Source organism: Vibrio lamellibrachiae (assembly GCF_050337265.1).
GTDB classification, from domain to species: Bacteria; Pseudomonadota; Gammaproteobacteria; order Enterobacterales; family Vibrionaceae; genus Vibrio; species Vibrio kyushuensis.
The window spans coordinates 57,672-115,342 of the sequence record NZ_JAKJSU010000004.1 but is presented as its reverse complement, the minus strand read 5'-3'; the positions used below and the strand labels follow the sequence as shown (position 1 = coordinate 115,342).

The 57,671-nt window shown below is 41.9% G+C and carries 52 protein-coding genes (2 of these 52 cut by a window edge); 31 read left to right on the top strand and 21 right to left on the bottom strand.

The genetic code is table 11. From position 1 onward, the window contains the following. Nucleotides 1-268: the beginning of an ABC transporter ATP-binding protein/permease gene (locus L4C54_RS00730; RefSeq protein ID WP_428806691.1), read on the bottom strand. 1,544 nt of this gene lie to the left of the window's left edge; only the first 268 of its 1,812 coding nucleotides appear in the window; it begins with the start codon at nt 266-268; its stop codon lies off the left edge, out of view. A 345-nt stretch (nt 269-613) separates the two neighbouring features. Between L4C54_RS00730 and L4C54_RS00725 the strand changes: the two genes are divergently transcribed. Further along, nucleotides 614-817 (top strand): zinc ribbon domain-containing protein, encoded by a 204-nt coding sequence (locus L4C54_RS00725; protein ID WP_428806690.1) that lies wholly within the window; start codon nt 614-616, stop codon nt 815-817. 69 nt (nt 818-886) lie between these two features. Here L4C54_RS00725 and L4C54_RS00720 read toward each other — a convergent pair whose 3' ends face one another. Continuing rightward, nucleotides 887-1,495, bottom strand: coding sequence for a riboflavin synthase subunit alpha (locus L4C54_RS00720; protein ID WP_428806689.1), 609 nt, complete (start codon nt 1,493-1,495; stop codon nt 887-889). A 124-nt stretch (nt 1,496-1,619) separates the two neighbouring features. On the opposite strand from L4C54_RS00720, the gene L4C54_RS00715 reads away from it, so the two are divergent. After that, nucleotides 1,620-2,990, top strand: coding sequence for an MATE family efflux transporter (locus tag L4C54_RS00715; RefSeq protein WP_428806688.1), 1,371 nt, complete (start codon nt 1,620-1,622; stop codon nt 2,988-2,990). Nucleotides 2,991-3,109: 119 nt separating this feature from the next. Here L4C54_RS00715 and L4C54_RS00710 read toward each other — a convergent pair whose 3' ends face one another. Beyond that, nucleotides 3,110-3,952 (bottom strand): DNA ligase, encoded by an 843-nt coding sequence (locus tag L4C54_RS00710; protein ID WP_428806687.1) that lies wholly within the window; start codon nt 3,950-3,952, stop codon nt 3,110-3,112. A 288-nt stretch (nt 3,953-4,240) separates the two neighbouring features. Here L4C54_RS00710 and L4C54_RS00705 point away from each other — a divergent pair, with 288 nt between their 5' ends. The 19 genes from L4C54_RS00705 to L4C54_RS00615 all read left to right on the top strand — a co-directional run bounded on the left by L4C54_RS00705 (nt 4,241) and on the right by L4C54_RS00615 (nt 27,038). Then, entirely contained in the window at nt 4,241-4,561 is a 321-nt protein-coding gene (locus L4C54_RS00705) for an STAS domain-containing protein (protein ID WP_428802053.1), read from the top strand. 44 nt (nt 4,562-4,605) lie between these two features. Next, nucleotides 4,606-5,439 (top strand): OmpA family protein, encoded by an 834-nt coding sequence (locus tag L4C54_RS00700; protein WP_428806686.1) that lies wholly within the window; start codon nt 4,606-4,608, stop codon nt 5,437-5,439. A 67-nt stretch (nt 5,440-5,506) separates the two neighbouring features. After that, on the top strand, nt 5,507-7,558 hold the full coding sequence (locus tag L4C54_RS00695; protein ID WP_428807378.1) for a polysaccharide biosynthesis/export family protein: 2,052 nt from the start codon (nt 5,507-5,509) through the stop codon (nt 7,556-7,558). Continuing rightward, the gene (locus tag L4C54_RS00690) at nt 7,558-8,244 is read left to right on the top strand and encodes a P-loop NTPase family protein (RefSeq protein ID WP_428802055.1); all 687 of its coding nucleotides are present in this window, start codon (nt 7,558-7,560) and stop codon (nt 8,242-8,244) included. The genes L4C54_RS00695 and L4C54_RS00690 overlap by 1 nt, the downstream gene beginning before the upstream one ends. A 30-nt stretch (nt 8,245-8,274) precedes the next feature. Further along, nucleotides 8,275-9,078 carry a phosphate/phosphite/phosphonate ABC transporter substrate-binding protein gene (locus L4C54_RS00685; protein WP_428807377.1) on the top strand — a complete coding sequence of 268 codons (804 nt, stop codon included), beginning with the start codon at nt 8,275-8,277 and terminating at the stop codon, nt 9,076-9,078. A gap of 35 nt (nt 9,079-9,113) precedes the next feature. Beyond that, complete coding sequence (locus tag L4C54_RS00680; RefSeq protein ID WP_428806685.1) at nt 9,114-11,447, top strand: ATP-binding protein; 2,334 nt, start codon at nt 9,114-9,116, stop codon at nt 11,445-11,447. Nucleotides 11,448-11,631: 184 nt separating this feature from the next. Beyond that, a complete protein-coding gene (locus tag L4C54_RS00675; protein ID WP_428806684.1) occupies nt 11,632-13,095 on the top strand; it encodes a sigma-54-dependent transcriptional regulator in 1,464 nt (487 codons plus the stop codon). Beyond that, nucleotides 13,076-14,149, top strand: a complete 1,074-nt coding sequence (locus L4C54_RS00670) for a glycosyltransferase family 4 protein (RefSeq protein ID WP_428806683.1) — start codon at nt 13,076-13,078, stop codon at nt 14,147-14,149. Before L4C54_RS00675 ends, L4C54_RS00670 begins: the two co-directional genes overlap by 20 nt. A gap of 155 nt (nt 14,150-14,304) precedes the next feature. Next, nucleotides 14,305-15,498 carry a glycosyltransferase gene (locus L4C54_RS00665; protein WP_428806682.1) on the top strand — a complete coding sequence of 398 codons (1,194 nt, stop codon included), beginning with the start codon at nt 14,305-14,307 and terminating at the stop codon, nt 15,496-15,498. 10 nt (nt 15,499-15,508) lie between these two features. After that, nucleotides 15,509-16,708 (top strand): glycosyltransferase family 4 protein, encoded by a 1,200-nt coding sequence (locus L4C54_RS00660; protein WP_428806681.1) that lies wholly within the window; start codon nt 15,509-15,511, stop codon nt 16,706-16,708. Between the two features lie 10 nt (nt 16,709-16,718). Next, nucleotides 16,719-18,185, top strand: coding sequence for a lipopolysaccharide biosynthesis protein (locus L4C54_RS00655; protein ID WP_428806680.1), 1,467 nt, complete (start codon nt 16,719-16,721; stop codon nt 18,183-18,185). Then, entirely contained in the window at nt 18,185-19,630 is a 1,446-nt protein-coding gene (locus L4C54_RS00650; protein WP_428806679.1) for an O-antigen ligase family protein, read from the top strand. The genes L4C54_RS00655 and L4C54_RS00650 overlap by 1 nt, the downstream gene beginning before the upstream one ends. 174 nt (nt 19,631-19,804) lie before the next feature. Further along, nucleotides 19,805-20,533, top strand: a complete 729-nt coding sequence (locus L4C54_RS00645) for an acyltransferase (protein ID WP_428806678.1) — start codon at nt 19,805-19,807, stop codon at nt 20,531-20,533. 4 nt (nt 20,534-20,537) lie between these two features. Further along, nucleotides 20,538-21,692, top strand: a complete 1,155-nt coding sequence (locus tag L4C54_RS00640; protein WP_428806677.1) for a glycosyltransferase — start codon at nt 20,538-20,540, stop codon at nt 21,690-21,692. Next, nucleotides 21,689-23,116 (top strand): GumC family protein, encoded by a 1,428-nt coding sequence (locus tag L4C54_RS00635; protein ID WP_428806676.1) that lies wholly within the window; start codon nt 21,689-21,691, stop codon nt 23,114-23,116. Before L4C54_RS00640 ends, L4C54_RS00635 begins: the two co-directional genes overlap by 4 nt. 198 nt (nt 23,117-23,314) lie before the next feature. Continuing rightward, nucleotides 23,315-24,433 (top strand): glycosyltransferase, encoded by a 1,119-nt coding sequence (locus tag L4C54_RS00630; RefSeq protein ID WP_428806675.1) that lies wholly within the window; start codon nt 23,315-23,317, stop codon nt 24,431-24,433. Then, nucleotides 24,430-25,617, top strand: a complete 1,188-nt coding sequence (locus L4C54_RS00625; RefSeq protein ID WP_428802067.1) for a glycosyltransferase family 2 protein — start codon at nt 24,430-24,432, stop codon at nt 25,615-25,617. Before L4C54_RS00630 ends, L4C54_RS00625 begins: the two co-directional genes overlap by 4 nt. 10 nt (nt 25,618-25,627) lie before the next feature. Further along, on the top strand, nt 25,628-26,269 hold the full coding sequence (locus L4C54_RS00620; RefSeq protein WP_428802068.1) for a sugar transferase: 642 nt from the start codon (nt 25,628-25,630) through the stop codon (nt 26,267-26,269). 193 nt (nt 26,270-26,462) lie between these two features. Next, nucleotides 26,463-27,038 carry a nucleoside triphosphate pyrophosphohydrolase family protein gene (locus tag L4C54_RS00615; protein ID WP_428802069.1) on the top strand — a complete coding sequence of 192 codons (576 nt, stop codon included), beginning with the start codon at nt 26,463-26,465 and terminating at the stop codon, nt 27,036-27,038. A gap of 108 nt (nt 27,039-27,146) precedes the next feature. Here the strand turns inward: L4C54_RS00615 and btuD are convergent, their stop codons facing one another. The 8 genes from btuD to cobT all read right to left on the bottom strand — a co-directional run bounded on the left by btuD (nt 27,147) and on the right by cobT (nt 35,297). Further along, entirely contained in the window at nt 27,147-27,902 is a 756-nt protein-coding gene (btuD, locus tag L4C54_RS00610; RefSeq protein ID WP_428806674.1) for a vitamin B12 ABC transporter ATP-binding protein BtuD, read from the bottom strand. Next, nucleotides 27,889-28,884 carry a vitamin B12 ABC transporter permease BtuC gene (gene btuC, locus L4C54_RS00605; RefSeq protein ID WP_428806673.1) on the bottom strand — a complete coding sequence of 332 codons (996 nt, stop codon included), beginning with the start codon at nt 28,882-28,884 and terminating at the stop codon, nt 27,889-27,891. Before btuC ends, btuD begins: the two co-directional genes overlap by 14 nt. Nucleotides 28,885-29,019: 135 nt before the next feature. Continuing rightward, nucleotides 29,020-30,048, bottom strand: coding sequence for a succinylglutamate desuccinylase (locus tag L4C54_RS00600; RefSeq protein ID WP_428806672.1), 1,029 nt, complete (start codon nt 30,046-30,048; stop codon nt 29,020-29,022). A 320-nt stretch (nt 30,049-30,368) separates the two neighbouring features. Beyond that, nucleotides 30,369-32,171, bottom strand: a complete 1,803-nt coding sequence (locus L4C54_RS00595; RefSeq protein WP_428806671.1) for a M3 family oligoendopeptidase — start codon at nt 32,169-32,171, stop codon at nt 30,369-30,371. A 71-nt stretch (nt 32,172-32,242) separates the two neighbouring features. Then, complete coding sequence (gene cobC / locus L4C54_RS00590) at nt 32,243-32,857, bottom strand: alpha-ribazole phosphatase family protein (protein WP_428806670.1); 615 nt, start codon at nt 32,855-32,857, stop codon at nt 32,243-32,245. Between the two features lie 9 nt (nt 32,858-32,866). After that, nucleotides 32,867-33,418: a bifunctional adenosylcobinamide kinase/adenosylcobinamide-phosphate guanylyltransferase gene (gene cobU / locus L4C54_RS00585; RefSeq protein ID WP_428806669.1), complete on the bottom strand. Its 552-nt coding sequence runs from the start codon at nt 33,416-33,418 to the stop codon at nt 32,867-32,869. Then, the gene (locus tag L4C54_RS00580) at nt 33,415-34,269 is read right to left on the bottom strand and encodes an adenosylcobinamide-GDP ribazoletransferase (protein ID WP_428806668.1); all 855 of its coding nucleotides are present in this window, start codon (nt 34,267-34,269) and stop codon (nt 33,415-33,417) included. The genes cobU and L4C54_RS00580 overlap by 4 nt, the downstream gene beginning before the upstream one ends. Further along, the gene (cobT, locus tag L4C54_RS00575) at nt 34,269-35,297 is read right to left on the bottom strand and encodes a nicotinate-nucleotide--dimethylbenzimidazole phosphoribosyltransferase (RefSeq protein WP_428806667.1); all 1,029 of its coding nucleotides are present in this window, start codon (nt 35,295-35,297) and stop codon (nt 34,269-34,271) included. The genes L4C54_RS00580 and cobT overlap by 1 nt, the downstream gene beginning before the upstream one ends. A gap of 704 nt (nt 35,298-36,001) precedes the next feature. On the opposite strand from cobT, the gene L4C54_RS00570 reads away from it, so the two are divergent. Beyond that, a complete protein-coding gene (locus L4C54_RS00570) occupies nt 36,002-36,694 on the top strand; it encodes an NAD(P)H-binding protein (RefSeq protein ID WP_428806666.1) in 693 nt (230 codons plus the stop codon). Between the two features lie 53 nt (nt 36,695-36,747). On the opposite strand, the gene L4C54_RS00565 is transcribed toward L4C54_RS00570, so the two are convergent. Beyond that, a complete protein-coding gene (locus L4C54_RS00565; protein WP_428806665.1) occupies nt 36,748-37,056 on the bottom strand; it encodes a TfoX/Sxy family protein in 309 nt (102 codons plus the stop codon). A 174-nt stretch (nt 37,057-37,230) separates the two neighbouring features. Between L4C54_RS00565 and L4C54_RS00560 the strand changes: the two genes are divergently transcribed. The 4 genes from L4C54_RS00560 (at nt 37,231) to L4C54_RS00545 (ending at nt 40,909) form a co-directional block, all read left to right on the top strand. After that, complete coding sequence (locus L4C54_RS00560; protein ID WP_428806664.1) at nt 37,231-37,953, top strand: hypothetical protein; 723 nt, start codon at nt 37,231-37,233, stop codon at nt 37,951-37,953. Nucleotides 37,954-38,141: 188 nt separating this feature from the next. Then, a complete protein-coding gene (gene trxC, locus L4C54_RS00555; RefSeq protein WP_428806663.1) occupies nt 38,142-38,576 on the top strand; it encodes a thioredoxin TrxC in 435 nt (144 codons plus the stop codon). A gap of 209 nt (nt 38,577-38,785) precedes the next feature. After that, the gene (locus L4C54_RS00550; RefSeq protein WP_428806662.1) at nt 38,786-39,946 is read left to right on the top strand and encodes an MFS transporter; all 1,161 of its coding nucleotides are present in this window, start codon (nt 38,786-38,788) and stop codon (nt 39,944-39,946) included. 168 nt (nt 39,947-40,114) lie between these two features. Further along, nucleotides 40,115-40,909, top strand: coding sequence for a carbohydrate deacetylase (locus L4C54_RS00545; RefSeq protein WP_428806661.1), 795 nt, complete (start codon nt 40,115-40,117; stop codon nt 40,907-40,909). 154 nt (nt 40,910-41,063) lie between these two features. Here L4C54_RS00545 and L4C54_RS00540 read toward each other — a convergent pair whose 3' ends face one another. Continuing rightward, nucleotides 41,064-41,945 carry a LysR family transcriptional regulator gene (locus L4C54_RS00540; protein ID WP_428806660.1) on the bottom strand — a complete coding sequence of 294 codons (882 nt, stop codon included), beginning with the start codon at nt 41,943-41,945 and terminating at the stop codon, nt 41,064-41,066. Between the two features lie 296 nt (nt 41,946-42,241). On the opposite strand from L4C54_RS00540, the gene L4C54_RS00535 reads away from it, so the two are divergent. The 4 genes from L4C54_RS00535 (at nt 42,242) to L4C54_RS00520 (ending at nt 46,351) form a co-directional block, all read left to right on the top strand. After that, the gene (locus L4C54_RS00535; protein WP_428806659.1) at nt 42,242-42,781 is read left to right on the top strand and encodes a DUF3332 family protein; all 540 of its coding nucleotides are present in this window, start codon (nt 42,242-42,244) and stop codon (nt 42,779-42,781) included. Between the two features lie 375 nt (nt 42,782-43,156). Then, on the top strand, nt 43,157-44,311 hold the full coding sequence (locus tag L4C54_RS00530; protein WP_428806658.1) for a BamA/TamA family outer membrane protein: 1,155 nt from the start codon (nt 43,157-43,159) through the stop codon (nt 44,309-44,311). A gap of 218 nt (nt 44,312-44,529) precedes the next feature. Beyond that, the gene (locus L4C54_RS00525; protein ID WP_428806657.1) at nt 44,530-45,420 is read left to right on the top strand and encodes an SMP-30/gluconolactonase/LRE family protein; all 891 of its coding nucleotides are present in this window, start codon (nt 44,530-44,532) and stop codon (nt 45,418-45,420) included. A 136-nt stretch (nt 45,421-45,556) separates the two neighbouring features. Then, nucleotides 45,557-46,351: an IclR family transcriptional regulator gene (locus L4C54_RS00520; RefSeq protein ID WP_428806656.1), complete on the top strand. Its 795-nt coding sequence runs from the start codon at nt 45,557-45,559 to the stop codon at nt 46,349-46,351. Between the two features lie 10 nt (nt 46,352-46,361). Here the strand turns inward: L4C54_RS00520 and L4C54_RS00515 are convergent, their stop codons facing one another. From L4C54_RS00515 to L4C54_RS00480, 8 genes are all read right to left on the bottom strand, one after another. Further along, nucleotides 46,362-47,153: an IclR family transcriptional regulator gene (locus tag L4C54_RS00515; RefSeq protein WP_428806655.1), complete on the bottom strand. Its 792-nt coding sequence runs from the start codon at nt 47,151-47,153 to the stop codon at nt 46,362-46,364. Between the two features lie 173 nt (nt 47,154-47,326). Further along, a complete protein-coding gene (locus L4C54_RS00510; RefSeq protein ID WP_428806654.1) occupies nt 47,327-48,850 on the bottom strand; it encodes a CoA-acylating methylmalonate-semialdehyde dehydrogenase in 1,524 nt (507 codons plus the stop codon). 55 nt (nt 48,851-48,905) lie between these two features. Next, nucleotides 48,906-50,063 carry an iron-containing alcohol dehydrogenase gene (locus tag L4C54_RS00505; protein ID WP_428806653.1) on the bottom strand — a complete coding sequence of 386 codons (1,158 nt, stop codon included), beginning with the start codon at nt 50,061-50,063 and terminating at the stop codon, nt 48,906-48,908. 195 nt (nt 50,064-50,258) lie between these two features. Then, complete coding sequence (locus L4C54_RS00500) at nt 50,259-51,755, bottom strand: FGGY-family carbohydrate kinase (RefSeq protein ID WP_428806652.1); 1,497 nt, start codon at nt 51,753-51,755, stop codon at nt 50,259-50,261. Between the two features lie 71 nt (nt 51,756-51,826). Continuing rightward, nucleotides 51,827-52,672 (bottom strand): class I fructose-bisphosphate aldolase, encoded by an 846-nt coding sequence (locus L4C54_RS00495; protein WP_428802090.1) that lies wholly within the window; start codon nt 52,670-52,672, stop codon nt 51,827-51,829. Beyond that, entirely contained in the window at nt 52,656-54,428 is a 1,773-nt protein-coding gene (locus tag L4C54_RS00490) for a glycerol-3-phosphate dehydrogenase/oxidase (RefSeq protein WP_428806651.1), read from the bottom strand. The genes L4C54_RS00495 and L4C54_RS00490 overlap by 17 nt, the downstream gene beginning before the upstream one ends. A 59-nt stretch (nt 54,429-54,487) precedes the next feature. Next, nucleotides 54,488-55,474: an aldo/keto reductase gene (locus tag L4C54_RS00485; RefSeq protein ID WP_428802092.1), complete on the bottom strand. Its 987-nt coding sequence runs from the start codon at nt 55,472-55,474 to the stop codon at nt 54,488-54,490. Nucleotides 55,475-55,483: 9 nt separating this feature from the next. Further along, nucleotides 55,484-56,443 carry a sugar-binding transcriptional regulator gene (locus L4C54_RS00480; RefSeq protein WP_428806650.1) on the bottom strand — a complete coding sequence of 320 codons (960 nt, stop codon included), beginning with the start codon at nt 56,441-56,443 and terminating at the stop codon, nt 55,484-55,486. Nucleotides 56,444-56,833: 390 nt separating this feature from the next. On the opposite strand from L4C54_RS00480, the gene L4C54_RS00475 reads away from it, so the two are divergent. Continuing rightward, nucleotides 56,834-57,671 carry the 5' portion of a sugar ABC transporter substrate-binding protein gene (locus L4C54_RS00475; protein ID WP_428806649.1) on the top strand. It continues 188 nt past the right edge of the window, so the window shows 838 of its 1,026 coding nt (coding positions 1-838); the start codon lies at nt 56,834-56,836; the stop codon falls past the right edge of the window.

The window sequence follows — 57,671 nt, the reverse complement described above, 5'->3', positions numbered from 1 at the left end:
TAACGACAAGAATAAACTTAATCGCATTTCCAAGATCAACAATGGATTGCTGAGTAAAACCTTCATCGATTAAAATTCGAACACCATGTCCGACTGATAATGTCAAAGATGCAGTAAACACCAACGCGACCAATGCAGCAGCAACGCGACCTTTATAGGGATGAATAAATTTTACTAGCTCAAACAAGATACTTAAGTTTTTACTTTTGTCACTCTTCTGTTGAACTTCAGCTTCAACAGTTTCATCAGGTGGAGATTGCTCTTGCATAGATAGGCCTTCTGTTTTGCCGGTTTACTTTGGGGGAAAACTTGAATAGTCTCTTTGCCGTATCAATAAGCTATTGGGGTAATTAATCGAATAGCAACCTTCTATCTAAGTTTAATAAGCGCTCAGTTTACGAAATAAAACAAATACTCGCGCCTAATGCATTCATAGACCAAATAAAACAATCGGCAATACCTTAGTTAAACTTATATAAAACAATGACAAAAAAATAGTGGGAAAATTTTCTCTTGTTTTTTTGGCCTAACTCAAAGTTTCTACTTAATTCACGACCATTACTAACTTGGACGATTAAGATTATCGTATTGCATAGATGTTAGGGAGTACGCAATGCGAAATTACACAGAGAAACAAGTTCAGTGCCCACATTGTGAACATACAATTGGCCTCACTCTCGATCCTACTGACGGAAACCAAGATTTTCACGACGACTGTCCTTATTGCCACCGAGCATTTCATTTAAATATGTTGATTGATAGTAATCAACATCAAATCAACTTAACGGCCTGTATTGAAGACGAGCCATACAGTTAATGCCAACATTAACCTTAATAGTGAAATAAGCGCCTTTTGGCGCTTATTTTTATTCTATTGTGACTATGATTAAAGGCGCTGCGCCAATACACGCTCAACGGTGTTAACAATGGCTTGTGTTTGCGGATCAAATTCTACATTAATTCTATCGTTTACTTTCCTTCCGCCAAACAACGTACGTTCAAGTGTTTCAGGGATGAGGTGGACACTAAAACGATCACTTTCAACTTCTCCAATCGTTAATGAACAGCCATCTAGACCAACATAACCTTTTTCTAAAACATACCTCATTGCTGATCTATCAATTCTAAACCATAATGTGCGATTGTTCGGTGTATTAATCACTTCGTCTATCTCTGCGGTTAGCGATATGTGCCCAGACATTGAATGCCCACCAATTTCATCACCAAATTTAGCGGCTCGCTCTATGTTTACAGAGTCACCGACTGCTAACTCACCGAGGTTAGTCAACTTAAGCGTTGCTTGCATTAAATCAAACTTGACCAATTCATTTTCAATCGAGGTTACCGTTAAACAACATCCGTTATGAGCAACTGATGCACCTATAGTCAGGCCAACTCTGCTTTCTTCCGCGAGTGAAATAGTGTGAGTTTGAAACTCTTCTTTTTTCTCAATTGAAACGATTTTTGCTGTGCCTTGTACAATTCCCGTAAACATCGGTAGATTCCATGAGTTTTTTATGGAGCTTAGTGTTACATTTCTTTATCATGCCCGACAACACCAAGATTCATAATTCTTCGTCGGTGGACTCTTTTTTCTTCTTTCTCTTATCGGAGTCTCTGTGCATCGTTATAAAAAAGAAACATCTAACTTAGTTAAACTGGCGACGCCTGTTTTCATTGCTTCAATCGCACAAACTGGAATGAGCTTTGTCGATACCATTATGGCCGGCGGCGTTAGCGCTATTGATATGGCTGCGGTATCTATAGCCTCAAGTATCTGGCTGCCTTCTATCCTATTTGGCATCGGGCTGTTAATGGCGATCGTTCCCGTCGTTGCTCAACTTAACGGTTCCGGTCGTCAAGTTAAGATTCCGTTTGAAATACATCAGGGTATTGCTTTAGCGCTCTTCACTTCAGTCCCTATCATTATTGTGCTGCTTCAGACGCAATGGATCATGGATTTGATGAAAATAGATCAGGTGATGGCTGATAAGACCAACGGCTATATGTTTGCGGTTATATTTGCAGTTCCAGCATTTCTGCTGTTTCAAGCTCTACGAAGTTATACCGACGGCTTAGCACTAACCAAACCGGCAATGGTGATTGGGTTTATAGGTCTGTTGGTTAACATTCCTCTGAACTGGATTTTTGTTTACGGTAAATTTGGTGCTCCTGCGTTAGGTGGCGTTGGTTGTGGTGTAGCGACGGCCATCGTTTATTGGTTAATGTTTGCCTTGTTGCTCTTTTATGTGGTGACGTCAAAAAGGCTTGCTCATATTCAGCTATTTAGTCAATTTCACCGCCCTCAACCTAAAGCTATCCTACGACTATTTAAGCTCGGCTTCCCCGTTGCAGCGGCTATGTTCTTTGAAGTAACACTGTTTGCCGTCGTTGCTCTACTGGTTGCTCCTTTAGGTGCATTGGTTGTTGCTGCGCACCAAGTCGCGATTAACTTTTCATCGCTCGTGTTCATGTTACCTATGAGTATCGGTGCTGCAGTTAGCATTCGTGTTGGCCATAAACTTGGTGAGCAAGACACAGAAGGTGCCATGATTGCATCTCGTGTTGGCATATTTGTTGGGCTCGCCTTAGCCATATTAACTGCCGCATTAACCATTATATTTAAAGAGAACATTTCTTATCTATACACAGATAATAAAGCCGTTATCACTATAGCAATGCAATTACTGATGTTCGCGGCGGTTTATCAGTGTACAGATTCAATTCAAGTAGTCGCCGCTGGTGCACTGCGTGGCTATAAGGATATGACCGCGATTTTCAATCGTACCTTTATCGCATATTGGATACTTGGATTACCGACTGGTTATATACTTGGTATGACCGATTGGATAGTTGAGCCAATGGGCGCTCATGGATTTTGGATTGGGTTCATTGTTGGTCTATCGTCAGCCGCATTGATGTTGGGTATAAGACTGCACTGGATGCATAAGCAAGATGATGATGTCCAACTAACATTTGCATCAAAATAACTTAACACTTATCCGCTACCACTCACGATGTAATAAAGCCCAGATTTAATGAGATCTGGGCTTTGTTAGTTTTTGATTACGCATTAGGTAATCATTATAAAAATACTGTCATGTATTTGCTAATACCCTTCACGTTCTCTTAAATAACGTGCAAATTTCGGAATCCCATTTTGTGTCATTCCGTTATAACGAAATGTAATTGTCGATCCGATGCTAGGCGGGCTCCGTCTTTGCTCATCACTAAAGCCACTGCCTATGTAAAATTCTTTTCCCGATTCTAGTTTTACTCTCAATGAACCCATTAAGCCTTTATATTTACCATTACCTAACTTATACCCCACCACTATCGCTTCAGTATCTTCATGCTTTTTCAATTTAAGCATGTCATTGCTGCGCCCTGCTTGATATCGACTGGTGATCTTGCGCAGCATTATTCCTTCACCTTTATTACTGCTTACGTTATCTAGGTAGCCAAATAACTCAGTTTCTGAAGCAATAGGTGTATGCTCTACGTACTTTAGATGTAATGACGGATTTGAATCGACCCAATGTATTAGATTGTAATAACGCTTCTGGTAGTCACCTGCACTTTGGGGGATGTCGAACAGCATGTAGTCGATCTGTTTCCATGCAGAATCTGATGGGACACGGTCCATTACGGTTTGCTGTACGATGTGAAAGTTTCCTCGGCCCGCCCAAAGTTCTCCCTCTAACGCGTGATCAGGTAATGGGTCGGTAAACCATTTAGGTGGGTATATTCGATTACCTTGTCGTGTCACCAATATCTCACCAGTCCATATAGCGCGAATACCGTCTAGTTTTTCACTTTTCCAGTATTCAAAGATATCAACGCCAGACTTATAACTGTGCGCATTCATTACACCCAAATCATAGCCGACGTCTGCGATGGCTGGGCCACTGACCGCTAGCAAAATACCTATTGAGATAAGAGACAATCGCATAAAACACTCCTTGTTTAATGACTGGCGACATTCTTACAGGAAATACCTTACTGCATCATCAATGCGTTCAATCCATGCGACTTGACTCATATTATTCATCGATAGTGATGATTTAGTTTCATCATATTTGAAGCAATTTCTCAACACTGCTTATGATTCTCAATTTGAGAATGTCATTTATCAAATTGAGAATACCAGTAACGAACCCACTAACTAATTGAATATTAACCTATTATATGTTGGCACAGAACCTGCTCTATTAGAATAAACCGCATAGGAGAGAACATCATGGAACTACGTACTGTTGAAGCAAACGAAACTATTCTTACATTAGAAATTGTCGGTAACCTTGACGCTGAAGGTAGTCGTGATGCACAGCCTCACATTGATGCAGTTATAACAGATGACCTACATAGTGAAATTGAATTAGATTTCAGTCGAGTTGAATTCCTTGATTCATCAGGTGTTGGCGCGTTGGTTTACCTTTACAAACGACTCGTTGAACGTGAACGAAATATGCGTATTGAAAACGTAACTGGTCAGCCTTTAGAAATAATCAATCTATTGCGTATAAGCCAAGCAATACCAGTTAACTCAAATACTCACTAAACATAACTATACTACTAATAATTATTATAAAAACGGACGTTGGCATGAATGGACTTAAAGGATACATAGCTATAGTTATATCCATCACTCTTTTAGGGGGCTGCACTAGCTACCCCGAAAGCGGAAAAGGTGGCTTAGCAGAAGATTATGTCGCTGCTTCTTTTTCGCCAGTGATGCCAACAGAACCTTTGGGGCCAGAGCATGGTCTTAGATTTGATTGGCAATTAACAAAGCTTCACCTTGATGCACTCATTCAAGAGGGAGCAAAGTGGTGTTTTCCAGCAGCTGTTGTACAAGCAATTGAAAAACAAAACAGAATTGCGCGAGAACTTGAAGGTGGGTTATTGCTTGATGCTGCAAATGATCTCGTTATTCAACGAAAACGCCTACATGAACTAGAAGTACAACTAGATTACGTCACCTCACAAACACGTTGTGTACCGCCTAAGAGTGAATTCCAACTCAATCAACAATTGGCGGTGATTGACCAACTGTTTGATTTACTCAATGTCGATAACCAGTTTGCATTAGATTCAACGGAAATTAATCCAAAATATATGGGCCACCTTGCGAGAGCTGCAAATATTCTTGTAGAAAACACCATGCTGAAGTTATCGGTTACGGGCCATGCAGACGCTAGAGGCCACGATGAACATAATCAGGCATTAGCGATGGGCCGAGCGAAACAGGTCAAACGATACCTAACCATATTTGGTTTAGAACCTACTCGTATTACAACCCACTCTTTAGGCTCTGAATTACCCTTATTTGAAGGAGACTCTGTTGGGGTCATGCTAACAAACCGTCGAGTTAGCATTGAAATAATTTCGACGCAAGACTACTCAGCAGATGCACCACTAGGAGGATTGTATGAATAATCTATCATTATTTCTACTTTGCTTTGTTGGAGTCTTTGGATTCCAAACAAGTTACGCTTCTAGTGAAATGGACAGTGATTTTCAGGGTGAGAACGAAGTCGTACAAGTTGGTGATCTAATACAGGTAAACTTGCCTGGCGAAAGTACGTTAAACCGTGGTTTTCAGGTAAATAAGCGCGGAAGAATCACTCTACCAGAAGTCGGTGCGATTTTTGTAGCTGGCTACGATGAAGAACAGTTAGAAGTAACCGTTTTAGGTGCGCTAGAGTCCGTATTTCGTGATCTATCCAACGCTTCTGTCTTTATAGCTGAACAGCAAATTTTGGTCTCTGTTCAGGGGTACGTTAAGTCTCCTGGAGAATATACCTTATCTAAAAGTGCCGATATACAAATGGCACTACACGCTGCCGGAGGTCTACGTTCTGGTGCACAGCTTAACAATATGCTGCTTAAGCGTGGGGGTAACAAACAAGCTTTCAATTATAAAGCGTTCCTAGATACAGGCGATGAATCCCAACTTCCTGCTCTACAATCTCTTGATACTCTTTTCGTTCCTGCTTCTCCCCTCGTTAGTAATATTGAGCAAGATTTCGATCCTGCAAAACTTGCAGATTCAGGTGACAGCGCCGATGGTCGAAGCGCAATCAAAGTCTTTGGTGAAGTTCATGCCCCTGGTTCATTCTCTTACAAAGAAGGAACGGATTTAGTTGATATCCTGATGCGTTCTGGGGGTGTAACACGTTACGCAAGTGTGGAGCAGATTCGTATCATTACCGATACGACACCAAAACTATTCAATTTAAAGCGCTATTTAGATAGCGGCGATTCAACTCTTCTTCCTAAGCTTAAGCCCGGTGCCACCGTTTTTGTTCCGAAACAGGAAGAAGAAATCAAATCAGGTGCCAATACTGTTTATGTCATGGGAGAAGTGAAGAGCCCTGGTGCATTCGAAGGTAAGCTTGGTGCAAGCTTTATGGATATATTAGCGAATTCAGGTGGCCCTACCCGATATGCAGAATCACGTCAGATTCGTATCATCAAAGCGAATGGTAAAGTCATCCCCTTTGATTTAGCCGCCTACACGGAAGGGCTAATCAACTCGTTGCCTCCAGAGATTAACCCGGGTGACGCGATATTTGTTCCTGAAAAAACAGATATGAATGAAAAATCGTGGTTAAAAGTCGCTCCTAGCCGCGCTGTTAATGTGATGGGATCAGTAGTAAGACCAGGACGTATCGAGTGGTCAGACGAAATGAACCTAATGGATTTACTATCGCATGTTGGCGGCCCGACATTAAGAGCCGATACAACAAAAATTGAAGTTATTGACCATAAGCAAGAACTTGTCGTTTTTGACCTTGATGCGTTTATCCTTAATGGTGCGCCGCCAAACGATCTTCCAATTATTGCTGCTGGCTCTATTGTACGTATTCATGATTTACCCCGAGACCCTTCTGACAATAAAGCTCAGTGGGTGCGCCAAAGCTCAGATGCTTCTATCTATGTCTTTGGACAAGTGAATACTCCAGGGCGCTTCCGATTTACTAAAGAGATGCATTTCTTGGATATTCTAGCTGCGGCTGACGGCCCAACGAAAGAGGCTGACATTCATAATATTCGAGTCACTCATCGCGATAAAACTTATTCGAAAGTCAGTAAACTCAATTTGTCACTGTACTTTGAAACCGGTGATGAGAATTTACTGCCAAGCGTTACAACCGGTGACACTATCTATATCCCTGAAAAAAACAAAAATTGGTTAGATACATCGAAGGAATCCACCGTTCGAGTTCTTGGAGCAGTAAACAAACCGGGTCGTTACTCCTTTGACGACAACATGACTATTCTCGACATACTTGCTGAAGCTGGCGGGCCAAGTAATACAGCTTATCTTGAAAAGATATCAGTGGTTAACATGTCATGCTGCCAAGGACAGGCTCGTACTTTCGATCTGATAGAGTTTAGTAAAACGGCCAATATTTATCATCTCCCTGTTTTACGTGCTGGAGACACCATCTTCATCCCTGATCGCAGCCAAAGCTTGCTAGAGAAAGCCCGTGTTGGACTAGAAGACATTCTACGACTTACCACTGCCATCGTGTTGATAGGAGCACTCTAATGACGATTCCTGCAACTCACGCCGAAATTGAGCAAATATATTTATCCGCAGAACTTGCTGAGTGTAAGTCTCTGTGTGTTACCGCTTGTCAGTCTCTTGATGGTGTTACCTCAGTGGCTAGCGCGTTAACAGAGCGGTATCTATTGGCTGGACATAACGCGCTGCTGGTTGATTTGAATATGTTTAACCCCGCATTTAAAGAGCTCACAATAGCAACAGACGATGGAACTCATTTGATCGAGCACGTAGATAGCCATCGATTATTCACCGGCGTCGTTGTTCCAAGTGATAAATCGACTCAACTTGCCTACAAAGATCCTGCATTTATGAGTCATGCCGTAAAGGAGTGGGAAGACCAGTATGACCGAATCATTATCGATACCTCCCCTCTTTTACAGATAAACCGCAGTAACATTCCCGCCCAAAGTATCGCGAATGCTTGTGATAAAACGATATTAGTTGTTAAAGGCGGTGTGACGTCAGCTGGACAGATTAGAAAAGCTACTGAGTTGCTAAAAAGCGGAAAAATCGACTTATTAGGGACCGTGTTAAATGTCAAAGATCAACCGCCACTAAGCTTAGAGATAATTCGAGAACTTAGACGTATTCCATTTATACCTAAAAAATGGCGTCGAAAAATAGAAAACTGGCTGAACAGAAATGAATTCCTATCCCAATCAGCATAACAAGTAACTAACACTAATTAGGTGATTATGATGAGAAATATACTATACGCATTACTAATAACTTTTGTATCTCCAGTGTTTGCTGACGACCAGATTACGTTCGCAATCGTTCCACAACAATCTGCGAGCCGCCTTGCTGAGCTATGGTCACCTATCATGGAGTATTTGTCAGAAAACACAGGGGAAAAGTTCGAGTTTTCAACCGCTAAAAATATCCCTATGTTTGAGAAGCGTTTAAGCGCTAGCGAATATGACTTTGCCTATATGAATCCTTATCACTACACAACGTTTAGCGCTAATCCCGGCTATATGTCTATTTCTAAAGCAAAAGATAAAAAGATCAAAGGTATCATTGTTGCAAGAAAAGACAGCAATATAAAAGACTTAAAAGAACTAGACGGTAGTACCCTAGCCTTCCCTGCTCCTGCTGCTTTCGCAGCGTCGGTTCTTACTCGCAGTGTACTTAAACAAAAAGGGGTAACTTTTGAGCCTGATTATGTATCGTCTCACGATTCCGTTTATCTCGCCGTAGTCAAAGGTCTATATCCTGCCGGTGGCGGTATCATTCGCACATTCAACTCCATCGATGAGTCACTTCGTGATCAATTAACGCCCATATACACCACTAAAGGTTACACACCACACGCTGTTGCACATCACCCTAGAGTCGATCCTGAATTGGCAGCAAAAGTTCAATCATTACTTGCTGCGCTTCATGATACTGAAGAAGGACGAGCTCTATTAAAGCCTCTCAATATAAAGGGCTTTGTAAATGGTGCAAACAGTGATTGGGACGATGTACGTGCTCTGAACATCGATGAGATTAAACAGTAAAACTGACCTAAACTTAAACCATAGGTAGGTGAAATATGACTTTTCGAGCAAAAACAATAATCGGTATAGCACTGATCGAAATAGTACTACTTATGTTCCTTGTTTTTAGTTCTATGTCATTTCTATCCGAATCAAATGAAAAACAATTAATACAACGCGCTAATTCAACCGCGACCATGTTTGCTAATGCTACAAAAGACGCGGTTCTCTCTACCGATATTGCTACCTTAGAATACCTCGTTAGTGAATTTATGACGTTAGAAGGCGTTCAGTACGTAAAAATAGTAAGACATGGAAAAGTACTTGCCTGTGATGGCGACATGGACTTACTGAAACGAGACATGAATATCGATGACAAATTAAGCAATGTCTCTGATGGTATTTTTGATACTCGCGTCCCCATTATTAGTGGCGGCACTCAGTATGGGCATATCGATATGGGGTTTGGTACTGCCGCCATCAGTAGCATGCTCGAAACGGCTCAAAAATCCATTGTGGGTATCGCCTCCATAGAAGTTATTCTTGTTGCTATTTTCTCATTTATCTTAGGAACCTACCTAACGAAAAGCCTAGTACGTTTAACAACTGCGACTAATATGCTCAGTGAAAAAGGGCCGGGTTACCAGCTTAATGACACTTCTAAAGATGAGTTTGGTACTCTGGCTAGAGCTTTTGATAATATGTCGTGCAAATTAAACAAGAGTTATACCGACTTAAAATCAGCGCGAGCAGAAGCCGAGAATGCCTGTGAGTCAAAAGGCCGATTCCTTGCTTCTATGTCTCATGAAATACGCACCCCAATGAATGGCGTACTTGGCATTTTATCGTTGCTTGAAGAAACACCTCTGACTAAACAGCAAAAACAACTCGTTAACACAGCAACAGCTTCAGGAGGGTTTTTACTCTCTGTCATCAATGATATTTTGGATTTTACTCGAATGGAATCCAACATCCTTCTATTAGAGCAACAACCATTTAACTTCCGAGAGTGTGTCGACAGTGTTATCGATAGTTTTAGCCCAGAAGCTAAAAAGAAAGGACTTATTCTGCACTGCTTTGTTGATGGCACCGTACCTTCTATGGTTACTGGCGATATTAATCGAGTTCGCCAAATTCTTCACAACTTAATAGGCAACTCACTGAAGTTCACAAGTGAAGGTAACATTACCGTAAAAATTGATGCAGCGACTGAAGGCAATGATTGCAAGATTATTTGCACTGTTTCTGACACAGGTATTGGTATCAAAGAAGAGTCACTTGAATACCTATTTGAAGAGTTCACTATGGTTGATCAAACTTATTCTCGTACTCAAGAAGGTTCAGGGCTAGGTTTGGCTATTTGTAAACGCCTGTGTGAATTGATGGATGGGAGTATTGAAGTCTTTAGCCAGTATGAACAAGGAAGTATCTTCACCTTCGCTATTAATTTAAAACTCGCTGATTCGCTTGTCAGTCATGTCGCCCCTTCAAATCCAGTGCTCGCACCAGAGCTTAAAGACGCAAGAATTCTTGTTGCTGAAGATAACAAAGCTAACCAACTCGTCATTAAAAACATGTTCTTACATGCTGGTGTCGATATCGATATCGTCGATAATGGCGCTAAAGCCGTCGAGCAAATCAAGAATTACACTTACGATATTGTGTTTATGGATATTTCCATGCCAGAGATGGATGGTATTGAAGCAACAAACATCATTCGATCTATCGACGATGAAAAAATGCAATCACTCCCTATCATTGCACTGACTGCCCACGCGCTAAGCGGAGACAAAGAACACTTTATTTCTGCAGGTATGACAGATTATTTATCAAAACCTGTACGTTTATCTCAGCTAATTGAAAAAATTAACTTATTCTTATCAGATAAGCTTCAGTCAGCCGAGGTATTAATGATAGATAACGCAGTAACAACGACAGTTTCCGAGCCAACTATTGTAGAAGAAGATAGTGTTGAAGAAACTATTGTTGAAAACGTGAATGATAACGAGGTCAATGATATCAACATTGCTCAGTTCGTTGACGAAACCATATTGATACAAATGATCGAAGACACGAGCGCAGAAGTTATACCTATTCTTATCGACCACTACTTGGAAGAGACAGAAGTTCGTCTCAATAACATCCTTCAAGCATCTAAGGATAAGAACATCGACCAACTCGAGTTCGAAACGCATACGTTAGGCAGTTCCTCTTTAGCTCTAGGTAACCGCTCTCTTTCGGAAATATCACGCGATATAGAAAAATTATGTTTGGAGAAGAAAACTGCTCACGCGTTCGACTTAATTCCAACGTTGCAAAGTATCGCTAGTAAATCGATTAAGGCAATCATCGCTAGAAAAGAGCTTGGGTTTGTCACCTCTTCAAGCTAAAGGCTGAACGTTTACTGTACTAGACCAAGAGTTCTAGTAGGAACATTTTCTATACAGATACGTTATTTGATAAAGACATAGCAATCATGTATTCGATTGAATATTGGATGATTCCTTTATTTTGTAGGTTATGTTAATTACTATAAGTAATATGTTTCATAAAATAATAACAAGGACGTCGACAATGAAACCAAAGGTACTCCTAGTAGAAGACTCAACATCTCTTGCTGTACTTTATAAACAATATGTTAAGGACGAACCTTACGACCTGTTTCACGTAGAAACCGGACAAGAAGCCATTGCCTTTATAGAACGTAACGTCCCTCATCTCATCATATTAGATCTAAAGCTTCCTGATATGTCTGGCGAAGATATATTGGACTGGATATCTGAAAATCAGATCCCTACTTCTGCCGTTATTGCTACTGCGCATGGTTCAGTGGATATTGCTGTCGGCCTCATTCAAAAAGGGGCGAAAGACTTCCTGGAAAAACCTATCAAAGCCGATAGGTTAAAAACTTCTATAACCCTTCACTTAAAACAGGCAAAACTAGAACACTTAGTCGAAGATATTGAAACTAAGTTTGACCGTAAACGATTCCACGGCTTTCTTGGTGGATGCCTACCTATGCAAGCGGTGTACAAGGTCATTGACTCTGTCGCACCTACTACTGCTAGTGTGTTTATTAATGGTGAAAGTGGTACGGGTAAAGAAGTTTGTGCTGAAGCTATCCATAAAGAGAGCCAACGTAAAAAGATGCCTTTTGTCGCCATCAACTGCGGCGCAATTCCTAAAGATTTGATGGAAAGTGAGGTCTTTGGCCACGTAAAAGGCGCATTTACTGGGGCAAGCACCGATCGCAAAGGTGCAGCACAGCAAGCAGATGGTGGAACGCTGTTCCTTGATGAACTTTGTGAAATGGACTTAGAAATGCAGAAGAAGCTTTTGCGCTTCTTACAAACGGGAACATTTACTCCGTTAGGTGCAACCAAAGAGACCAAAGTTAACGTTCGTATTTTATGTGCGACCAATCGAGATCCATTAGTGGAAGTCGAAGAAGGCCGATTTAGAGAAGATCTTTATTATCGTGTTCATGTTGTCCCGATCGAGATGCCCCCCTTACGTGAAAGAGGCAATGATATTGCAGTATTGGCTAATCACTTCCTTAAACTCTACGCGAAAGAGGATGGTAAAAAATTCTCAGGTATTAACAACGATGCTGAAGCACTGTTGAAGAAATACCAATGGCCCGGTAACGTTAGGCAACTTCAAAATATTATTCGAAATATTGTGGTTCTCAACGATGAATCAAAGCTATCTATTGCTCATCTACCAGCGCAGATCCTTAAACATAAAGCGACAACATCTCCAAGGCCAGAGTCCATTGCACCACCTTCTCTAGCACCGTCTCCCGCGCAAGAAGCCCTAATGGCACCAGGTACACCAGACACAATGGGTGTGCAGCCCCCGACCCATGGCGGAGCGATCAGGCCAATGTGGCAAATCGAGCGAGAAACGATACAAAACGCGATTGATTTTTGCGATGGAAATGTTCTTAATGCAGCGGTTTTATTAGAACTCAGCCCTTCTACTGTCTACCGTAAGAAACAGGCATGGGAATCTGAAGATGAACACAGCACCGTCTGATTTAGTGTCTTCTTTCACTTCAGACTCATTTAAAATGAAAAAGGTTTGGCTATTAATAGATAGCCTTGCCTTTGGTGGCATTGAGACCCATGTTTTTGAATTAGCGAACGGACTTAAAAAGTTTGATATTGATGTCTCTGTTGTTTTTATTGCGCATTACGGACAGCAAGCTCTGCTTGCCGATAAACTAGAAAAGGCATCAATCAGCTACTTCTATCTCAATCACTCCTTCCCTTCTAGCAGCGTTTATCAGTCGCTAAAGCAAGCGATCTTAAAGCACCAACCCAACTTGATTCATGCCCATGGGTACAAAGCGAGCATCTATAGCCGCCTTGCTCGTAAACTGATACATGACGGCCCATTTAAGCAAATCTCAACATTTCATGCGGGTGAAACACCAAAAGGAAAAGTCTGGCTATACGATTTTATTGATCGATATAGTGCTTTTTTTTCAGACGCTCGTTTATCCGTCAGTCAGCTAATCAAAAGAAAGCTACCCTCTCACTCGTATACCCTTAATAACTTTATAGACACAACAAATATTGATTGCGCTAAAGGCAGTCAAATAGCTTTTGTAGGACGCTTGAGCCATGAAAAAGCCCCCGACCGATTTCTTAATTTGGCCATAATAAATCCTGAACATGAGTTTCACTGTTACGGAAGCGGGCCAATGGAGTGTGACCTAATTAGCCGCTGCCCAAATAATCTCACCCTGCATGGCCACCAATCGAATATGGAGTCAATTTGGAAGAACGTAGATCTACTGGTTATTCCATCTCGATATGAAGGTCTTCCTATGGCTGGGTTAGAAGCGATGGCGCGTGGTATCCCCCTTCTTTGTACCAACGTAGGGGATCTAAACGAATTGATGGAACATCAAAACAATGGGTTTATTGTCGATTACGAAGGAGATCTTCAACAACAATTACAACTATGGCTATTGATGAGCGAGTGCGATAAACAGAAAATTCGACATGCAGCAAAACAGACTATTGAGCAACATTACTCGACAAAAAGTGTGCTCCCGCAGCTTTTAGATATCTATCAAATTTGATTCTCAAATTGAGAAATCAATTCCTACAAAAAAAATCAACCAACTAACAACCACAAATCAACAACTTAGCATCCGTAAATAGTTGGCACCTCTATTGCAGTTATCCCTATAGAAATAAAAACTCAATTTCAGATTGAAACTAAAGGGGTAACAATATGAAGACGACTAAGCATATTTTATTTGTACATTATGGAGATGACTGGATTCGTGGTAGCGAGCAGTGTCTACTTGATTTGGTTTCAAATATTGATCGTAGTCGCTTCACTCCGTTTATCTTAACCAACAACCCTTCACTGCATGACGAAATGATTAATGTAGGAATTCATAGTGAACTAGAGTCTTTTTCTATTCTACTGGGTTGGTCTTCGCCTCGTTTCAATGTACGAGCGTGGTTACGTCAGGTAAAACAAGCAAAACAATACATCGCAAAAGCAAACATTGACTTAATTCACGTTAATAGTGGAGCGCCGTGTCAGTGGATGTATACCGTGGCGAAAGTGACCAACACCCCTATGGTTACTCAGCTTCACTCTGACTACCCTGCACGTGACCGTGTAACTCTAGGTCTGCATTTTTCACCAAAAATCATTGCGGTAAGTAAAGCGATCACTCATCAACTGATTAAAGATGGGTACCCACAAGAGCGTCTATCTATTGTACACAACGGAATTGATGTCGAGAGGCTTGAAAATCAAGCCCCTGTCGATGTTAAGAAAGCACTGAATATCGATGAAGATACCTTCACGTTCGCAACGGTAGGCTCCCTTATTCACCGTAAAGGCGTTGACCGTCTACTCCTTGCCCTTCGCCACCTTCTTTTAGAGTATCCAAACGTTCATTTAGTTGTTATCGGTGATGGACCACAAAGAGCAAATCTAGAACAGCAAGCTGACTATTTACACCTATCAGACCACGTCCACTTTGTGGGTGAGCAAAGACACGTACAAGGTTGGTTAAAAGGCGTTGATGGATTTGTAAGTGGCGCTCGTCAAGAAGCGTTCGGACTTGTTGTTGCAGAAGCAGCCCTTGCGGCTCTGCCCGTTATTGCGCCATTTGAAGGTGGTATTCCAGAGATTTTGACTCACAAGAATAACGCTGTGTTTTACAAAAATAACGGGACTGGTCCTATCGTTAACGCCATGCGTGCTGTCGTAAAAAACAGAAAAAGTGCCAAGACTATTGGCCTTAGAGCTAAGGAGCATATCCTAGAGACTCATACCGCTATTCACAATGCTCGAGCAATTGAGAAGATCTACGTTCAAGCTATTTCCGAAAATCAGCAACCAACGACCTCTTTTTGGCAAGCAATTAGCCCAATTAGAACGTTCCTTGCAAATCGTATCGCATAAGGAGATGACTATGAATACCCCAATAAATCATTACCTTATATTTGATCCTGTTGCGTTTCTTGGTGGTTCAAAAATCGCGAGTAAAGAAGCATTACTACTCACCAACCCAAACCATTCAAAATATACAATTTTAACTGCGCATAAAGAGTCATGGTCTAACGATGATTTTTGTAAACAGCATCAAGTCAACGTAATAACCGTTCCCTCAATTGCAGGGTTAAGTAAAGTTGATAATGGATTAGGTTATTGGCTAAAACAGTGTATCTACACGCTATTCATTTTAGCGGTATGGTTACGTAGCGAGAAAATCACAGCCCTAATAGGGAACTCTGGTCCTGGTGTTGATATGTCTCTATACATTGTAAAAAAACTCATCAACATCCCTATTATTCAGCTAATTCACGGACCGATAGAGAAATCACGTTCGGTAGGATACTGCCTTACAATTGCTGACCGTGTCTATTATCTATCTTCGGCCAAAAATAGCGTTTACAAAGCACTAAACCATTACCTGAGAACTAAGCTTTCAGGCGTCGATGCCTATGCACTTAGCAACTACCTTTTATTAAGTGAAAATTATCAAAGTTTTCAAAATGGTATATCTAACATGCATTGGCCTAGCCGAGTTCAGTACGACTTCCCGACTATCTTTTGGTGCGCATCACTGCTTAAGTGGAAAGGCTTAGACATGCTCACCGAGTCTGCAAGAAAACTAGATAAACAGTCACCATTCGCAGCGAACATCTGTTTTATTCGCCCCATTGATACCTCTTTGCCAACATGTAATGCACCAACTCTACTACCGCATGTTCAATGGTATCAAGAGCCCAAAAATCTCGATGAAATTCGTAGTCGTAGCAATATATTCGTTTCAACAAGCCGTAATGAGCCATTCGGCCTATCGATCCTAGAAGCTATGGCCGCTGGAATGTGCATCATCATTCCCGAGGACAACGCATATTGGGACCAGGTGTTAACTCATAATGTGAACTGTATTAAATACGAACCCAATTGTGTTAGCTCATTAACTGAAGCGATTTCGCGTGCAACTCACGACGTCGATTTAATCAAAACACTGGGCAGTGAAGCCTTTAACGTGGCCAAGCAGTACCAAGCTGAAAATTGCTATCGTTCTCTTGTTAATGGATTGAACCATCCTGACTTTATCAATGAGGAACCATCACTTATACCAACGAAGGCTATTCGTTAAGGTGATTACCATGTCTTTTAATAAAATGTATCTTAATAAGAAGCTATTCAATAAGATTCCTAACTCGCTAAAAAATATGCTTATTTACGCGGTTAGTATATTTCTTGTAAAAGGCATGTCCCTCATTATGCTGCCCATCGTTGCGCAGTTCTTATCACCTGCGCAGCTTGGTAAATTAGAGCTGCTGGCAACGACGACCGTTTTCCTAAGTCTGCTTGTTGGGTTTGCCATGCACGAGAACCTTTATCGTTTTGTAGGCGAACTAAAATGTAAGATCGAACAATTTAATAAGGTCAGTGAGCTCTATACCTATGCTGTTTTGTTGTCGCTCATCGTCGCGACATTAGTCACTGTTCTTCTGTTTATGCTGCCTTCACTTAAATCCATATTTACTTCAACAGATATAGCGCTGCTTTGTATTGTACTGGGATTTGAGAGTGCGTTAGGAATCAGTATGGCATGGTTGAGGTTTCAAGACCGCGCGAACGTTTTCTTTGTCATCAGTGTGTTAAGCAGTGTTCTTCAGGTATCTGCTGTTGTATTTGTTCTTTATACCGCTCCTGTCGTGACATATATCTATGCTGTCGGTGTTTTAACGGGTGTATTTCAACTCGTGATACTGCACAGAGTCAATCGATTCACTTGGGTGTGGGCAGGCCTTAAGAACCTAAAAAGCTTACTAAAATATTCTATACCTTTAATGCTTTCTACACTTGTTGCCTTTGGGTTAACTGGCGCTGAAAAATGGATTATTGGCTATTCTTTCTCTATCGAGGTTCTTGGTCTTTATTCCGTCGCTGCAAAGTTCTCGTTAGCAATGTGTATTCTTATTCAGCCCTTCAGTATGTGGTGGATGCCAAAACGTTTTAACGCACTGATGTACCAAGGGAAATCTTATACAACGCAAGTGACGCAATGTGGGTTGGTTTATATCTCGATCCTGACCATAACTGTCGCCAGCGCGAGCCAAATATTCATCGCATGGACACTTCCTCAAGCCTATATAACCGCAACCGAGCTACTTTCAGGGGTGATACTGATTGCCTTATTTAAAGAACTGTCTGACCTAGTCAATATAGGTATTCTGCAACACAAAAAGACCCAATTGATATTAATGATCAATAGTGCATGTACCGTAGGGGGCCTTGGGCTATGTTGGGCTCTATTGGGGTATGGTATCTGGGGGATCATAGTATCCATTGCCATTGCTCAGGTAACTCGAGCAACACTGATTCTCTACTTTAGTCAGCGGTTAATCAAACTGCCCTACCAGTACTCTGCAATACTATTGATTTTAATTAACACTCTCAGTTGCTTAGCGTTGAGCTTTTTCAATCAGCACCCTCTATGGCTAATCCTAATTGCTCTGTTTGGTGCTATATTTAATTTGGCGGTCGCATATCGATTCAAGTTCTTAGATGCATTTGAATTACCTAACCTTTCCCGCTATTTTCCGAGCGTGATTAGAGGACTGTAATGACAACCAAACAACGTTATCTCTCAACATTATTCATCTCATTATTGTGTTGTGTGATCAGCGTTGTTTGGTATTTTGTACCTCACCCCGCTATTCCCATCGTTCTTGCACTTATCCCGTTAGGCGCCCTGTTTGTATTAAGCCAAACCTTTTGGTTGGTGACGTTATTTGTACTTTTTTCATTTTTTCGTATTCACGAAGCCATTCCTGCTCTCTACTCATTAAAAATCCCTTTGATGCTATCCCTAGGTGCACTTTCTGCCTTACTTTGGCATACCTTAGTGAGTAAACAGATTAAGGTGTATTGGCATCGCTCGTTTACTTGGCTCTCTATCTTCTGGGTACTCGTAATTATTGGAATTCTGTTTGCCTCTAGTCCTGGTATCGCCATCGCGAGCTTTAAATCTGTGTATTGGAAGATCATTGTCATGACGCTCGCTATCGCGTGGCTTGTGAACAACAATAAGAACATTGGCCGTATCGCTATCCTGATCACACTCTCAGGTGCGTTAATTGCCAGCGTCGCTATCTTTAATTCAATCAATGGAATCGACCTAGTAGAAGGCACAAGAGTATCAATTGGCCGCAGTATTGGATCGATGTTGGGGGATCCAAATGACCTATCGTTAGTTCTGATGTTTCCACTCGCGTTCTCAATTGCACTTGTTACGACCAAAGGCGTTCCATTTCCGAGTCGACTTATCGCATTGATCACCACCTGCTTATTAATGAGTGCAATTATCGCGACTCAAAGTCGTGGTGGCTTATTGGGGTCAATTGCCGTTATTGGTATTTATGCACTTAAGTTAATTCGCTCTAAAGTATTGCTTATCTCACTTGGCGCTATTGCAGGTATCATTCTCTATTTTGTAGCGGGCATTTCCGATAGGTCATCAGGAGGCGCAGCAGAGGAAGGAATTGATGAATCAGCGATGGGTCGCTTATACGCATGGGAAGCGGCCTTTAAAATGGCCCTGCATAATCCGCTAACGGGGGTTGGAATAGATAATTTTTATGCTAATTATTTTTTTTATAGCCCACATTGGGATGGCCTAAACCACGCCGTTCATAGCACATGGTTTGGTGTACTAGCCGAAACGGGCTTTTTAGGGCTTATTGTATTTATTGGTTTCATTACTTCGTTAATATTGAGCGCAAGAAATACCCTAGCAGCGATCGCTAAGAATCCAGATCACTATTCCGCTAACCTTATCGTTGCCGCTAATGCTGTTTACGCTGGGCTTATCGGCACCATTGTCTCAGGAACATTTCTTACCCAAGGTTTTAACTGGCCGATTTATATTCTTGCCGCGCTCACCGTTGCGGTAGCTAATATTACTCAGACCCAAATCAATGAGAACCAAGTTTCTGAAAACACAGATTCCGAAAGCCAAGTTCCTGAAAACAAGGCTTCTGAAAATCCAAGATCCAACATTAGCAATTAGCCTTGGAATTGATCAAATTAACTATGCAAAACAATTCTCAATTTGAGAATCAATAAGTTGCATAATAAAATCCGCAAACGACACTAACCCTAAGCTGTTGATATTTAGTGAATAATGTTTTGGCACAATCTGTGTAATAGAACTAATAACTCTTACAAAAGCACAGGTGACAATATGTTGGCTACTCGCGTAAATGATATGAAGATATGGCTACAATGCCACCCAAACCCAACTTATCGCGGTCTGTTTCTGATTCTCAAAAAGATTCGCATGTTTGAAATACCAACGCCTCAAGTACTAAATAAGCTGATCTATAGTGTGTATAAACTCACCTGTTCCATTTGGCAATCACTCACCCGAGTTCTGTTCCATACGCCTGCATTTAAAGGCCGGTTAAATCAGTATGGTCGTGGACTGTTTCTATATGGCGGCATTCCATTTATTTCTGGCCCACTCGAAATTAGCCTAGGTAAAAACTGCCGAGTTTCCGGCCAAACGACTTTTAGTGGTCGGCCGTCAACCAATAGTCCACAGCTTATCGTTGGTAATAATGTCGATATTGGCTGGCAAACAACGATTGCTGTTGGTCGAACCGTAATTATTGAAGACAACGTACGTATTGCTGGGCGAGCATTTTTGTTCGGTTATTCGGGGCATCCACTTGATGCCCACCGCCGTGCTCTAGGCGAGCCAGATGATGAATCACAAGTAGGTGATATTGTTCTGAAAAAAGATGTTTGGTTAGGTACTAATGTCACAATTCGCCAAGGCGTTAAAATTGGTGAAGGTACTGTAGTTGCAGCAGGAAGCGTGGTTGTCAGCGATCTTCCTCCGTATGTTATCGCCGCAGGAAATCCTGCCAAGGTAGTTAAAACCATCGTCTCACATCAACATGGGGAATAACGCCATGCATGATCTAATCGTATTCGGTGAAGACTTTGGTGGTCTTCCCTCTAGCACCCAGCACATCATTAAACGCTTGGCTGCGCAGCGTAAAGTTGTCTGGGTTAATTCAATCGGTTTGCGTCAACCCAAGTTCAATGCTCACGACGGAAAACGCGCAATTAACAAGCTTCTTGGCCGGTCTAAAAGTGGTTTCTCGACAACTAACACTACATCTTCTGAAAGTGAGAAAACGAATACTCAAGCTAAAACAGCATACGGGAATGTCACTGTCGTTAACCTTAAAACCATACCTGCGCCAAAATCAGGGCTCGCTCGAAGTATGGCTAAATCAATGATGCTTTCCCAGCTTAAGCCTCTCTTACAACAAGCTAAACTCAATGAACCTGTTCTTTGGTGTTCTCTTCCTACCGCCGCTGATCTCTGTGGGCACATGGGAGAATCAGCCGTTGTTTATTACTGTGGCGATGATTTTTCATCGCTCGCAGGGGTTGACCATTCAGTCGTCTCCGAGCACGAATCTAAATTGATAGAAAAAGCGGACCTCATATTCGCGGCAAGTGAAGAGATGCAGTCTCGTTTTCCTGCCTCCAAAACACAGTTACTCCCCCATGGAGTAGATTGTGATTTGTTCTCAACGGCAGCACCAAGAGCATCAGACCTACCGAACAGAGGACGTCCAGTCGCAGGTTTTTATGGCAGCTTATCTAATTGGCTTGATTACGACATGATTGAACAGGTTGTGGCTAATAATCAGGATTGGGACTTTGTGTTTATTGGTCCGCAAGAGCTAAGCCAATCAAAACTGCCTAAAAGCAGCAATGTTTTTTACCTCGGTCCAAAGCCTCATCACGAATTACCCCGATATAGCCAGCATTGGGATGTAAGTCTGCTACCCTTTAAGTTGAATGAGCAAATTATTGCATGTAGCCCTTTAAAATTAATGGAATATCTTGCAGCTGGACGTCCAATAATATCGACCCCTTTTCCTGCTTTAGAAGCATACAAACGCTACGTAAATGTAGTAAATAATAGTGAAGATATGAGTATTGCGTTACAAGCAGCTAGACATCAACAACCATTGCCTTCAGGGATTGTAAATCAGCACAGTTGGGACGCACGCAGTGAATTTGTTGACTGGATGTTGGAGCTTCTATGAATGAATTAAAGTTTCGATTGATCATAATATTTAGTGCAGCCTGGAGACGGCGCTATCTCATCTGTTTACCCATTCTGATTTTACCATTTATCGGAGCCGGAATTTCGAAACTTGCACCAACAACTTACCGATCTCATACCAGCATGTTGATTCAAGAAACCGCCAAAATGAATCCGTTTCTTGAAGATATAGCAGTTTCTACCATGTTAAAAGATCGTCTTAATGCATTAAGCACACTTCTAAAGAGCCGCCATGTTCTGCACTCTGTTGCCTTAGAACAAGGCCTAATCGACGAAAATACTACACCCGCTAAAATTGATCAGGTGATGTATGACATATCATCCAGTTTGAATGTCTCCCAGCTTGGTAAAGACTTTCTTAAAATAGAATTGAAATCCGACCGAGCCGAAGGGATGAAAGAGTTGCTTCAATCGATCAGTGATCATTTTATAGAGCAATTGTTAGCACCAGAACGTTCATCCATTAAAGACTCTAGTGAGTTTCTAGCCTTTCATATCGACAAACGCCAAAGTGATCTTGATACAGCAGAAGATGCACTCGCCGATTTCAAAAACGAAAACTCGTCCGTTAGCCCTGAAATGCAGGCACAAAGCCTAAATCGTCTTGCGACACTCAAACAGAGTCTATCGGAAAAAAAGGCAGAACTTGCAGGGGTTAAAAAAAGTTTAGGTAGCCTTGATGAACAATTATCAAAAACAAATCCTGTTGTAGGTAAAATAGAAGAGCAAATAATAGAGATTCGAAGTGACCTTAGCCTTTTAAGAGCTCGATACACTGAAGAACACAGTGCCGTGCAAGCGAAAAAGAGAGAGTTGTCTCGACTTGAAATTGAACGTACCTCTTTATTGAAAGTCGAACAGCCCAACTTAAGTAGTGATCAGCTTTGGGATATTGCGAGCACGTCAACGCTGTCTGATCTTTCAGAAGTACAGCCATTACTAGTCACGCAACTTCACAGTTTACAACTCGTTCGTGGTCAGTACGAGTCACTAAATGAAGAAACCAAAAGCTTAAAACAGATGATTTTTGAGCTTGAGCAAAAAGCCAATAACTTTGGTGACAATGCAAAAGCACTTTATCGGCTACAACGTGATGTCCAAATAAAACGACAACTGTACGATGAGTTAGTCGAGCGCTATGAAATGGCTCAGCTAACAGGCTCTCTTGGTATTTTTGAACAAAACAAGCGTGTTAAAATCATCGATTTACCTTTTTCACCAAGTGGCCCCTCTAACCTTCCATCCATTGTTTTTGTCATAGCAGGTATTGTCGCTGGTATTGCTCTTGGCTGTGGTTTAGCCACAATCGTTGAACTTTTCGATACATCCGTTCGTCGTAAAGATCAGCTTGAAGAGCTTACAGGGGTTCCCGTTATTACTATCATCCCTAAAATAGACGCCTAGTTAGCGCTAGGTTCTCTTCATTTTCAAAATAAAGCACCGTCTTCAATTTGTTATTCAATTCGATTCTCATTTTGGAATATTCATAATAAAACACCAAAAACCACCCTAAGAGACTGATATGAAAGGGAGTTAAAGTTGGTACGCTCCATGCATTGTTATAGATAGATACTAAAACAGTGCAGACTCTAGGAGCCAATCATGAAAACTACACACACAGCAACAGGACAAACTGTTATCCATGTCGTGCAGCACTTAGCTCCAGGAGGACTAGAAAGCCTAGCGCTTGATCTTCTTACTTTCTCTACCCCTCTTAATAGAGTCATGATCGTTAGCTTAGAGGGTGAAAAAGAACAAGCAATTGAGAAGTGGCCACGATTAAAGCCATTTACAAGTCAAATCCTATTCCTAGAAAAAAAGCCAGGTGTTAAGTTTCAAACATTAACTCAGTTGATAAAAACCTTTAACCAAATTAAGCCTGATGTTGTACATACCCATCATATTGGCCCACTCATTTATGCGGGCCTTGCTGCTCGCTTAACATCAGTACCTACTCGAATTCACACCGAACATGACGTATGGCATTTGAATAATGACAAACATCTTCGCCTTGAACGATTGGCACTGAACGTAACTAAGCCCCTACTTGTCGCCGATGCTAACCTAGTAAAAGAGACGTTGTTGTCATGTTTTTCTTATGAAAATACGACAACGATTAAAAATGGAGTCGATTGTGAAAGATTCCGTCCTGGTTCAATGAATATTGCTAGAAAACACTTTGGTATCCCGTTTAACAAAACCATTATTGGTTGTGCAGGTAGGCTTGAGCGCGTGAAAGGGCATGATTTAGCGATTGCAGCACTTTCTTACCTGCCAAAAAGTATTCATCTTGTTATCGCAGGTATTGGTAGTGAGAGAGCTGCTCTTGAACGAATCGCAGATCAATACGCAGTTGGTGACCGTGTAACCTTTTTAGGTTTAGTTGACGACATGCAACGTTTTTATCAAGCACTCGACCTATTCTGTCTACCATCTCGCTCTGAAGGCTTTCCCTTATCTCCACTCGAAGCGCAAGCTTGTAACATACGTACTGCAGTGACTAACGTTGGAGCAAGCCGCGAAACATTATGTCCGAAAACCGGACAACTGATCAGAGCAAACGACATTCACGATATGGCTGACGTACTTTTTCATATGACGCGAATTACAGCTATCGGCGAACCAAGAGCGTTTGTAATTAAAAACAATAACATTAGAAATATGGTTAAGGCGTATGAAACGCTCGCTGAGAATGGAATCGCTACGGAGGTTCTAGCATGATCGAATTCATTACAATTTTCATATCGCTAGCGAGCGCAACGTTGATTGTTTATCACCATGTTGGCTATCCACTGGTTCTAAAATGGTATTCAAAGAATCACCCGCAAACGGAACTTGCCAATACAACCAGAGGCTATCGTAGTAACAAACTTGATCGCGCTCGCCCTTCAATCACAATACTTGTTGCGGCGTATAATGAAGAGCTATGGATTGCAGATAAAATCCGTAACCTAGCTAGCTTGGATTATCCTCGTAATCAATTGACGATTATTATTGCTTGTGATGGCTGTACTGACAACACAGTGTCGATTGCACAAGATACGATTCAAGAATCTATTTGTAGTGATGTTCATTTCGAAATAAGAGACTTTGATGAAAATCGTGGAAAGGTCGCTGTTATCAATCAGCAAATGCTTACTATTTCATCTGACATTACTGCCCTATCCGATGTCTCAGCTCTAATTTCCATTGACGCGTTATTGGTCGCAGAACAGCATTTCAAAAACAAAACGACAGGTGTTGTTAACGGCCGATATCAATTACTAGAAACCAATAACGAAGGCGAAGCAAGCTATTGGAATTATCAAAGCCAAGTTAAGCATGACGAAGCCTCCCTTGGGTCAACATTAGGGGCACACGGCGCGTTTTATCTATTTAGAACTCACCTGTTTCAGCCATTAGCCAGCAACACAATTAATGATGATTTTGTGTTGCCCATGCAAATAGTAAAACAGGGGTATAACGCAATTTATGATGATCAAATGGTGGCAGTTGAACTGGAAGCAACAAATCAAAGCAATGACTTTAAGCGCCGCCTACGTATATCAGCAGGTAACATGCAACAAGCAATTCTGTTATCTAGCTTATTTAATCCAAAGTACAAAGGGGTCGCATTTGCATTCATCTCAGGTAAAGGTTTACGACTAACTATGCCGTACCTGATGCTGATATGCCTTTGTACTTCATTTATGTTAATTGAACACCCACTGTTTTTGGCGGCTCTAGTTGGACAAGTAACAGTTTATACACTTGCTACCCTGAGCCTTATATTTCCAACCGTTTTAACCTGCAAACTTTGCAAGCTCATGACTTACCTAGTATCTGGCCACTTCGCAAATTTTGTTGGTGGACTTCGTTACCTTTTAGGTTTTGAATCTGGTCGCTGGACAAGAGTTAATCACTAAGGAATTTATTATGACTACTAACAAATCAACCCGTATTTCAATTTGGTGCGCAAAACGAATCTTTGACTTAACAGGTGCAATTGTCGGTCTATTACTACTTAGTCCTGTGATGCCATTCATTGCTCTAGCAATCAAAGTTACATCACCTGGCCCTGTATTTTACAAACAGTTACGAGTGGGTAAATCAACACCGAGCCATATGGAATTCTTCGAAATCTACAAGTTTAGAACCATGTACCAAGACGCTGAAACACGCTCAGGAGCAGTATGGGCAACTGAAGGTGACCCACGTATAACGCCGGTTGGTCGCTTTCTAAGAAAAACGCGTTTAGATGAGATTCCACAATTGATTAATGTTGTTCTTGGTGAAATGTCATTGATTGGCCCTCGCCCTGAACGTCCAAGCTTTTATAATAAACTTGAAACAGCAATCCCATACTTTGCCGACCGTACTTATGGTGTAATGCCTGGAATTACTGGCCTTGCTCAAGTAAACCAAGGTTATGACACATGTATTGATGATGTTCGTCGTAAAGTCGGCTTTGACCATAGCTATGCACTTTCATTGAGTTCTTTACGCAATTGGCTAATGATGGATTTGAGTATCATTTCTAAAACGATCATTGTGATGGTTGATGGACGTGGCCGATAATAAGAACTAAACATTCTAACGCAGAGGGAGTTACTTTATAGTAGCTCCCTTTTTTGTACCTATGACAACGTATAAAGCCCTTTCTACTAATCCTATTCTCATAACAAATGTAGCAACAAGTAGATAGAAGCAAGTCCTACGCTTTGCTATCATAGCCGGAATTATTTACGCACATTTATAACGGACTTTGTTCATGCTTTTATCTCAATTGACTCAACCTATTTTTGATCATCTTTATCGTGATATCTCAGAATTCCGTAGTACATTCGATCTTCCTGTTGCTGATGTAGCGAGCTTAAATGAAAAAGCAGATACTCTTCATACATCTTTAATTATCGAAGAACTTACAGAGCTCGCTGAAGCCGATTGTAAAATGGAACAAGCTGATGCCATCGTCGATAGCGTCTACGTACTAATGGGGCGTTTAGTTCACTTAGGTCACAGTAAAGTTGAAGATAATGTAGCGATTAGTTACTTGATTGATCTTCTTCTTAATGTCTCGATTAATCGTGGCGTAGATTTCCTACCATGCTGGGACGAAGTGCACTCAAGCAATATGAGTAAAGTGTGTCGCAACGAGACAGAGTATGCTGAAACTGAAGCTTTCTACGCAGAGCAAGGTATTAAGCTAATGGCCGTTCAAAAAGGTGATTACATCATTGCTAAATGTGCAGAAGACTTTGTATCTGAAGCAAAAACAATTCGCCAAGGTAAAGTTTTAAAGTCTGTTTATTACCGTCCGGCTGATTTAGCACCTTTAACTAAGTAAGCATAATTCAATCATAAACATGATTTTTCAGTCAACTTAGTTAACAGTTCAAAAATGGCGAGCTAATTTAGCTCGCTATTTTTATTAAAGTTACTGTAATGATTTTCTCTAGTCAAAAATCAGGTAAGACTTATCTTCTATTGATACTTTTTTAACTGATGTTTGAAATACGGTAGATAATAGTTCTGGCTCTAGCACTAGATCAGCACTGCCTACCTTTTGCATAACACCATTATTAAGCAAAATGGCGCTGTCAGCATGACGCAGTGTCCGATTCAAATCGTGATTAGCCATAATGATACACAATCCACGCTTCGCGACTTCATCAATTAGTTGGTATAACAGTGATTCTTGCCCAATATCCAGTGGAGCAGCTGGTTCATCCAAAATGAGTAGTTTGGCGTGAGGATTAAGTGACGGCCATACTTGAAGACATATCGCGGCTAAACGCACCCGTTGCCATTCCCCCCCAGATAGATGATGAATTGAACGATGAAGCTTATCTTCAATATCAACCAACTTAGTCAGTTCAGTAATGGCCTTCTGCACGTTGTCGTCTTCAAAACTGCACAGTTTTGGAATGGATAATGCCAAATATTGAAACACTTCCAAATTAAACGCGGGTCTGGAACTTTGGCTTAGATAAGCTCGGTACTGAGCAAGTGTGTCTAGCGACGCAGAGCCAACATCTACTTCATTTAAACTAACCTCTCCGGTAAAAGGTAAGACTCCAGCTATAGCGGATAGCAACGTACTTTTTCCACTGCCGTTTGGTCCAATAATATGCAGTATCTCGCCAGCCTTACATTCAAATGATAGTGGCAATATTCGCGAATCAACACAAACTCCATTAATTTGAATCATGATTTTTCACCAGCATCCAGATAAATATAGGCGCACCTAACGTTGTGGTTACAACACCAAGTGGTAATTCAGCCGAATCGAGCGCTAAGCGAGCAATAAGATCGGCAACAACGACAAGTAATGCACCACTTAGTGCTGCAACGGGAATGAGATATTTATTTTCCGTACCAAACGCTAAACGAAGTAAATGCGGCACAACTAATCCTACAAAACCAATTACACCGCCAATAGCTACTGCACCACCAACCAGAATAGACACAGCAAAAATCAGTTTCCACCGTACTGAGTCAACATTAACACCAAGTTGTTTTGCATGTGCTTCACCCATCATTAATTTGTCGAGCACGTTGCCTTGTATGCAAAGCCAGAGCAGAACCGGTAAGATAACCAATGTAACTGTATGTTGATACCAACTGGTGCCACCAATACTACCCATTAGCCAATACATTAACTGACGTAAGCTAAGGTCATCGCTAAAATAAAATGCCCACGTAACTGCTGCACTGGCTAAAATCCCAAGCGCTACACCGACGAGTAACAGGCGTGCTGTGGTCAAGCGCATTGCCTTAGCCATGCTCACTAAAATTAAGGTGAAGACCATCGCCCCTGCAACCGCAGCGAGCATAAATACGTGCGCAGAAGCAGCGAGCGGGAAGAAAAATAGAACAATAACCATCGCGACGCTTGCACCGCCTGATATCCCGAGCACTCCGGGTTCAGCCAATACATTGCCTAATAGCACTTGGAGTACAGCCCCCGATACAGCAAGGGAGGCACCAATCGCCATGGCTGCGATCAGCCTAGGTAAACGTAATTGATATAAAAGTTGATACTCGAGGGAAGAGAGTGAACCAAATGGGGATATCGTCAACTCACCGATAATCAAGTAAATAGAACTACTGATACATAACAGAAGAGAGAGGATTAAAGAGTAACGCATCCAACGGCGATGCTTTTGTAATAGAAGTTGATTAAATTGCATGCTTTTACCAAACTCTAGCGCTTGATAACCTTTGAAAACAATAATGGCTTAACCTTAGCGTTAAGCCATTAAAATAGAAAGTAGTAACGTAACTTATTGGTAATAAGCTATTTCGAAACTTCAGGGACAAACTGATCAGTCGTAAATAGCCTGATCATGATCATAACGAATCTCGACTTTGCACACCATAAGCGCTGCTCTTTGACCAACAACAACATGACGATTTGGAAAAACAATCGCTTCATCTTCGTTTTTCGCCATCAATGGTTTTTCACCATCGTATCCAAATACTTCCCCATGCTTAAAGCTGGTAAAGTTTTCAACGTTGTCATCAAAAAGGAAGTTGAACTCTTCATGTAGTCTTACAATGGTGCGACTAACACGATACATGATGGCTTTCTTAGCAAGATGCTCAGGTTCGCTCGCTGCAATGAGATCGCGTAGTGATAGATCAAACGCGACGAGTTTCTCTAATTCGTTTTCACCAATCGGTGCGACTTGCCCTAGTTCAATCGTTAACGCTTGAGCTGAAAAGTTTTCAGCACTAAACCAACTGAACGTACTTGCTGGAGAATTAGAAAATATAACGGCTTCAATATGCGATTGCTCAACAAAGTCAAATAAAGCACGACTTCTCACTGGGTGACGAGTTTTAGGGCTCACAGCAAATGAGTAATGCTTTGATTCACGAATCGCACAGTGAAGATCAAGATGCCAACGTGTCTCTACTTGTGTATTTCGGTAAAAACCAGCCACTAACACTTTTAGACTGTCAGCAATGGTGACTTCTCGACTCGGCGCATGATCTTTTTCATCAAATAGACGATTCAAGTTCTCTTCGATAAAACGAGTGTGCTGATTTGTCGCCTCTGGATGCGCGATGATAAACAAGCAGCGTTCTGAAATAGCCTGAAAACCAGACAAGATATCAGTTACTATTTTATCGACGATTTCCATCGGTGACGTTTCGTCTCCATGAATACCGCACGAAACAATAACATTCTTGGTTTGCTCACTGTACTGAGCAGGCGTTACTTCGAGAACGCCTCGTTGATGCAGCTTAAAAATCACTCCAGATGGCGCGGTATATTCCGCAGCTTCTATTCCATGTTTTAGATCTAAGCTGTCTAAAAGAAATGATTGGCGAAAGAGATTTTTCGTCATGTGTTACTCCTTTATTTCACAGCGGTATGGTAATGAATTGGACAGGCAAAATATGTTGATACGATCCCACTTATTAACAGAAATCTGATTATAAATCGCAAAAATGGCAATGCATTGAAGACCTGTATGTTTTATGCACAAAACATACTCATTCAAAACACTGCCGTTAGTCGAAATAACAATAACTTAAGCATGGATACTATAAATTAACCACGATCATAAGTTGAGACGCTAATTTGAGTTTTTCTCTCTAATGCATCGCTCGCGGTTAACCTTTTATAAGAAAAGATTAACCGCTAAAAGCAAGACTCATCGTCATATTATTTATTACTGTCGAGTAGCCTCTCAAACTCATCTACCTTCTCTTTTACACGATCGATGCTCTGTTGCCAAAATTCGTCATCAGTCAGTTTCATTCCTAAATGTTTCTCGACAACCTCTTCCGCATTCATGCTGCCGGTATCACGAAGTAGTGCTATATAATCGGAATAGAAGCTCTCACCTTTACCTTCTCGCTGAGCATAAACACCTTTACTAAATAGATAACCGAACAGATATGGGTAATTATAAAAGCTCACCTCCGAAATGCTAAAGTGGAGCTTACTTGCCCAGAAGTAAGGGTCAGCTTCAGACATCGAATCTCCGTACCAATCTTGCCAATGCTCACTCATCAGTTCCGACAGTTGATTAGCTGAAAGCTCTCCATTTTTACGCTGCTCGTAGAATGCTTTTTCAAATTCAAAACGTACCGGTATATTAACCATCAATGCGTAACATGAGGACAGCTCTTCCCACAGCATTTCAAGTTTCTCGTTCGTGTTTTTAGCCTGACTCAGTAAGTAGTCTCGTACAATATTTTCTGCAAATATAGACGCTGTTTCTGCCAATGTCATCGGGTAACGGGTTTTGCACAGTGGCATGTCTTTCATCACCCAGTTATGGAATGCATGCCCTAGTTCATGTGCTAACGTAAGCAGGTCAGAACGACTTCCACCCCAGGTCATAAACACGAGCGGAGAGCGTGTAGCCGCCAATTTGGTGCAATACGCCCCTAAGCGACGCTGATCACTAGGCGCTGCATCAATCCAGCCATTTTCAACCATAACGTCAACAAACTCTGCCATTTCAGGGGCAACTTCAGCAAACGCCGAGCGAATTACCTCAATGGCCTCGTCAAACGAATAACCACTCTCTCCTTGAGAATCAGCAAGCTCAGGCATCGCAGCTTGATGGTTCCAAGGTTTCATTTCATCAAGCTGATGCACTCTTGCCATCAACTTACCCGCTTTTTGTCCTACATGGCGATTCGATTTAGCAACCGACATCATAGTATCCAGTGTCTTTTCAGAAATACGGCTGTCGTGAAGACTAGGCTCTAAAAAATGCACCTCTCGTTTTGTCGAGCGCTTCTCTATTTCAGTATGACGCCAGCCCGCTAAAGCATTTAGTACCGATGCGAAACTCTCTTTATGAACTTCCATCGCTTTTTGAATGGCTTTCCACGCGATAGGTTGCTTCTTAAAGTCATTACCATAAAGTAAGCTTGCCGCTTGAGAAAACCCCATCTGTTCGGTAGTTCCATCAGCGTATTCCAACTCAACCTGAAGCGTTCCTGTTAGGTTGTCGTACATTCGTCCCCATGCATCTTTCCCATCAACTTCAAACGCCGTTAAGATCTGTTCTTCAGCAACCGATAATTTGGTATCGGCTAGGCGACGTAAACAATCAAATTGAAAAGCTTGACCCGAAACATCACCACTATTATGTGCAAGCACCTGCTCTATGAAATCATTACCGGCATGAGTAATCGTATCGCTGTATGGTGCGAAAGACTGACTAAGCGTGGAGTTAAGTTTCGCAATGCGTCCCATCAACGCTTTTGCAGTGTCGTCTGATGAGTCAACGGAGGCGTGACAAGTAGCAAACGTATTGATCGTTGCCATTAATGTCCCAGCGGCTTCTGAGGTTTGAACCGCATTTTGCATGACCTGTACTTGGTCACGATTTCCAACATGAAGTTTTAAAGCATCAATACACTGCTCAATTAACTGAATATCTTGTTCAATTTTAAGGTCGCCTAAACCCTGATAAGCGATGGAAAGATCCCAACTTGGTGCGGTCATATATAAAATCCTTAACTGGCATTATTAGTAACAAGATCCATTCACTAGACCTAGTGTTAAAAGCAATTGATTTAAAAAAGTGGCTTCCCAATCACTTGAACGTGGGGCGCACTTTGATGCGATTTTAAAATCTTAATGTGAGTAATCGATTGATTAGCAATATTAAGTGTTGAATACCATGACGGATTTGACCAATCGACTTTAAGAACATGAGCTAATATCAGTCGAATCGTGCCTCCGTGGCCGATAATGAGTGTATCTTGGTTAAGATCCGAGACCACTTCCTCCCAAGCACCGCTAACTCGGCTGTAGCAGCCCTGCAGACTTTCAGCATTGGGTAGAGAATGATTGGCAGGATCTTTCCAAAATGAATCAAGCACGTTCCATTCAGGTTGAAGCTCATCAAAGGTTTTCCCATCGAAATCCCCAAAATTCATCTCTTGAAATTTAGGTTCAACAGAAAATTCGATTGATGTATCTCTGCTCGCTAGCCGCTCGGCGAGATCTCGGCATCGACTTAACGGAGAAGTGATAATCGTTTTAAAACCCAAGCGTTCAGCGGATAGTAATTCAGCAATGTTCGATTGAACCACATCGCTCACCTGAACATCAGTGATGCCATTAAGGGCATCAGGCCCTTCTGTTTTACCATGGCGTAATAGATAAATGTTATAGGTTGTGTCCACTCGCCACTCCTACTTCTGTGGTTTTAAGGTCAGTGCAATTCCTGCTGCGATAAAATCAACATGAGATGCAATGACTGCAATCTTTTGATTCATCCATCCTGCGTGATCCACAAACAAGCGGGAGACTTCACCAAGAGGGACAACACCAAGGCCAACTTCATTCGAGACCAATATTATAGTTGCATCCGTTTCATCTAATGAACTCAGCAGACAATCTATTTCATTTTGAATTTTCTGTTCTGTGACATTGTCACCTAGAAAGAAAATGATGTTATTCAACCAAAGGGTTAAACAATCAATCAGTACGACATCTTTAGAATTAAAGCCCGAGACAACCTTAGCAAGATATATCGGTACTTCATGTTCGTGCCATTGTTGGCCTCGCTTATTCTGATGATGCTTGATTCGCGTTTTCATTTCATCATCAAATGGCTGAGCTGTGGCGACGTAATGCAAACTCTGATCTTGACGCTTAGTATTCAGCAGTTGAAATTTAGCCAAGCCCTCAGCATGAGTCGATTTACCTGAACGCGCTCCACCTAACACAAGATGAATAGTCATAGCCAACCTCCGAATAGAACGCATTGATTATAAGCAAAGCCCACAAGGATAAGATACACCAGTAATTCACTAAGTTGTTGTGCTGCTCCTAGGCAATCGCCTGTAAACCCACCAATTCTACTCAGTAGCCAACGCTTAAACAGATAACGACTTACAATCAGCACAGAAAGTACAGTGATAAATACCGCAGGTGAAAAGATCAATGTTGTTACAACAGCGCATGCAATTAAAAAGCACAATTCTCCAGTCGTCTGCTTATTCGCTAACGGTTTACTCTTACTTGTATCGCTGTCACTCACGTATGGCATATCATAAATAAGAGACGCTGCGAATGACCGACTAACCGTATAAGCCATCAAAAACATGAGTAATACCACAGGTAAAGACGTCGTCTCCGCAGTTCCCCATAATTGATACTGTTTTTCTGAATAATTGATATTCGCCAAGTAACTTAACAGCGCAAATTTTCCAAGTAATGCCATGATTAGCGCGGACGCACCATAAGTACCAATTCGACTGTCTTTCATTATGGCTAAACGGCGTTCTAGCGTCATGCCACCACCAATACCATCGGCCATATCGGTTAGACCGTCTTCATGAAAAGCGCCCGTCAGCATTAAGCTGAAAACCATGGTAATAAATATTGCTATCTCATTTGGTAAAAAGAGAGTAAGTAACGAGTAAATGGCACCGCAGGTTAGGCCAAGTAACGCCCCCACGAGCGCAAAGTATCGACCTGAACGATTCATACGCTCATCACTGTAAGGCGTGTTCTTGGGGATCGGTATGCGTGAAAAAAAGCTCAGCGCAAGCCAAAACAGTTCAAGCTGATACTTTACTGTTTTCGACATTACACAGTCACTCCAGCGTCTTCAAAACTTGCCATATTATTGTAAAATTCAGCTGCCGCGCGAATAAGAGGCATCGCAAGCACCGCACCAGTCCCCTCGCCTAATCGTAATGAGAGATCAAGTAATGGTTCAGCCTTTAGCTCTTCCAGTAAGTATTGATGAGGCGCTTCTTTTGATTGGTGTGAAAATATCATATATTCACGACATTCTGCTTTGATAATAGATGCCACATACGCAGCGGCAGTCACGATAAACCCATCAACGATAACTGGTGTTTTTTGTTCGTAAGCACCAATAAACGCGCCAACCATCTGTACAATTTCAAAGCCACCTACTTCAGACAGCACCGATATAGGATCTAACGATGAGCATCGAGCGACACCTTGTGTAACCAGTTCAATTTTCTTTTCTAACTGTTCAGGGTTAATGCCCGTTCCCAGCCCAACGCACGAGCCGACATCTCTTTTTGAGAGAACAGCTAAGATAGCTGATGCACTACTCGTATTACCAATGCCCATTTCTCCAAACATAACAACGTTACTGCCTTGGGAGATAATATCTTTAATTAGGCTTTTTCCTAACTCTATGCCGTCCAAAACCGTTTCTTTACTCATTGCTGCTTGTTTAGATAAATTCTGAGTTCTATCTCCGAGACGCTGAACAATGAAATCCGTGCTGCTATGTTCAACGGGCAATAAGATACCTGTGTCCACGACTTTCATGGCGACATCATTAACACGACAAAAGCAGTTAATCGCAGCTCCGCCTTGAAGAAAGTTAAGGACCATTTGTTGAGTCACAGCGCTTGGCGCAATGCTCACACCCTCATCAGCAATGCCATGGTCACCGGCAAAAACAACGACTGTTGGTTTATTGATGGCGATATTCTTCACTGCGGCATCGTAACTTTGGCTTTGAATAAGAGCGAGCTGATAGGCGAGCCCTTCAAGTTGCCCAAGCGCACCAAGGGGTTTGGTTTTCTGGTCGATACGGTGTTGGATTTGTTGTGAAAAATCGCGATTTAACATGACAGATTAGGGTCTCATCTAAATGAGGACGATCAGAGAACCATTTAATTTGCATTCAATGCATTAGCAGGCCACACGTCCGTGTTGGGTTTAATACGTAGTTTAACTCGAAATCAAACACTTAACTATCGCGCAAAAATATTTAGTAAGCATTGTTACAGGCCCTACCTTTTCTCCTAGCGTCCATTTCAGTATACGAATCCATGAGAAAGATTTTAATATGACAATCAGATTGAATTGGATATTGATAAATTCATCATCTAACCTATAAAGACCGCCATAATAAGGCGGTATCGTCAGAAAATTCAGGCATGAAGGATGCATAAGATTACGATTCAACACGACTCAATTAAGTGTTACAGCGTAAGGAGTAAAGATGTTTGCTAATCAAAAATCACCTAGAAAAAATGATAAAAAGCAAAACTCGCATTCACGCACACAAACCAAAGGAAAGAAAAAAGTGCCATTATCATTAACTTAAATCTCATCAGCCTCAATTTACGAGGCTGATTTTCTATCTTAGTCATACCCTATAAAGCAATGGTAACAAAAATAAATGATTAAAAACTTTGGATATTTGGTCACAGATCAAGGCGCTACGTTTGTATATATTTCAAACTGCTTGCATTCATAGCCATAGAGCACGTCAGGCTAGAACGAAGTAAGTTAGATCAATAGAAAGTACAAATTTAGGAAACTATACAATGAGTATTTTGGGTGATAATTCGGTTGTTATTCTTGCTGGGGGCTCCGGCCTGGTAGGTACAGAAGTGCTAAAGCATCTTCTAGAGCAAGATCCAATCACACGTGTGTACGCACTAACTCGTCAAAAACTCCCCTTCTTTCACTCTAAGTTAGAACAAATTCAAGATAACGAGTTACGTATTCTTGAATGGCATAATGAAAACCCAACCCCTAAAATTGGCATTATCTGCCTTGGCACGACACTTCAACAAGCAGGCTCGAAAGAGAAACTAGAACAGGTCGATTATCAACTTGTCTGCGACGTTGCTCAGTCAATGAAAGTCGTCGGTGTTAAAAAGCTCGCCGTTGTATCAAGTATTGGCGCTTCTCCTTATTCGCTCTCTCATTACTTGAAGTGCAAAGGACGAATGGAAGAGACAATTCGTAGGATGGGGTTTGATAAACTAGTGTTTGCTCGCCCTGGTCCATTAACAGGCTTACGAGACGAGACTCGGAAAAACGAAGTCATTGTCGAATATGTATTAAAGTTTCTTACCCCTTTGATGATCGGTCCTCTTTCTAAATACATTCCTATCAAAGCTGAAAATGTAGCGAAAGCGATGCTGTATGAAGTGTTCGATCAGAGTAGCCATACACATAAAACGTTAAACAGTTCAGAAATGAAACGTTTGGTTAAACGTTATAACTACTAGTTGTAATGCCGGCATTAACACCCTGTGTGTTGGGTAAACGTTATTGGCTTACATTAATCAGCTATATTTAGTGGTTCACCTTCTGATTCAAACAGAGCTTCAAGTTCTTCATACCCCTCTAGCTGCATAATTAGCTCTGCCTTTTGCTTCTTGGCAATTTCCAACCAGTGCTTACCTTCTAGAGCGCCAACCATTGCGTAAAGTAGGTTCAAGCTTGGGTTAATATCACCCTGTTTCTTTACCTTAATAAATGCCCTGATCGCCCCTAGCTTTTTTAACAACATAACTGAATCTATACCTGCATTAACCAGCATTGCTTCAGACTTGGGGCCAAGCCCTTGTAGATCTCTTAACTTCTCCATGGTTCACCATAATTGCTAAACGGAACAATGTATCTGTCTTCAGTATAATTAACGTACATATTTTCATCAATCCATCACGTAATATGTTAGTCGCGTAACTAATTGTTACATAAGGACTAGAACAACAACCACATAAACGAATACAATATCTTTTTTATCAATACGGCCGTTAGAATGACGTTTATTCTTCCTGGAATTGTAAGTGCACTTGCCTTAGTTAGTTTGTATTTCTATACCCGAATATTAAAAAGATCAAATCGAGAAAAACAGATAGAAAAAGATCTTCAGCGCCTAAAACTATCTCTTAAGCGCTATGACGGGTTGTTACATCGCTCCTATCCTATTCCATCAAGTAAAACGCTAAATAGTAGCTTAACTAAGCGCTGTTTTTTCATTGCTGAAGCGATGGCCGATTTAAGACCCAGAGATACAAATATCATTGATCGCTTTAATGAAAGTAAAATTGCTGTAAAAGCACTTTCCTTACCTTACACCCCAGCTAGTAGTGCTTTTAAAGTTCCAAAAAGCTCTCAAGAATGCATCTCAATTCTTAAACGGATTAAAGCGCTAAAAGTAGCGATCAATAACGAACGGAAGATGGGAGTGCTTAATATCGAAGATTCCAATATTGAGATTGCTCGTTTAGACCAACTAAAACTTCAAGTTCATATTGAGAACTTAAAGTACCGTATTTCCCAAGAAAAACGAAACGGACGCCTCACCACCGCTAATGATCTCGTCAAGATGGGCCTAACTGCACTTTCTAACGAGAATTGTGATTACTCTATTGAACAAAAAGAACATTTTTTGTACTTACTAGAATCAGTCAAAATCGGCTTAAACGATGAAATGGCCCTATTGAAACAGCTAAAAACAGAAAAAGCAGAAGCAATTTAGGAGCTCATCAAGATCATAGTTTATGCCTATCATATTGATAGGTACAAACTGCCATTAGCCTGTTTATAATTGACTGTTATTTTCGTATCTTATTAAAAATACTTTAGAGCGTAATTGAATCTTCCTTTTGGTCTATTTTGAGACCACCCATTCACTATACGCCGCACTCAGATGGAACAGAGAACGCCATGACTACATTTAACACCCGCTGCCCTTCATGTAAGGGGCTCAACAGAATTCCTAATACTCGTATTTCAGAAAGCCCGAAATGTGGTAAGTGTCAATCTGCTCTATTGGATGGCGCACCAATCGAAGGCACTGTATCCAATATCAGCGCTCTACTGGAAAGTGACCAACCTGTCGTTATCGACTTTTGGGCCCCATGGTGTAACCCTTGCGTTGGTTTTTCCCCTGTGTTTGAACAGTCAGCAGAAGAGAGAAGCGAACAAATACGATACGTCAAAGTCGACACAGAAGCTCAACAAGAGCTAGCAGCTCAATATCAAATTCGCAGCATACCAACCATTATGATGTTCAAAGGTGGAAAACGTGTCGATATGATAAACGGAGCATTACCAAAAGGTCAGTTTGATCAATGGTTAAACCAAGCCATCACTAAGTAGTAACCTACAGTTTTTTTTCAATTTTTATGTATCTTTAACCTTCAATTAATCGCAAGTTAATTAGTGATTTTTTAGGTTCAACATACCGCTCCTAGCGATAAATATCTTTTGTCGTTAGGAGTAAAATAATTCGTTTTACCTCCATTCAAATTAAGCCCATATTCGCCCCCGAAAACGTTCCTAACTTTTTACTTTCGGAGGCTCATTCATTGGAAAAATCAACTACTTCTGCGCAAAACACTCGTATTTCAGTACCTGTCATTGCACTGTCCCTTTACTCCGTTGCATCAGGTTATTTGATGAGTTTGATTCCTCTTATGTTGCCTCACTACGGTTTAGACTCGGGGTTAGCGAGTTGGTTAGCCAGTATTTTTTATACCGGCCTACTCGCTGGTGCGATTGGAATTGAACCAATAGTTTCTCGATTAGGTCATCGTAATGCATTTGTTTTGTGTTTAGTTGTACTAATGGCGACTGTGATTATAATGCCTGCCCTCAATTATACGTCGGTTTGGCTTTTTGCTCGATTTACTGCGGGTGTCTCGGTCGCAGGTGTATTTGTCATTGTAGAATCTTGGCTCTTGCATGGCGATGAATCTAACCGTGCAAAAAGACTTGGCCTATATATGGGCGCGCTGTACGGAGGATCTTCTATCGGCCAGTTAGGGATTGGCACTATTGGCGTGACTGGTGGCGTACCATTTATCGCTATTTTAACCCTGATGCTAATTGCTATATTGGTTTTGATTTTTGGTGAGTCTGATCAACCAAAAAGTGAAGAGTCTGCACGACTATCTTTTAAGCAGATCGCCAAGCTCAATCATGCTGCCATTATAGGTTGTATTATTTCCGGGCTAACGCTTGGCGCAATTTACGGATTAATGCCATTAGAACTAAAACAACGTGGAATCAACAATAGCGATATTGGGGGGCTTATGGCCTTAATTATTCTTGGTGGTATGGCGGTGCAGCCGATGGTTCCTTTGTTCTCTAAGTTTTTGGGGAGAACGTTAATGATGGCAATGTTTTGTTTATTAGGTGTCGCAGCGGTTTCGATAACCGTGCTACTCAATGATATGGGGATATTTGCGGTCAGCCTATTTATTTTGGGTATGGCAATCTTTGCACTTTACCCTGTCGCTATTAACTTAGGTTGCGATGGATTGGACGCAAGCTACATCGTTTCAGCAACACAAGTTATGCTGTTTAGTTATAGTATTGGCTCAGTTTCAGGCCCAATTATCGCCAACAAGTTCATGTCTTCCCAAAATGGGCTAATGGATTACTTGTTTGCTTCGCTACTCGCAACGTGTATCTACATGCTATTTGCAAGTGTGAAAGGAAAACGCCAAATTATGGCTGGTGAATAAAAAGAATCAGAGCCGTAATTAATAGCTGTGCGTTTAACACGCATGGCTATTCTATCTCATAGCCAGAAAGTTAACCCTGTATTTATGCTTACAGTTAAGTCCTTTCGCCACTCTAGCATTCCCGATATAGTGCTACTGCGTTTAAAACACAGTAGATAGGTCAAACTCATGAGCAAAAAGTACCTTCTCATCACTAGTGATGACTTCGCCATTAGTCATAGTGTCAATCAGGGAATTCTACGTGGATTTCAACACGGCTTACTTCAAAGCAGCAATTTTATGGCTGCTGCGCCTTGGCTGCCAGAAGCTGTTCGTTTAACCAAGCAACATGATCTACCTATTGGCGTACATCTAACATTGACTTGTGAGTGGACTAACATGTCTTGTGGTCCAATTACCGGAGCTCAGTCACTATGTAATGAGCTTGGCTATTTCTATAGTAGCTATGAAGAACTGCTGACCACACTTAACATTGAAGACGTAAAAAATGAATATCGCGCACAGATAAAACGCGTGCTCAACAGTGGCGTTACCCCCACGCATGTCGAAACGCATATGCTTCCAGAGTTGCTCTTTAACGGTTCAACAGCATACCAACCCATCGCACAAGCAGTGGAAGAAGTCGCAAACGAGTTTGGGTTGATTTATACCTATGCGGTAGAGAATGATCGTTTAAAGTACTTCAATGACAGCTTTACAATGACCCATATGAGTTTCGAGCAAATCACCGAACGGCTCTCTAATTATCAGTCAGGTATCTATCACATCATCGGTCATTGTGCTCTTGATGATACAGAGCAGAATGCACTTTCTTTACCTGATGAATCGGTATATCGATGGGCCGCGAAATGCAGACAACAAGATCTGGATATCATTAGCTCAGAAACATTTAAAGCATTCATAGAAATGAATGACTTTGAGCTTATTGGAATCAAAGAGTTACTCGAATTACATAATTTGTAGTTTGGTTATATCAGTGATACCAGATGTATATTACTAACGCTCACTGATACAAACGCCTTTTTTTTCATAGAAAGGCGTTTTGATTGATCACTTTTTTACAAAAACTGCTTGGTACTTAGTCAACTCTAATATCAGATTAAGTCGCTTAACCACCTCAACATTGCTTAAATAGGCTACGTAGCCATTGGTTAGTAACATCATCATTTCGATTACTATGCCAGAATACACTGAGTGATGGCGCTGAATAATTGAAAGGTAACGCCAGAGCTTTAATTTTATCCTTATCGAAGAGCGTATTTGCTACCGTTTTAGGTACGGTGGCAATCCAGTCGGACCCATAAATCGTATCAGAAAAATCTCGAATTGAATTGAGCTTTCTTGCCACTATCCTCTTTGAAAATATAGGACTATGTATATCCGACAATTGATTAACACGATAATTATCATGTGTAAGCATGACATGCCTTTCTGAAATATAGCGCTCTAAACTCATCTCATTGTCTATTCTTGAGTGCTCTTTACTGCAAACTACACATAGCTCATCACTCCACATTATTTTGCTTAATAAGGTTGGATGTGCAGCACTGTGATCAACGACTAAATCAATCTTCTTCTCTCGAATATCAGCAAACATGTCCTCTTTTATGTTAACAACTTCAATAACGCAATTTGGCGCAGACTCTTGAATATTATCGAGTATTTTGGGTAACAATACACAATTTGAAATGTTTATTGCGGCGATTCTAAACGTATTGGTACATTCTTTAGGTTCAAATTGTTTTGTCGAAGGTAACGAGTGTGATACAAGCTTGAGTGCTTGTTTCAATACTGGGTATAGTTCATTTGCAAACGGCGTGGGCTCAAGGGTATAGGATTTCCGAACGAACAGTACATCACGGTATTCTTCACGTAATCGCTTTAGATTAGCACTTAGACTCGGTTGCGAAATATTCAACCTATCTGCGGCGTAGGTAAGATTCCCTTCTTCATAAATAGCGACAAAGTAGTATACGAGATTGAGGTTAAATCGTTTCATTCCAATTCTCTGGTGACAACATTCCATTAGGTGATAATGAATCGACAACCGTGTCTCACTATATGATCAACTATTAGTTCAAATTTTTAGTTAGCGCTATGACATAGTACTGTTAAAACTTCCTTCTAGTATTCAAGCTAGCTCAATGCTTTAAACGGCATTAACCTCCTAAGTCATTAATATAGTGGGATATAGGTTTATCTTATATCTAATATAGGCAAAGCCCTATATTAGAGTCTGTTCGTGTTTGTCATAATCCGCGCCCCCAAAAAATACACGTAAAGAAGTAGAGAAAGATGAACCGATTTGTAAAACCGATGATAATATCAGCTAGCCTTGTAACTTTATTTGGTTGCGTAGGTAGTAATGCCGTAACAGGCAAGCTAATGGAATTTAACGTAAAAGCGGTTGATAACAGATACGCTCGTGGCGGCTTAAATATGTTGCTCGCGCCAGCATACGGCATCACTGTCGCTGCTGATTACATTGTATTTAACTCACTGGAGTTTTGGACGGGTAAAAACCCTATTAACAAAAAGCCTCATATCTTTGATTCTAAAGTTGGCACCTATATTGAAATCAATGACCAACTTGATAAAAGCTTAACAGAGGCACCACTTGACCCGTTAGCTAAGCGTGTTATCGGCCACGGTGAAATGAAAGTAATCGATGAAAATCAGATTGCGATTGAATTGACCTACGACGATGGCTCTCGTGCCACTTTAACAGGCGAGCGCTTTGGTGATGAAGTTCACTACTCTCTTAATAATCAAGTTATTGCAGAAACAAGCTTAAAAGAGATGCAAGTATATCTAGAGTCCATTGAGAACTCTTAATCAAATCAATAGACCCAAAATCAGTGCTAACAACAGTCAGTGCTTGATATCCAAAGGCTTATAAATAAAGAAGATTAGCCCTAAAGCTAACCTTCTTATTTCTTAATCTATACCGCAGGTCTACTCTTGCTCTGACACTTCTTCAATGTCGCAGTCTGTACAGCTTTGAATACCTCTTCTCCGGTATTAAGATAGGACTCGTGATATTTAGGGAAAACAGGCACGGTGTCTAATCATCGCTTGAAAATTCATGTCTATTGTTGAGTGATATTGAGGCCAAACTCGCTTCACGTCATTAACAAACTCCCCTAGAGAGCAATCTTAACCAAAGAAATTAGGTATAATTAAATGAATCGACACTTTTAAGGTATTAAAATGACTCACTTATTGCGAGTTGCAGCACTCACCTGTTGTCTTTCTAGCCCAGCTTTTGCCGTCAAACCCCTCTTCGAAACGACACCTTCTGAGACGACAAAAAAACTGGATGATATTTTAGCTATATTCGGTGCGGAAGAAGAGTACGATCCGAACAAGGGCATTGACTCTAGCTACATTCCCGCTTTGTTCTATACGCCTGAGCAAGGCTTTGGTGTTGGTCTGTTGTACGTTGGTCTTTATGGCGACACTCATGGTGGAACCACCCAACCTTCTTCAATGGTGATCAACCCTTATATTTCCACTAACGGTTCTAAAGGGATCACGTTCGAGAACCGACATTTCTTTTCCGGCGATCATCATCGCTTTTACCTCGATTTAGAACTGTTTGATGATGCGGGTGTGTACTATGGTGTTGGGCACGACGCAGGCAGTGTGAACGATAACAAAATCAATTACTCAGAAAAGGTGGCGTTGATCGAGCCAACTCTACTCACGAAAGTCGCGGATGATTTCTACCTTGGCCTAGGGGCGAACATCACTTACGCCAAAGCCAGTGATTTTGAATTAGATGACGGCCAAGGTTCGTTAGATAAATCGGCTGATTTGGAAGAAAACACGAGCTACGGTGCTAAAGTGAGCGCGGTTTATGATTCTCGAGACAACGTATTAAACGCCTCTGAAGGTTTATTGGTCGACATGACCGCCGGTTATTTTCACTCATCTCTTACCAACGATTGGTTTGGGAAATACAACTTTGAATTGGCAAACTACATCACTTTGGGCGAGTTTCCCGGGCTCATTGCCTGGCAAGTTCAAGGCGATTTCACCAGCGGTGATGTACCTTGGAATCGTTTGCCAGACATAGGAGGTGCTAATGGATTACGTGGGCACGTTGAAGGCCGCTACCGAGACAACCATATGGCGATGGGGCAAGTGGAATATCGCTTACCTATTTTCTGGCGAGTCGGGGCCGTATTTTGGGGAGGCGTAGGATCCGTTGCACCCGAGATAAATGAACTAAATGAAGATTTACTTACTTCTGTTGGGGCTGGATTGCGTTTCAAAATCAAAGACAAAGTTAACATAAGAGCTGACATTGGATTTGGTAACGATGAAACTGCATTCTACTTCCATGTTAACGAAGTATTCTGATACCTAACCTGTGAATATACAGTATGTATTGACGCCCCCCTATAGAAGCATCATGCGTAAGAATTCGTACAGAAGATAATCTAAGACAAGATATTGACGATAGAGCCGTAATCTTAAGATCCTCACATAATTAACATCTTACCCCCCACTAATTAATTTATTCACTATAATGATACGAATGATATCATTATAGTGAACCCAAAGGGAGAGGCGAGAATATGCGGGTAGCGAACAACATTTCTAACACAATTGGCGAATCTCCAATTTGGAACGTTCATACTCAGAGCTTAGTGTGGGTAGATGCAGCCGGAAGCGATATACACGAGTATTTCCCACTCAATGGCACAATAAAATCTTATGAGGTGCCTTTTGAAATCACGGCCATTGTCCCCTGTGATAATCAGCATTGGGTATGCGCCAGCAAACAAGGGTTATTTCTGGCCTCTCCGGAACTGGACAATTTTACCCTTATCACTGACCCTTTTGCTCAATTTCCACATCTTCATTGTAATGACGCTGTGGCGTCGCCCAACGGACAGCTATGGCTTGGTTCGATGAATTGCCAAGATCTCGAGTCTCCTGATGGAAAGCTTTTCCAGTTTAACCAAAAGCAAGTTCAGACTATGGACGCAGAGTTTAGCGTGGCTAACGGCATCTGTTTTAATCATCACCTTAAACGAGCCTACTGTTCAAACATGTTTCAAAAAGTCGTCTTTGAGTATCAACTGAATGACGATATGACGGAGATTATCGATAAAACCATTTTCGTTAAGTTTGATGATTTAGAGGGGCTTCCTGACGGGTTGTGTAGTGACCGTTATGGCAACATTTATATTTGTCACTGGGACAATGGAAAAGTCAGCTATTACATGCCTTCGCCCAATCGTATTGGTAATCCGAATAAGCTTGGTGAAGTTAAACTTCCTGTAAAGCACGCAACGCGCTGTACGTTTGGTGGTGAATATTTGGATACCTTATTTGTTACCACAGCAAATTATGAACTAACCCCTACTGAAAAAGAGCTTTACCCTCACTCTGGGCAGTTATTCATACTTAATGCACCTACGAAAGGTAAAGTTGAGCCAACAATAAACTCAGCGCTGCTCTAATCTTATTCTTTGTCCAATATGAATATAACGTTCATGCTTTGGCTAACTGGTTGAAAATGCGTAGGGAGTCTGGGAAGATACCAACTTAGGCCTTGCTCTTAGGTCAACCCGCAGACCCGTTTAAAAGGAATCTATCGTGTCGGAAAAAGTGGTGTCAGAGAAAGTTAACTCAGTGGATCGTTTGGTCAACGTTATCGAAAGAATTGGATCATCAAAGAGTCCAGTCCCCGCTTCCGATATCATTTTTGAGTCAGGGATACCTAAGCCAACCTGCCATCGATTACTGCAGTTGTTAGAAGAGACAAACTACATTCAGCAAGATGAGCGTGGACATTTTTATCCTAGCTCACAAATGCTATCTATCGCGTTGGATGTTAAATGGACCAATCAGCACAAGCTGCAACGCCAAGCCATTCTGCATGGTTTGTCTCGTAAACTTGAAGAGACATGTGGTTTAGCGCTCGCCAATGACGACCCAACACCGCACATGGTTTATTACGACCGAATTCAAACTAACTGGCCACTACAAATAGTCATTCCAGTCGGTTTTCCTACTCCATTATGGGCCTCAGCGAGTGGGAAGCTGTTTTTAAGTACACTGACCCCCTCACAGCTTCGTAAAGTCTTAAGCAAAATTGAATTAACACAATGCGCTAAAAACACGATTACCGACTTACAGGTGTTAAAGGGTGAACTCAGCTTGATTAAGCGTCGTGGTTATAGTGTTGATGATGAAGAGTTTATCGATGGAATGGTTGCGATAGCGCTGCCCCTCTACGACCAGCATGGGAACTTTATGGCAGCAACATTTTGTCACTGCCCTAAAAGCCGTAAGAGTGTCAATGATCTTGAGAATTACTTGCCTATTCTTCGTTCTGCGCAGCAAAGCCTAGAGGCCGTTTATCGAGATATGAAAGATCAGTTTAATTAGACTAACAAAATTATAGCGTCTTATGGACAAGCTCTTTAACGGTAAAGTCGAGAATCTCTTTTGCAGCTAGCTGCATTTCAGGTAAGTACGTTTTTAACTGCCCTAAAGAGGTTCTAAAACTTGGGGCGTGACAAAACAGATAACCAAAGCTAAGTTCATCAGACCCGATGGGTACAGAAATGGCAGCCATGCCATCAACAAACTCTTCATTATCTTCCCCAAAGCCTTGCTCTCGAATACGTATCAACTCTTCTAGAAATACAGCTTCATTGGTAATGGTTTTCGGCGTGTATTCGGTTAGCCCCATATTCTGAACCACATTCTTTCTGATCTCTTCATCCAACATAGAAAGGTAAAGCTTACCGGATGCTGATGCTGCAATAGGAACGGGACTCCCCTCTGCCAAATTAATCTGCAGAGGCCAGTTACAATTCACTCGTTCAAAATAGATCATTTCAATACCATTTGGCACTGATACTCCACAGGTTTCTCCAATATGGTCAGATAAACGCTGCAATACGGAGGCTCGCTGATCAGAGAAGCGCTGATTTTTTAAAATATCATGGGATAGGTTTTGCAGTTTCTGCCCTGCTATCACTCGGCCCACAATATTTTCCTGTAAATGCCCTAGAGACATTAGATGTGTAATCAGCTTGTTTGCAGAAGCCATTGGCATATTCAACTGACTGGCAATCGACTCTCTATCTATATGCCCTCGGCTACTTGCCACCAAAGACAGCACTTGCAGTACTCTATCTAGGGTTGAACCTTTCGTTGGGGTAGTCGAGTTAGGTGTTGACATAAAGCTGAGCTCTTCCTTGAAATGGGATTCGATGTGCTTCCTATAGCGTATTGTTTTTGTGACCTAAGCGCAACAGTGGCATGGCCTACGTGCATAAGAAACAAAGGCTTACTTTTAAAGTAAGCCTTTGTTAAGGTAGAAAATCTTACCGCGCACCTCCTCACATCAATGCGTTATTTCATGGTTGGCATGACGAATTCGGCTTGAGTTTGAGTACTTTCCTTACCGCCTGATTTGATATCAGACTCAGGCCAGCGTGTAGTAATTGCTTTCATTCGAGTGAAGAATCGCACACCATCAGGACCGTGCATGTGTAAAGGCCCAAACAACGAACGCTTCCAACCACCAAAACTGTGGAAGGCCATCGGTACAGGGATTGGGACATTCACCCCAACCATTCCTACTTGAACCTTGCTTGTGAAATCTCTTGCAGCGTCCCCATCTGCTGTGAAGATAGCGGTGCCGTTACCGTACTCATGATCATTAATGATCTTTAGAGCTTGTTGGTAATTGTCAGCGCGCAATACACACAACACTGGACCGAAGATCTCTTCTTGATAGATCGTCATATCAGTCGTTACGTTGTCAAACAATGTGCCACCAACGAAATAACCATTGCTTGATTTCGCTAGTGGTAGTTCCCTGCCATCCACAACCAAGGTTGCCCCTTCATCAACGCCCTGCTGAATATAGCCAGAGACCTTTTGTTTGTGCTCCTTGGTGATAAGTGGCCCCATGTCATTTTCAATCTCTTGAGCGTAACCCTGACCCACTTTGAGAGTCGCCAATTTGTCTTGAAGAAGACGTACTAATGCGTCCCCTGTTTCTTCGCCTACGGTAACCGCGACTGATATTGCCATGCAGCGTTCACCCGCCGCACCGTACGCTGCGCCCATCAAAGCATTAACAGCGCCATTCATATCCGCATCGGGCATGACAAGCATATGGTTCTTAGCGCCGCCTAATGCTTGAACACGCTTGCCGTATTTCGCGCCTTCAGAATAGATATACTCGGCAATCGGTGTAGAGCCGACAAAACTGACGGCTTGAACGCGCTCATCTTGCAGTAATGTATCAACCGCCTCTTTATCGCCTTGAACGACATTGAACACTCCGTCTGGAAGCCCTGCTTGTTGTAATAATTTAGCTAAAAATAGAGGTGCGGAAGGGTTTTTCTCTGACGGTTTTAAAATGAATGTGTTGCCCGTGGCAATCGCGATTGGGAACATCCACATCGGCACCATGACAGGGAAATTAAACGGTGAAATACCAGCGACAACGCCCAAAGGCATCATCAGAGAATGGGAATCCACCCCCGTCCCCACATTTAAACTGTGCTCGCCTTTTTGTAGATGCGGAATCCCACAAGCAAATTCGACCACTTCTAGACCACGAGTGATCTCACCTAACGCATCACTAAACACCTTTCCGTGCTCGCGACTGATAATGTCAGCCAGTTCGTTTCGATTCTCTTCTAGTAGAGCTTTAAAGCGAAACAGAACACGTGAACGGTTCAGGGGTGTAATCGCTGACCATGATTTGAATGCTTTGTCGGCGACTTGAATGGCTAACTCTACTTCTGCTCTAGCCGAAAGTTTCACATGGTTTTGTATCTCACCTGTTGCAGGGTCATAGACGGGTTGCTGCCTTTCTGAATGGCTCTCAACACTTTGGTTATTGATGAAATTGCAGATCATATTCTCTTCCTTGTATAAAATATTTAGGGCTTTGATTTAAAGTTTGAAATTCGTGTTACCAAGCTGCTTTGTACAGCTCGATCATGGTTTCTTTATCGGGTACTCGTGGGTTGTTGTTAGGAGACCCTGACGCCAAAGCCTGCTCTGACATAATGTCGAGGTTTGACCAAAACTCTTGTTTTTCTATGCCAAACTCACTTAACGAAGGGACACTTAGGTCTCTATTTATCGCTTTTAGTTCAATGAGTAATGCGTCAACAGCAGCATCATCACTGGTTGATAACTCAACAACTCCCATTGCACGAGCACATTCTGCATAGCGAGCTTTCGCAGCTGGAATCGAATACTCAGTCACCGTTGGAAGCAACATTGCGTTGCTCATGCCGTGTGGTACGTGGAAGTGAGCACCGATCGGTCGGCTCATACCATGAACTAACGCCACTGAAGCGTTGGAAAATGCAATGCCAGCGAGTGTTGCACCAAGCATCATTTGCTCTTTGGCGTGTTTATTATCTGGATTATTAACTGCTTCACGTAGATTAGGCGCTATAAGCTTCATTGCGAGCAGCGCTTGCTGATCAGTAAACAGACCAGACTTTCCACTCACATACGCTTCTACTGCGTGAGTCAAAGCATCTATTCCTGTATCCGCAGTAATACGTTCAGGCGCTGTCATAGAGAGTTCGAAATCGATAATGGCAGCAGCCGGAATTAGCCCTGGCCCCATACAAAGCAGCTTTTCATCGTTCGTTTCATCGGTAATGATGGTAACTTTCGTCACTTCAGATCCCGTACCTGCGGTCGTTGGGATAGCAATGAGTGGCATGATTGGTAACGTGACGACATTTGGTACAGAGTGATCGCGGATACGGCCTTTATATTGAGCTAATAATGCGATGGCTTTTGCGCTGTCGATTACGCTGCCGCCGCCTAATGCAATAATGCCATCGTAATTTCCTTCAATCGCTTTAGTAACCGCAGGAAGAATCGACGCCTCGGTAGGCTCAGGTATAGTGTCCGTAAAAATATCGGATTGAATATCGGCTTTTGTGACAATCGCTTGAAGATTTTCAACGTGACCTAACGTCTTCATAATAGGATCCGAGATTATCAACACTCGTTTACAACCAAGCTGACGTGCTATGTCGCCAGTTGCACTTTTTGCGCCTTCTCCGACTTCTAAGAATTTTGGTAAAACAATAGATTGGCTCATAAATCACCTTAAATTTAATATCGATACATTTAGTATCATTATTTAATAAAATATATTTTGGGCGCAGAAATGATCTGTGTAGAGATCATCACTGACTGCTTACTCTTATTTGTTCGCTTATTTACTCATGTAAATATTTGGTCATCTATACATTTGATGAAACAGACATTTGGCTTAAAAAGATCGGCTATTTTGCTAGACGCCGGCCAGTAACTCTTTCAAAACACAATACTTCTTAAATCTTGCTACATAGAACTCATGACGTTCATCGCTTGGTCTAAATATGCGTTGTGACGCCTTAGTTTTAAGTTTATTCGTTTGAGGAAGGTCGCTAGCTAGTAATTCCGAAACGGTGCTAAGCGCAAGCATAGCTACGCCCTTAGCGCCAACTTCATCAGACGCGCTCACTTTGACTTCAGCATTAAGAATGTCAGCAAACAACTGGCACCAATAGTCACTTCTAGACGCCCCGCCACTAATTGAGACAGAGTCCATCTTATAACCTGCACTGCGTAGGCGATTAATATGCTCTAAATGCGCAAACACTATGCCCTCATAAAAAGCATAAACAATGTGGATATCTTGATGCCATCCTTTCAAGCCAAACAAGTTGGCGGATGGGGATTGTTGGCCCGTTGAACCATATAAGTAAGGATGAAATAGCGGTAAGGTATCATTCAATTCAACATCTTCTAACTGACGATTAAATCGCTCAAATACACTTTCACCTGATAGTGAATTCTCGACTTGATCTGTAAAGAACCGCTGAACGAGCCACTCCAAATTTGAGGCTGAACATGTACTTGCTTCAATCGCTAAGTAACGATCTTTCCCAAGTTTACACCCCATGAATATCTCTTGAGGAGGAAGCGTGTCAGTGACAACTTGATTAATATTCCACGTTCCTGCGACAACAGACGTTTCACCGAGGTGGTAGGCTTCCGAGCCATACGCACATGCAACTACATCAAATAGCCCTGCTATAACAGGCGTTCCAATGTTTAGTCCTGTTAATTCAGAAACCTCTGACGTAATGCCACCAATCACCTGATTACTCTCTAGGATGTTTGGCAATTTAGATTTAATGTCAGCAATATCGTAAGCGCCTAATAACTCATCAGATACACTGTCCGATTCAAAATCAAATAGACCTGAAGCAGTGATGTCTCCCCACTCTGTTGCACACTCTCCCGTAAGTTTGAAATTCAGGTAGTCTTTACAAAAAAGCACCTCGCCTATTTGTTCGTACGTCTCTCGTTGATGACGCTTTAACCAATGTAATAACAGTGCAGTTTGGGAGCTCCACACACCCTGATGATTTTTACGATTGATGGTCGAAAATAGATTCGATTTTTGCAAACGCTCAACATCTGATTGCGCTCGGCTATCTAGGGATTTAATACCGAGCAATGGTGCTCTATTTGTGTCCAATAGATAGAGCCCGTTTCCATGGCCACTACAACCAACAGCGACAACATGGTTTCGATCTACCTTAGTTTTGTCCATTACTCGGCGAATAGCATCAGCACACAGCCCCCAGCATTCATCAAGATCCGCTTCGGTATAGTCAGGTTTAGGGATATGGGTCGGATAGTTATTGGCTACGGTCGCAATCTCTACGCCATTTTCATCAAATAACGCGGCTTTAACCGCTGTATTGCCACAATCAATTCCAAGTGCGTATGACGTCATATCCCCTCCCTGATTCTGTTAGTTATTACTGACTCTTACTTATCGCGAATTGTTTTTTTATCGCCAATGCCTTATTTGTCGCCAATATAAAGGTTCATGGCCTCTGACGTAGACGCATCGTTATGGATCATCGCCATCAGCGCATCAACAACACGGCTTGGGTTTGGGTGCTGATAGATATTACGACCGTAGACCATCCCTAATGCTCCCTGATCAAGTAACGCTCTCGCTTTACTAAATACCGACTCAATATCTTCTCGACCACCGCCACGCACAAGGACTGGACAACGACCTGCTTCAACAACTTTATGAAAATCCTCAGCATTAGCGGTAGGGTCTGCTTTAATAATGTCGGCCCCCAGCTCACGAGCCATTCGAGCAAGCGTCACGATCTTTTCACAATCACCATCGACCATGTAAGCCTGCCCTTTGGTATTTGGCTGCATCACTAGCGGTTCTACCATCAAAGGCATACCATATTTTTCACATTCCGCTTTAACTTTGCTGATGTTCGCGACACATTGTTTAAATAGATCGGGCTCATCTGGAAGCATAAATAGATTGACCACAACACACGCGGCATCCATCTGCAGCGCCTGAATGATTGGCTGCTCTGCATTTTGTAAAAGCGCCCACATGTGGCGGTGACGCTCTGCGTTATAAGGGTTACCCAAATCTATTCGCATCACTAATGCCGGCTTATCTTTACCGTCGACATTTTGTAGAAGGTCCGCTTGACCGGCATTCATCTGGATAGCGTCAGGTTTTGCATTAACCAACTGCTCTACGACCGAGCTCATATTTTCAAGCCCGTCTAGAAAAGACGGCTCATTACAGACTCCATGATCAATCGCTACATCGAGGCATCGCCCGTTCTTAAACAATCGGTTCATCCTAACCTTATTGGTCAAATACATACTCTTCTCCATTTTGTAATTGTTGATTTTTAACATTATTTGATTGTGATGTGGTTTCAGGCGTCTTTTTTAGGCCGTCTAACTCGACGCCATGAAAGGTAAGTAAGACATGCTTTGTTTGCTCGCGATCTTCCTTTTTTCGTTGTGGGGTCCAATTGAAGAAATCAGCAGTAATGTCCGATATTTCTTCAAAAACCGCATCATTCAATTTACCTTCAATGGCAATCGAAGTTCGTCGCAAAAATACATCTAGAGACGTTTCAACATGCTCATGTTCTAGAATGTATGTGAGTTCGCCTACGCTATAATCAGGGAGTGAATTCAGCAGTGAATCAGACTGACCTTCCAACCATTCCAGTAGACCTTCACACCCAGTTCCATAGCGCTTGAACCAAACGTCGATTTGATTGTGTGGCTGAGTAGAATAACGGTCGGCAAGTTTCGACACGTATTTTCCCTTACCCTTTTGAGTGACAGGGTAACCCTTTCCTCCGCCGATTTGCTTTTGCTTAGTACTACAGCACTTTGGCTTATCAAGTACTTCCAATAGTTCATCAGACACTTCTTCGCCGAAAGCCCGAAACGTAGTCCACTTCCCGCCAATTAGTGAATACACGTCCGTTCCATTTATAGAATCCCGTTTAATCGAATGACTTCGCGGTATTTGCCCTGTTGTTGATGCATTCACAGAAGGCAATGGACGCACACCACTGAACTGATAAACAATTTGGTCTCGACTGATATTGAGATCGGGTAGTACACCTCTTAACGATTCCAAAATGTAGTCAATTTCTTCGTCGGTACAGTGAACCGATTCAGGATCGCTCACTGGTATATCTGTTGAGCCAATAAGTACCTTGCCAAAGTATGGAAATAGAATACAAACCCTTCCTTCACTGTTTTCGTAAAACAACATGTTGTCTTTTAGCTCATGCAAAAGATCGGCATTATCAACAATGATGTGCGATCCCTTGGTGCCTTGCATGTATTGACTGGGTGCGGTCAAAAGACCATTGGTGCTATCAACCCACGCCCCAGTTGCATTCACAACATGACGGCTAAACACATGCGCTGGTGATTCACTGCCCGTCTGCTGCAACGTAAGTCGTCCATCGCTTAAATCAGTTACTTTTGTATAGTTAAGCGCAGTTCCACCTGCTTTAATGCCTTCTTGAATAAGCTCCATGGCAAGTCTCTCAGGTGAGCTTATCCAAGCATCAAAATAGGTCGCACTACTGCTGACTTTCTTACCCATTAACGGCCAGCGTTTTTGCGTTACACTGGCAGAATGCATTTTGTGGGCAGGCATCATTTGGTCTCGTTTGGTAAACCAATCATACAAACTAAGACCAAGTTTAATCACCACAGATCCGCGCTGAGAAGGACGGTCTTTAAGCCCGATAAACTTAAACAATCCATCAAAAATTCCAGACCAGGTTGAGAATATTGGAATAGTCGTTTCCAGCGGCGACACTAAATGAGGTGCATTACTGAGTAAGCGATTACGCTCAAATAGCGCTTCTTTCACCAATGAAAATTCACCATTTTCGAGATAGCGCAAACCACCATGTATCATCCGAGAAGGAGCGGCGCTTGCCTTGGAGCAAAAGTCATCTTTTTCAACAAGCAATACCTTAACGCCTTGCAGTGCAAGCTCTCTAAATACGCTAATACCATTGATACCTCCTCCAATAACCACGACATCGAAACCACTTTGTAGATTTAAGTTTTGGAATACTTTTGTGTTGTTATTCATCTTTGCTTCCTGCCAAGTGCTGTTCCTTCCAACCGGTTTTGAACGCTATGAAATACGGCCTAAGCCAGTTCCAACTCGCCAAAAAACTCTAGGGATTTAGCATCGATAAATTTCACTTCTTCTAATGACAACTCAACACTACCAGCGGCTGCATTCTCAATCGCTTGTTGTGGGTTTCTCGCACCGCATAAGGCGTAGGTAATTCCCGGTTGTTGCAACGTCGCAGCTATCACGAGTTGAGCGACACTGATATTTTTTTGTCGAGCAATAGGTTCTATAGATTGGCAAAATTTCTGTACCCAGCGGCGATTTTCAATGGTGAACATTGGATCAGTAATGCGTTGATCATCCCCGGTAAACACTCGCTCTGGCGTCACCTTCCCACTTAACAACCCCATCGCCAAAGATGAATAACTAAGACAGGCAACATTAGTTTGAATCGTTGTTGGCAGTAGTGTTTGCTCTAATTGACGATCGATTAGGTTATATTTCTCTTGTACTGCATCGACAACACCACAGCTTTGATACTTCGCGAGTTCCGCTTGATTGGCATTACTAATTCCAATCGCTCGAATTTTCCCGGCTTTTTTGAGAGATAACAGCGCTTCCATCGTCTCTTCGACTGGCGTAGTCGGATCTTGCCAATGCGTAATATAAAGATCGAGATAGTCGGTTTGTAATCGTTTAAGGCTTTGTTCCACTTCGTGTTGAATCGCATCAGCGCCTAAATAGCGATGAACGGGTTTGCCATTTTCATCAAAGAAGTGATTGCCTTTGTTTGTATGCCAAACTAATCCACACTTGGTCGCTAAGACCACTTGGTCACGCTTACCTTTTATTGCTTTACCGACAATTTCTTCTGACACTCCAAGACCATAAGCCGGTGCGGTATCAATGAGCGATACGCCATTATCAAGCGAGGCATGAATGGCTTCTATTGCGGCTTTTTCGTCAGTACCACCCCACATCCAGCCGCCCATAGCCCATGTACCTAAACCAATCACCGATGCTTCAATTCCTGACTTTCCTATTTCTCTTTTTTTCATGATCTTTTCCTATTTAATGAGTTCTAATACACGGGCTACCGTATCTTCATCCGAAACTATGCCATTCATTAGTCGCCCCTTTAGTGCCGCGACTAGAGCATCGACCTTTGAATGAGTCGCTGCTACGCCAATGCTGTGTTCGATACTGTTCAATTCTTGTAGATTCAGTCCAATCAGTTTCTGGTTAATATGTTCAGCACATTTGTTTCCATCTTCATCGTAAAGATGCGCAAGAACTTCGCCTTTACACTGAGCGCTGATGACCGTTTCTGCTTGGTGACCACTTAACGAGCGTAAATCGTAATAACTGTCACTCTCACTGGCGACAGAGCCAACGCCAACCAAAGCAATATCCGCACTTCTTGCGAGATCCAATACCTCTTTAATACTGCGCATTTCCATCAGTATTGAGCGTTGCTCATCGGTATCCACAAACAAAGGTGCGTGGAGCTGAGTACTGCTACCCCCTAGTTTTTCAGCTAACCGACTTGCGAGATAATTCACATCCGTGAAATGATGCCCTTGGATTCCCCCTGTTGCGGGGACGACCCGGACATTAGGAAAGCTCATCGGTTTAATCTCTTCCACAATCTGAGACATGGTTTTACCACCACTGATGCAAATAACGCTGTCTGGTTTCACCGTTTCTATCAGTAATTCGCCAGCTGCTTTAGCCACTTGGCGAGTGATGACACTTTCATCTTTGCTTAAGCTAGGTTGAATCACAGCCGTCTTGAGCCCAAAAGCGTCGAGCATTCGTTGCTCCAACGTATGAGTTCTCTCTTGTGGCAGGTTCAGCGTTATTTCCACCAGCCCATCATCATGAGCTTGCTTAATGACGCGGTTCACTTTGGCCGTCGACAAACCAAGCTGCTTAGCTATATCAGATTGATTTAGGTTCTCCATATAACGTAACGTCAGAACTTTAGCTGTTTGCCTTAAAATGTCGTCTTGTTCACTCATCGCCATAATCTCTCCCTAGTTCACTGTCCACTCGGCCTGTATTTCTCTCTATACAACTATCTATATAGTCGCGATTTATTGAGCGGTATTGTTTTTCTTAAGCTCAATCAGGGCACATTTATTTGTTCATAAGCAGTGAAATTTATTTCATCTGTGTAAAAAATAATCACAACAAGAGGCTTTTACAAGTTAAAACGATACAAAAAGTTTCGTTTTGGCTCATTTGTTGCGAACGATCACATTTTTAACAATATTGATACGTAATGTATCAATATGCCATTGACCGTCCAATTTTCATTCACTACCTTTTAACACGTGAAATACATTTCACCGTTTGAAAGAAAATTCAAATCAGTGATAACAACAAGTGAATACCTAATACACATGGAGAAGATCATGAAGTCAGTAACATTAAAAAAGATTTTTAATAAAGGACTTATCGCTACAAGTATTCTTGTTGCTTCAAGCCTTGCTGCTACGACACAGGCAAATGAGCGAATAGCATTTTTCGTTTCAGACTTGTCGAATGTTTTCCACCAATCTCAAGCAACCGAAGCGAAACGCTACGCAAAAGAGAAGTATGGCGCGGAAGTGGTTATTTTTGATGGGAAAGCCGACTCTGCGGTCATGACACAAAACATCGATCAGGTTGCAGCGGGCGCATTTGATGGTGCATCACTTCACATTTGGGATGGCGAAGCAGCCACACCGGGTGTGAAAGAAGCACTGGAAGAGAATATCGCAATGACCTCTTTCTTCAGCCCGATTACCGATACAGGCATCCCGACCGCACGTAGCGATGAGGCGACAGTATCGTTTGATATGGGCGCACAAATGGCTCGAACATGGAAAGAAGCAAACCCAGACAAACCTATCGTTATGGTTCAGCTAGGTTGGCCAAACCATACCGAAGTAAGCTCAGGCCGAACCAACCCATTTGCTGAGGGCGTATTATCTGTAGACCCTACCGCGAAAAACCTTGGGGCCTTAGATGCAAGTGGCGGTCAAGAAGCTGCAAAACAGATTGTTGTCGACTTATTAACTCAGCAACCTGAGGTCAACCTTATCTATTCAGAGGCTTCGAACTTAACTGTGGGAACAATGGCTGCGCTATCTCAGCTTGGCCGAGGTAAGTTTAAAAATGGTAAACCTCATACTGAAATCGTTGCGAGTGTTGACTTTGACTCGGTTGAGTTTGACCAAATTTATGATCCCGACTCTAGCCTGAAGCTAT

Excerpts from the sequence above, each read along its gene's own strand:
- cobT (WP_428806667.1), bottom strand. The coding sequence starts at position 35,297 with ATGTTAAATCGCGATTTTTCACAACAAATCCAACACCGTATCGACCAG.
- L4C54_RS00640 (WP_428806677.1), top strand. The coding sequence starts at position 20,538 with ATGCATGATCTAATCGTATTCGGTGAAGACTTTGGTGGTCTTCCCTCT.
- L4C54_RS00660 (WP_428806681.1), top strand. The coding sequence starts at position 15,509 with ATGAATACCCCAATAAATCATTACCTTATATTTGATCCTGTTGCGTTT.
- L4C54_RS00695 (WP_428807378.1), top strand. The coding sequence starts at position 5,507 with ATGGACAGTGATTTTCAGGGTGAGAACGAAGTCGTACAAGTTGGTGAT.
- L4C54_RS00505 (WP_428806653.1), bottom strand. The coding sequence starts at position 50,063 with ATGAGCCAATCTATTGTTTTACCAAAATTCTTAGAAGTCGGAGAAGGC.
- L4C54_RS00720 (WP_428806689.1), bottom strand. The coding sequence starts at position 1,495 with ATGTTTACGGGAATTGTACAAGGCACAGCAAAAATCGTTTCAATTGAG.
- btuC (WP_428806673.1), bottom strand. The coding sequence starts at position 28,884 with ATGCAATTTAATCAACTTCTATTACAAAAGCATCGCCGTTGGATGCGT.
- cobU (WP_428806669.1), bottom strand. The coding sequence starts at position 33,418 with ATGACTATTCATCTTGTGTTAGGTGGAGCGCGTTCAGGTAAATCGACT.
- L4C54_RS00595 (WP_428806671.1), bottom strand. The coding sequence starts at position 32,171 with ATGACCGCACCAAGTTGGGATCTTTCCATCGCTTATCAGGGTTTAGGC.
- L4C54_RS00600 (WP_428806672.1), bottom strand. The coding sequence starts at position 30,048 with ATGACGAAAAATCTCTTTCGCCAATCATTTCTTTTAGACAGCTTAGAT.
- L4C54_RS00490 (WP_428806651.1), bottom strand. The coding sequence starts at position 54,428 with ATGAATAACAACACAAAAGTATTCCAAAACTTAAATCTACAAAGTGGT.
- L4C54_RS00670 (WP_428806683.1), top strand. The coding sequence starts at position 13,076 with ATGAACACAGCACCGTCTGATTTAGTGTCTTCTTTCACTTCAGACTCA.
- L4C54_RS00540 (WP_428806660.1), bottom strand. The coding sequence starts at position 41,945 with ATGAAACGATTTAACCTCAATCTCGTATACTACTTTGTCGCTATTTAT.
- L4C54_RS00635 (WP_428806676.1), top strand. The coding sequence starts at position 21,689 with ATGAATGAATTAAAGTTTCGATTGATCATAATATTTAGTGCAGCCTGG.
- L4C54_RS00545 (WP_428806661.1), top strand. The coding sequence starts at position 40,115 with ATGAGCAAAAAGTACCTTCTCATCACTAGTGATGACTTCGCCATTAGT.
- L4C54_RS00485 (WP_428802092.1), bottom strand. The coding sequence starts at position 55,474 with ATGAAAAAAAGAGAAATAGGAAAGTCAGGAATTGAAGCATCGGTGATT.
- L4C54_RS00645 (WP_428806678.1), top strand. The coding sequence starts at position 19,805 with ATGTTGGCTACTCGCGTAAATGATATGAAGATATGGCTACAATGCCAC.
- btuD (WP_428806674.1), bottom strand. The coding sequence starts at position 27,902 with ATGATTCAAATTAATGGAGTTTGTGTTGATTCGCGAATATTGCCACTA.
- L4C54_RS00560 (WP_428806664.1), top strand. The coding sequence starts at position 37,231 with ATGACGTTTATTCTTCCTGGAATTGTAAGTGCACTTGCCTTAGTTAGT.
- L4C54_RS00625 (WP_428802067.1), top strand. The coding sequence starts at position 24,430 with ATGATCGAATTCATTACAATTTTCATATCGCTAGCGAGCGCAACGTTG.
- L4C54_RS00510 (WP_428806654.1), bottom strand. The coding sequence starts at position 48,850 with ATGATCTGCAATTTCATCAATAACCAAAGTGTTGAGAGCCATTCAGAA.
- L4C54_RS00530 (WP_428806658.1), top strand. The coding sequence starts at position 43,157 with ATGACTCACTTATTGCGAGTTGCAGCACTCACCTGTTGTCTTTCTAGC.
- L4C54_RS00620 (WP_428802068.1), top strand. The coding sequence starts at position 25,628 with ATGACTACTAACAAATCAACCCGTATTTCAATTTGGTGCGCAAAACGA.
- L4C54_RS00685 (WP_428807377.1), top strand. The coding sequence starts at position 8,275 with ATGAGAAATATACTATACGCATTACTAATAACTTTTGTATCTCCAGTG.
- trxC (WP_428806663.1), top strand. The coding sequence starts at position 38,142 with ATGACTACATTTAACACCCGCTGCCCTTCATGTAAGGGGCTCAACAGA.
- L4C54_RS00710 (WP_428806687.1), bottom strand. The coding sequence starts at position 3,952 with ATGCGATTGTCTCTTATCTCAATAGGTATTTTGCTAGCGGTCAGTGGC.
- L4C54_RS00500 (WP_428806652.1), bottom strand. The coding sequence starts at position 51,755 with ATGACGTCATACGCACTTGGAATTGATTGTGGCAATACAGCGGTTAAA.
- L4C54_RS00700 (WP_428806686.1), top strand. The coding sequence starts at position 4,606 with ATGAATGGACTTAAAGGATACATAGCTATAGTTATATCCATCACTCTT.
- L4C54_RS00480 (WP_428806650.1), bottom strand. The coding sequence starts at position 56,443 with ATGGCGATGAGTGAACAAGACGACATTTTAAGGCAAACAGCTAAAGTT.
- L4C54_RS00570 (WP_428806666.1), top strand. The coding sequence starts at position 36,002 with ATGAGTATTTTGGGTGATAATTCGGTTGTTATTCTTGCTGGGGGCTCC.
- L4C54_RS00655 (WP_428806680.1), top strand. The coding sequence starts at position 16,719 with ATGTCTTTTAATAAAATGTATCTTAATAAGAAGCTATTCAATAAGATT.
- L4C54_RS00690 (WP_428802055.1), top strand. The coding sequence starts at position 7,558 with ATGACGATTCCTGCAACTCACGCCGAAATTGAGCAAATATATTTATCC.
- L4C54_RS00525 (WP_428806657.1), top strand. The coding sequence starts at position 44,530 with ATGCGGGTAGCGAACAACATTTCTAACACAATTGGCGAATCTCCAATT.
- L4C54_RS00680 (WP_428806685.1), top strand. The coding sequence starts at position 9,114 with ATGACTTTTCGAGCAAAAACAATAATCGGTATAGCACTGATCGAAATA.
- L4C54_RS00615 (WP_428802069.1), top strand. The coding sequence starts at position 26,463 with ATGCTTTTATCTCAATTGACTCAACCTATTTTTGATCATCTTTATCGT.
- L4C54_RS00725 (WP_428806690.1), top strand. The coding sequence starts at position 614 with ATGCGAAATTACACAGAGAAACAAGTTCAGTGCCCACATTGTGAACAT.
- L4C54_RS00565 (WP_428806665.1), bottom strand. The coding sequence starts at position 37,056 with ATGGAGAAGTTAAGAGATCTACAAGGGCTTGGCCCCAAGTCTGAAGCA.
- L4C54_RS00675 (WP_428806684.1), top strand. The coding sequence starts at position 11,632 with ATGAAACCAAAGGTACTCCTAGTAGAAGACTCAACATCTCTTGCTGTA.
- L4C54_RS00650 (WP_428806679.1), top strand. The coding sequence starts at position 18,185 with ATGACAACCAAACAACGTTATCTCTCAACATTATTCATCTCATTATTG.
- L4C54_RS00580 (WP_428806668.1), bottom strand. The coding sequence starts at position 34,269 with ATGTCGAAAACAGTAAAGTATCAGCTTGAACTGTTTTGGCTTGCGCTG.
- L4C54_RS00515 (WP_428806655.1), bottom strand. The coding sequence starts at position 47,153 with ATGTCAACACCTAACTCGACTACCCCAACGAAAGGTTCAACCCTAGAT.
- L4C54_RS00535 (WP_428806659.1), top strand. The coding sequence starts at position 42,242 with ATGAACCGATTTGTAAAACCGATGATAATATCAGCTAGCCTTGTAACT.
- L4C54_RS00630 (WP_428806675.1), top strand. The coding sequence starts at position 23,315 with ATGAAAACTACACACACAGCAACAGGACAAACTGTTATCCATGTCGTG.
- L4C54_RS00705 (WP_428802053.1), top strand. The coding sequence starts at position 4,241 with ATGGAACTACGTACTGTTGAAGCAAACGAAACTATTCTTACATTAGAA.
- L4C54_RS00665 (WP_428806682.1), top strand. The coding sequence starts at position 14,305 with ATGAAGACGACTAAGCATATTTTATTTGTACATTATGGAGATGACTGG.
- L4C54_RS00495 (WP_428802090.1), bottom strand. The coding sequence starts at position 52,672 with ATGTATTTGACCAATAAGGTTAGGATGAACCGATTGTTTAAGAACGGG.